55 protein-coding genes and 1 tRNA gene (2 of these 56 cut by a window edge) are annotated in these 55943 nt (G+C 62.8%); 31 read left to right on the forward strand and 25 right to left on the reverse strand.

Annotated features, from left to right (window positions below):
* The 6 genes in view from KPG71_RS06820 to KPG71_RS06845 are tightly spaced (at most 34 nt apart) and all read left to right on the forward strand, a layout consistent with a single transcriptional unit that may run on beyond the window.
* Positions 1–125: the final stretch of a hypothetical protein gene (locus KPG71_RS06820; RefSeq protein ID WP_216337361.1), read on the forward strand. Its footprint begins 478 nt before the window's first position; only the last 125 of its 603 coding nucleotides appear in the window; its start codon lies beyond the left edge, outside the window; its stop codon occupies positions 123–125.
* A gap of 34 nt (positions 126–159) precedes the next feature.
* Positions 160–915 (forward strand): Fe-S cluster assembly ATPase SufC, encoded by a 756-nt coding sequence (sufC, locus tag KPG71_RS06825; RefSeq protein WP_216337362.1) that lies wholly within the window; start codon positions 160–162, stop codon positions 913–915.
* Positions 915–2204: a Fe-S cluster assembly protein SufD gene (sufD, locus tag KPG71_RS06830; protein WP_216337363.1), complete on the forward strand. Its 1290-nt coding sequence runs from the start codon at positions 915–917 to the stop codon at positions 2202–2204. The genes sufC and sufD overlap by 1 nt, the downstream gene beginning before the upstream one ends.
* Positions 2204–2689 carry a YIP1 family protein gene (locus KPG71_RS06835; RefSeq protein WP_073031597.1) on the forward strand — a complete coding sequence of 162 codons (486 nt, stop codon included), beginning with the start codon at positions 2204–2206 and terminating at the stop codon, positions 2687–2689. Before sufD ends, KPG71_RS06835 begins: the two co-directional genes overlap by 1 nt.
* Positions 2686–3288 (forward strand): YIP1 family protein, encoded by a 603-nt coding sequence (locus tag KPG71_RS06840; RefSeq protein WP_216337364.1) that lies wholly within the window; start codon positions 2686–2688, stop codon positions 3286–3288. The genes KPG71_RS06835 and KPG71_RS06840 overlap by 4 nt, the downstream gene beginning before the upstream one ends.
* Positions 3288–4508 carry a cysteine desulfurase gene (locus tag KPG71_RS06845; RefSeq protein ID WP_216337365.1) on the forward strand — a complete coding sequence of 407 codons (1221 nt, stop codon included), beginning with the start codon at positions 3288–3290 and terminating at the stop codon, positions 4506–4508. Before KPG71_RS06840 ends, KPG71_RS06845 begins: the two co-directional genes overlap by 1 nt.
* Before the next feature lie 18 nt (positions 4509–4526).
* Here the strand turns inward: KPG71_RS06845 and KPG71_RS06850 are convergent, their stop codons facing one another.
* Positions 4527–6020 (reverse strand): fused MFS/spermidine synthase, encoded by a 1494-nt coding sequence (locus tag KPG71_RS06850; protein WP_216337366.1) that lies wholly within the window; start codon positions 6018–6020, stop codon positions 4527–4529.
* 127 nt (positions 6021–6147) lie between these two features.
* Here KPG71_RS06850 and KPG71_RS06855 point away from each other — a divergent pair.
* Positions 6148–6224: transfer RNA gene (locus KPG71_RS06855), tRNA-Arg, on the forward strand.
* 36 nt (positions 6225–6260) lie between these two features.
* Here the strand turns inward: KPG71_RS06855 and KPG71_RS06860 are convergent.
* Positions 6261–6446, reverse strand: a complete 186-nt coding sequence (locus KPG71_RS06860) for a hypothetical protein (protein ID WP_216337367.1) — start codon at positions 6444–6446, stop codon at positions 6261–6263.
* Positions 6447–6580: 134 nt separating this feature from the next.
* Between KPG71_RS06860 and KPG71_RS06865 the strand changes: the two genes are divergently transcribed.
* Entirely contained in the window at positions 6581–7030 is a 450-nt protein-coding gene (locus KPG71_RS06865) for a type II toxin-antitoxin system RatA family toxin (protein ID WP_216337368.1), read from the forward strand.
* A gap of 198 nt (positions 7031–7228) precedes the next feature.
* On the forward strand, positions 7229–8554 hold the full coding sequence (locus tag KPG71_RS06870; protein ID WP_216337369.1) for an MmgE/PrpD family protein: 1326 nt from the start codon (positions 7229–7231) through the stop codon (positions 8552–8554).
* A 43-nt stretch (positions 8555–8597) separates the two neighbouring features.
* On the opposite strand, the gene KPG71_RS06875 is transcribed toward KPG71_RS06870, so the two are convergent.
* The 3 genes from KPG71_RS06875 to KPG71_RS06885 are packed head-to-tail and all read right to left on the reverse strand — an operon-like array spanning position 8598 to position 10704.
* On the reverse strand, positions 8598–9065 hold the full coding sequence (locus KPG71_RS06875) for a CinA family protein (protein WP_216337370.1): 468 nt from the start codon (positions 9063–9065) through the stop codon (positions 8598–8600).
* Positions 9062–9559 carry a phosphatidylglycerophosphatase A gene (locus tag KPG71_RS06880; RefSeq protein ID WP_216337371.1) on the reverse strand — a complete coding sequence of 166 codons (498 nt, stop codon included), beginning with the start codon at positions 9557–9559 and terminating at the stop codon, positions 9062–9064. The genes KPG71_RS06875 and KPG71_RS06880 overlap by 4 nt, the downstream gene beginning before the upstream one ends.
* Complete coding sequence (locus KPG71_RS06885) at positions 9556–10704, reverse strand: bifunctional 2-C-methyl-D-erythritol 4-phosphate cytidylyltransferase/2-C-methyl-D-erythritol 2,4-cyclodiphosphate synthase (RefSeq protein ID WP_216337372.1); 1149 nt, start codon at positions 10702–10704, stop codon at positions 9556–9558. The genes KPG71_RS06880 and KPG71_RS06885 overlap by 4 nt, the downstream gene beginning before the upstream one ends.
* Here KPG71_RS06885 and KPG71_RS06890 point away from each other — a divergent pair.
* From KPG71_RS06890 to KPG71_RS06915, 6 genes are all read left to right on the forward strand, one after another.
* A complete protein-coding gene (locus tag KPG71_RS06890) occupies positions 10703–10858 on the forward strand; it encodes a hypothetical protein (RefSeq protein ID WP_216337373.1) in 156 nt (51 codons plus the stop codon). The genes KPG71_RS06885 and KPG71_RS06890 overlap by 2 nt on opposite strands.
* A 4-nt stretch (positions 10859–10862) precedes the next feature.
* Positions 10863–11858 (forward strand): tRNA dihydrouridine synthase DusB, encoded by a 996-nt coding sequence (dusB, locus tag KPG71_RS06895; RefSeq protein WP_216337374.1) that lies wholly within the window; start codon positions 10863–10865, stop codon positions 11856–11858.
* Entirely contained in the window at positions 11855–12946 is a 1092-nt protein-coding gene (locus KPG71_RS06900; protein WP_216337375.1) for a nitrogen regulation protein NR(II), read from the forward strand. Before dusB ends, KPG71_RS06900 begins: the two co-directional genes overlap by 4 nt.
* The gene (locus tag KPG71_RS06905; RefSeq protein ID WP_216337376.1) at positions 12946–14307 is read left to right on the forward strand and encodes a response regulator; all 1362 of its coding nucleotides are present in this window, start codon (positions 12946–12948) and stop codon (positions 14305–14307) included. Before KPG71_RS06900 ends, KPG71_RS06905 begins: the two co-directional genes overlap by 1 nt.
* 152 nt (positions 14308–14459) lie before the next feature.
* Positions 14460–16667 carry a PAS domain-containing sensor histidine kinase gene (locus KPG71_RS06910; RefSeq protein WP_216337603.1) on the forward strand — a complete coding sequence of 736 codons (2208 nt, stop codon included), beginning with the start codon at positions 14460–14462 and terminating at the stop codon, positions 16665–16667.
* A 7-nt stretch (positions 16668–16674) separates the two neighbouring features.
* Entirely contained in the window at positions 16675–18084 is a 1410-nt protein-coding gene (locus KPG71_RS06915; protein ID WP_216337377.1) for a sigma-54 dependent transcriptional regulator, read from the forward strand.
* 19 nt (positions 18085–18103) lie between these two features.
* Here KPG71_RS06915 and KPG71_RS06920 read toward each other — a convergent pair whose 3' ends face one another.
* Positions 18104–18583 carry a hypothetical protein gene (locus KPG71_RS06920; protein WP_216337378.1) on the reverse strand — a complete coding sequence of 160 codons (480 nt, stop codon included), beginning with the start codon at positions 18581–18583 and terminating at the stop codon, positions 18104–18106.
* Between the two features lie 98 nt (positions 18584–18681).
* On the opposite strand from KPG71_RS06920, the gene trkA reads away from it, so the two are divergent.
* The 4 genes from trkA (at position 18682) to hflX (ending at position 23234) form a co-directional block, all read left to right on the forward strand.
* Positions 18682–20058, forward strand: coding sequence for a Trk system potassium transporter TrkA (gene trkA / locus KPG71_RS06925; protein WP_216337379.1), 1377 nt, complete (start codon positions 18682–18684; stop codon positions 20056–20058).
* A gap of 3 nt (positions 20059–20061) precedes the next feature.
* Entirely contained in the window at positions 20062–21582 is a 1521-nt protein-coding gene (locus tag KPG71_RS06930; RefSeq protein ID WP_216337380.1) for a TrkH family potassium uptake protein, read from the forward strand.
* A 135-nt stretch (positions 21583–21717) separates the two neighbouring features.
* Positions 21718–21957, forward strand: coding sequence for an RNA chaperone Hfq (hfq, locus tag KPG71_RS06935; RefSeq protein WP_073031556.1), 240 nt, complete (start codon positions 21718–21720; stop codon positions 21955–21957).
* A 35-nt stretch (positions 21958–21992) separates the two neighbouring features.
* Positions 21993–23234, forward strand: coding sequence for a GTPase HflX (gene hflX, locus KPG71_RS06940; protein ID WP_367397317.1), 1242 nt, complete (start codon positions 21993–21995; stop codon positions 23232–23234).
* A 7-nt stretch (positions 23235–23241) separates the two neighbouring features.
* On the opposite strand, the gene KPG71_RS06945 is transcribed toward hflX, so the two are convergent.
* From KPG71_RS06945 to KPG71_RS06970, 6 genes are all read right to left on the reverse strand, one after another.
* Complete coding sequence (locus KPG71_RS06945) at positions 23242–23577, reverse strand: multidrug efflux SMR transporter (protein WP_216337382.1); 336 nt, start codon at positions 23575–23577, stop codon at positions 23242–23244.
* Positions 23578–24008: 431 nt separating this feature from the next.
* Positions 24009–26216, reverse strand: coding sequence for an NADP-dependent isocitrate dehydrogenase (locus KPG71_RS06950; protein ID WP_216337383.1), 2208 nt, complete (start codon positions 26214–26216; stop codon positions 24009–24011).
* A 208-nt stretch (positions 26217–26424) separates the two neighbouring features.
* Positions 26425–27639 (reverse strand): MFS transporter, encoded by a 1215-nt coding sequence (locus tag KPG71_RS06955; protein ID WP_216337384.1) that lies wholly within the window; start codon positions 27637–27639, stop codon positions 26425–26427.
* Positions 27636–28001 carry a potassium channel family protein gene (locus tag KPG71_RS06960; RefSeq protein ID WP_216337385.1) on the reverse strand — a complete coding sequence of 122 codons (366 nt, stop codon included), beginning with the start codon at positions 27999–28001 and terminating at the stop codon, positions 27636–27638. Before KPG71_RS06960 ends, KPG71_RS06955 begins: the two co-directional genes overlap by 4 nt.
* Positions 28002–28003: 2 nt before the next feature.
* Positions 28004–28657, reverse strand: coding sequence for a DsbA family oxidoreductase (locus KPG71_RS06965; RefSeq protein WP_216337386.1), 654 nt, complete (start codon positions 28655–28657; stop codon positions 28004–28006).
* The gene (locus KPG71_RS06970) at positions 28644–30170 is read right to left on the reverse strand and encodes a class I adenylate-forming enzyme family protein (RefSeq protein ID WP_216337387.1); all 1527 of its coding nucleotides are present in this window, start codon (positions 30168–30170) and stop codon (positions 28644–28646) included. Before KPG71_RS06970 ends, KPG71_RS06965 begins: the two co-directional genes overlap by 14 nt.
* 66 nt (positions 30171–30236) lie before the next feature.
* Between KPG71_RS06970 and KPG71_RS06975 the strand changes: the two genes are divergently transcribed.
* Positions 30237–30860: a helix-turn-helix domain-containing protein gene (locus KPG71_RS06975; protein ID WP_216337388.1), complete on the forward strand. Its 624-nt coding sequence runs from the start codon at positions 30237–30239 to the stop codon at positions 30858–30860.
* A 10-nt stretch (positions 30861–30870) separates the two neighbouring features.
* Here KPG71_RS06975 and gluQRS read toward each other — a convergent pair whose 3' ends face one another.
* From gluQRS to KPG71_RS06990, 3 genes are all read right to left on the reverse strand, one after another.
* Positions 30871–31725 carry a tRNA glutamyl-Q(34) synthetase GluQRS gene (gluQRS, locus tag KPG71_RS06980; protein WP_216337389.1) on the reverse strand — a complete coding sequence of 285 codons (855 nt, stop codon included), beginning with the start codon at positions 31723–31725 and terminating at the stop codon, positions 30871–30873.
* Between the two features lie 51 nt (positions 31726–31776).
* Positions 31777–33138, reverse strand: coding sequence for a methylenetetrahydrofolate--tRNA-(uracil(54)-C(5))-methyltransferase (FADH(2)-oxidizing) TrmFO (gene trmFO / locus KPG71_RS06985; protein WP_216337390.1), 1362 nt, complete (start codon positions 33136–33138; stop codon positions 31777–31779).
* 539 nt (positions 33139–33677) lie between these two features.
* Positions 33678–34466, reverse strand: a complete 789-nt coding sequence (locus KPG71_RS06990; RefSeq protein WP_216337391.1) for an enoyl-CoA hydratase — start codon at positions 34464–34466, stop codon at positions 33678–33680.
* A 61-nt stretch (positions 34467–34527) separates the two neighbouring features.
* Between KPG71_RS06990 and KPG71_RS06995 the strand changes: the two genes are divergently transcribed.
* The 4 genes from KPG71_RS06995 to KPG71_RS07010 all read left to right on the forward strand — a co-directional run bounded on the left by KPG71_RS06995 (position 34528) and on the right by KPG71_RS07010 (position 38190).
* Positions 34528–34947 carry a PaaI family thioesterase gene (locus tag KPG71_RS06995; protein WP_216337392.1) on the forward strand — a complete coding sequence of 140 codons (420 nt, stop codon included), beginning with the start codon at positions 34528–34530 and terminating at the stop codon, positions 34945–34947.
* A 220-nt stretch (positions 34948–35167) separates the two neighbouring features.
* A complete protein-coding gene (gene rplM / locus KPG71_RS07000; protein WP_073031533.1) occupies positions 35168–35632 on the forward strand; it encodes a 50S ribosomal protein L13 in 465 nt (154 codons plus the stop codon).
* Positions 35632–36120, forward strand: a complete 489-nt coding sequence (gene rpsI, locus KPG71_RS07005; RefSeq protein WP_216337393.1) for a 30S ribosomal protein S9 — start codon at positions 35632–35634, stop codon at positions 36118–36120. Before rplM ends, rpsI begins: the two co-directional genes overlap by 1 nt.
* A 75-nt stretch (positions 36121–36195) precedes the next feature.
* Positions 36196–38190 (forward strand): acyltransferase family protein, encoded by a 1995-nt coding sequence (locus tag KPG71_RS07010; RefSeq protein ID WP_216337394.1) that lies wholly within the window; start codon positions 36196–36198, stop codon positions 38188–38190.
* 3 nt (positions 38191–38193) lie between these two features.
* Here KPG71_RS07010 and KPG71_RS07015 read toward each other — a convergent pair whose 3' ends face one another.
* The 7 genes from KPG71_RS07015 to guaA all read right to left on the reverse strand — a co-directional run bounded on the left by KPG71_RS07015 (position 38194) and on the right by guaA (position 45451).
* A complete protein-coding gene (locus KPG71_RS07015; protein ID WP_216337395.1) occupies positions 38194–38811 on the reverse strand; it encodes a TetR/AcrR family transcriptional regulator in 618 nt (205 codons plus the stop codon).
* A complete protein-coding gene (ppk2, locus tag KPG71_RS07020; RefSeq protein WP_216337396.1) occupies positions 38804–39673 on the reverse strand; it encodes a polyphosphate kinase 2 in 870 nt (289 codons plus the stop codon). The genes KPG71_RS07015 and ppk2 overlap by 8 nt, the downstream gene beginning before the upstream one ends.
* A 120-nt stretch (positions 39674–39793) precedes the next feature.
* Entirely contained in the window at positions 39794–40717 is a 924-nt protein-coding gene (metA, locus tag KPG71_RS07025; RefSeq protein WP_216337397.1) for a homoserine O-succinyltransferase, read from the reverse strand.
* Positions 40718–40760: 43 nt separating this feature from the next.
* Positions 40761–41624 carry an ATPase gene (locus KPG71_RS07030; RefSeq protein ID WP_216337398.1) on the reverse strand — a complete coding sequence of 288 codons (864 nt, stop codon included), beginning with the start codon at positions 41622–41624 and terminating at the stop codon, positions 40761–40763.
* Between the two features lie 125 nt (positions 41625–41749).
* Complete coding sequence (locus KPG71_RS07035) at positions 41750–42850, reverse strand: OmpP1/FadL family transporter (protein ID WP_216337399.1); 1101 nt, start codon at positions 42848–42850, stop codon at positions 41750–41752.
* 118 nt (positions 42851–42968) lie between these two features.
* Entirely contained in the window at positions 42969–43892 is a 924-nt protein-coding gene (locus tag KPG71_RS07040; protein WP_367397318.1) for a DMT family transporter, read from the reverse strand.
* Positions 43889–45451 (reverse strand): glutamine-hydrolyzing GMP synthase, encoded by a 1563-nt coding sequence (gene guaA / locus KPG71_RS07045; protein WP_216337400.1) that lies wholly within the window; start codon positions 45449–45451, stop codon positions 43889–43891. Before guaA ends, KPG71_RS07040 begins: the two co-directional genes overlap by 4 nt.
* Before the next feature lie 187 nt (positions 45452–45638).
* Here guaA and KPG71_RS07050 point away from each other — a divergent pair, with 187 nt between their 5' ends.
* Positions 45639–47183, forward strand: a complete 1545-nt coding sequence (locus KPG71_RS07050; RefSeq protein WP_216337401.1) for a trimethylamine methyltransferase family protein — start codon at positions 45639–45641, stop codon at positions 47181–47183.
* On the opposite strand, the gene KPG71_RS07055 is transcribed toward KPG71_RS07050, so the two are convergent.
* On the reverse strand, positions 47180–47482 hold the full coding sequence (locus KPG71_RS07055; protein WP_216337402.1) for a DUF6477 family protein: 303 nt from the start codon (positions 47480–47482) through the stop codon (positions 47180–47182). The genes KPG71_RS07050 and KPG71_RS07055 overlap by 4 nt on opposite strands.
* A 242-nt stretch (positions 47483–47724) precedes the next feature.
* On the opposite strand from KPG71_RS07055, the gene KPG71_RS07060 reads away from it, so the two are divergent.
* Positions 47725–48846 (forward strand): DUF6456 domain-containing protein, encoded by a 1122-nt coding sequence (locus tag KPG71_RS07060; RefSeq protein WP_216337403.1) that lies wholly within the window; start codon positions 47725–47727, stop codon positions 48844–48846.
* Positions 48847–48853: 7 nt separating this feature from the next.
* On the opposite strand, the gene KPG71_RS07065 is transcribed toward KPG71_RS07060, so the two are convergent.
* Positions 48854–49588 carry a VIT1/CCC1 transporter family protein gene (locus tag KPG71_RS07065; RefSeq protein ID WP_216337404.1) on the reverse strand — a complete coding sequence of 245 codons (735 nt, stop codon included), beginning with the start codon at positions 49586–49588 and terminating at the stop codon, positions 48854–48856.
* A 263-nt stretch (positions 49589–49851) separates the two neighbouring features.
* Here KPG71_RS07065 and lipA point away from each other — a divergent pair, with 263 nt between their 5' ends.
* Positions 49852–50796 carry a lipoyl synthase gene (gene lipA, locus KPG71_RS07070; protein WP_073033645.1) on the forward strand — a complete coding sequence of 315 codons (945 nt, stop codon included), beginning with the start codon at positions 49852–49854 and terminating at the stop codon, positions 50794–50796.
* A 76-nt stretch (positions 50797–50872) separates the two neighbouring features.
* On the opposite strand, the gene KPG71_RS07075 is transcribed toward lipA, so the two are convergent.
* Positions 50873–51442 (reverse strand): DUF882 domain-containing protein, encoded by a 570-nt coding sequence (locus tag KPG71_RS07075; protein ID WP_216337405.1) that lies wholly within the window; start codon positions 51440–51442, stop codon positions 50873–50875.
* Positions 51443–51759: 317 nt separating this feature from the next.
* Here KPG71_RS07075 and KPG71_RS07080 point away from each other — a divergent pair, with 317 nt between their 5' ends.
* The 4 genes in view from KPG71_RS07080 to KPG71_RS07095 are tightly spaced (at most 34 nt apart) and all read left to right on the forward strand, a layout consistent with a single transcriptional unit that may run on beyond the window.
* The gene (locus KPG71_RS07080; RefSeq protein WP_216337406.1) at positions 51760–53373 is read left to right on the forward strand and encodes a murein L,D-transpeptidase; all 1614 of its coding nucleotides are present in this window, start codon (positions 51760–51762) and stop codon (positions 53371–53373) included.
* Between the two features lie 26 nt (positions 53374–53399).
* Positions 53400–54491 (forward strand): UDP-3-O-(3-hydroxymyristoyl)glucosamine N-acyltransferase, encoded by a 1092-nt coding sequence (gene lpxD, locus KPG71_RS07085; RefSeq protein WP_216337407.1) that lies wholly within the window; start codon positions 53400–53402, stop codon positions 54489–54491.
* A gap of 34 nt (positions 54492–54525) precedes the next feature.
* Entirely contained in the window at positions 54526–54786 is a 261-nt protein-coding gene (locus KPG71_RS07090; RefSeq protein WP_216337408.1) for an acyl carrier protein, read from the forward strand.
* On the forward strand, positions 54783–55943 hold the 5' portion of the coding sequence (locus KPG71_RS07095; RefSeq protein ID WP_216337409.1) for a beta-ketoacyl-[acyl-carrier-protein] synthase family protein. The gene runs 51 nt beyond the window's last position; the window shows 1161 of its 1212 coding nt (coding positions 1–1161); it begins with the start codon at positions 54783–54785; the stop codon falls past the right edge of the window. The genes KPG71_RS07090 and KPG71_RS07095 overlap by 4 nt, the downstream gene beginning before the upstream one ends.

Consider the following 55943-nt stretch of genomic DNA (forward strand, 5'->3'; position numbering starts at 1 on the left):
ACCGGATAGAGGAGTTTCTGGGCCGGCCCGTGATGGCCGGACGGATGGCCGAATTCGAGGTTGCGCCGATGGCGGTGCCTGCGGACCGGCTGTTGACGATAATCGAGATGATGACGCGGCCCTGAGCCGCCACGGAACATAAGCGAGGAGCTGAAAAAGATGCTGGAAATCAAGAACCTGCATGTCGATCTTGAAGACGAGGAAAAGACCATTCTCAAAGGTGTGGACCTGACTGTCGAGGCAGGCAAGGTGCATGCGATCATGGGGCCCAACGGATCGGGCAAGTCGACGCTCAGCTACGTCCTGTCGGGGCGCGACGGTTACGAGGTGACCGAGGGAAGCGCCACGCTGGATGGGGAAGACATCCTTGATATGGAACCGGAAGAGCGCGCGGCGGCGGGCCTTTTCCTGGCGTTCCAGTATCCGGTGGAAATCCCCGGCGTCGGCAACATGACCTTCATGCGCACCGCATTGAATGCGCAACGCAAGGCCAAGGGGCAAGAGGAGATGAGCGCGGCTGATTTCCTCAAGCTGGTGCGTGAAAAGGCCAAGGCGCTGCAGATCGACAGCGACATGCTCAAGCGTCCGGTGAACGTGGGATTCTCTGGCGGTGAAAAGAAGCGCAACGAAATCCTTCAGATGGCGCTTCTGGAACCCAAGATGTGCATTCTGGACGAAACCGACTCGGGGCTCGACGTGGACGCGATGAAGCTGGTTGCCGACGGTGTGAACGCGTTGCGCGAAGAGGGTCGCGGGTTTCTGGTAATCACCCACTATCAGCGCCTTCTGGATCATATCAAACCCGACGTGGTGCACATCATGGCCAATGGCCGGATCGTCAAGACGGGCGGCCCCGAACTGGCGCTGGAAGTCGAGAAGAACGGGTATGCCGATCTGGTCGAGGAGGTGGCGTAATGGCTTTGCCACAGGCGAAACTGGACGCAACCGAAGCGCGGCTGTCGGCGACTGGCCGGCCAGCGGCGGGGGCGTCATGGGCCGAAGCGGCCCGTGACGCGGCCTTGGCACGCGTGCGCGAAATGGGCTTGCCCCACCGGCGCGACGAGTACTGGAAATTCACCAATCCCGAAACGCTGGTGCAGGCGGAAACGCCTTCGGCGGCGGTGTTCGAGTCGGACGAAACCCAGATTTTCAAAGAGGTCGACCGTCTGAAAATCGTCTTTGTCGACGGGATTTTCGACGCCGAGGCCAGCGATGACCTGACCCTCGAAGGCGTAAGCATCGAACGTCTGGCCGAGGTTGCCGCAACGGATATTCACTGGGCCAAGGACCTGTATGGCGTTCTGGAAGAACGCGGACAGGACCCGGTGGCACGCCCTCTGGCCGCGCTGAATACGGCATTGGCCAGCGATGGCGTGGTGATCCATGTCACCGGCAGGGCCAGCAAGCCGATCAACCTGATTTATCACCATGAATCAGAGTCTTCCGATGCGATCCTGCACCACCTTGTGAAGCTCGACAAAGGTGCGGACCTGACCATTCTCGAAAACGGTCCGGCGGCGGCGCGGTTCAACAAGGTGATGGAGGTCGAAGTGGCCGACGGCGCGGCGTTCCATCATGTGCGCACGCAAGGCCGGGACCACGAGCGCCGGGCGGCCACGCATATCTTTGCCCGTCTGGGTGAGGAAAGCGCGTTCAAGACCTTTACGCTGACGGCCAATGGCGTGCTGACGCGCAACGAATGCGTGGTGGAACTGACCGGCGACAATGCCGTGGCGCATGTGGCCGGGGCCTGTGTGGGCGACGGGGATTTCCATCATGACGATACGGTGTTCGTCACGCATGATGCGGTGAATTGCGAAAGCCGCCAGGTTTTCAAGAAGGTGCTGCGCAACGGGGCGCGGGGCGTGTTTCAAGGCAAGATCCTCGTGAAGCAGGGCGCGCAGAAAACCGATGGCTATCAGATCAGCCAGTCCTTGCTGCTGGATGGCGACAGCGAATTCGACGCCAAGCCGGAACTGGAGATCTATGCCGATGACGTGGCCTGTTCACATGGCTCGACCTCGGGGGCGATCGACGAGGACGGTCTGTTTTACCTGCGGGCGCGGGGCGTTCCCAAGGATATTGCCACCGACCTGATGACGCTGGCCTTTCTGGCCGAGGCGGTCGAGGAGATCGAGGACGAGACGCTGCGCGAGACCATCGTGGGCCGGCTGGAAGGCTGGCTGGAACGCCGGCGCGGCTGATGCCGGTCACAACGGATATCGCGGCCACCTACAGGCGGCCGCGGGCCGTTATGCGGCGGCTGTTGGCGATGCCACCGCACGAAGGCCGTGCGCTTGCCATCGTCATGGCCGGGTGTGTCGTGGTGTTCATCGGCCAGTGGCCACGCCTTGCCCGCGAAGCGCATCTGAGCGGGCAGGAGTTGAACATGCTCTTGGGTGGCGCGTTGCTGGCGTGGGTCTTCATGATGCCGCTGGTGCTCTATGCGCTCGCGTTTTTCAGCCATCTGGTACAGCGTGTCTTTGGCGGGGCAGGCGGGGGCTATTCCAGCCGTCTGGCGTTGTTCTGGGCCTTCCTGGCCTCCAGCCCTTTGATCTTGCTGCACGGGCTTGTGGCCGGATTCATCGGGCCGGGGCCTGGGTTGCAACTGGTCGGGCTTGTCTGGATCGCGGTGTTCCTGTGGTTCTGGCTGTCGAACCTGCGTGAAGCGGGGTGGGGAACATCATGACGCTCTCAATGCTGAAATCGCTGTTCCTGTTGACGCTCAAAGCGCCAAAAGCTGCCGGGGCGCAGATCATATCCCTGGATTTGCCTGTACAGGGGCTGTGGCTGGCGCTGTCGCTGGTGTCGGTGGTCACGTCGCTGATCTTTGCGGCGCTGATGCAGGTCGCTGCCGTGGGCGAGGATCAGTTCAGTGAACTCATGCGCCAATCGCCCGCGCACAGCGCGCCGTTGATCCTGGCTTTGCTGCAATGGGGCCGCGCCGTGCTGTCGGTGTTCGTCTTGTGTTGGGTCGGGCGCATGATGGGGGGCACCGGTCAACTGCGTGATGTGCTGGCGGTGATGACATGGCTGCAGGCGGTGACCTTTGTCTTGATGTCCGGCATCGTGGTTCTGGGAATGGCGTTGCCGATGCTCAGTTCCCTGATGGTTCTGGCCATGGTCGTCTGGTGGGTCTGGGCTGTGGTTTCGCTTCTGGATGTTGCGCATGAGTTTGAAAACATGTTCAAGGCGGCTGGCGTTCTGATCGTATCGCTGTTGGGTGTGACGGTCGGGCTGTCGATTTTCTTTGGGCTCGTATCGGCCCTGTTCATGGGAGTGTCCTGATGCTCGATGTCGAAAAGATCCGGGCCGATTTCCCGATCCTGAGCCGCGAGGTCAATGGCAAGCCTCTGGTCTATCTGGACAACGGGGCCTCGGCGCAAAAGCCGCAGGTGGTGATCGACGCGATCACTCAGGCCTATTCCCATGAATACGCCAATGTGCATCGCGGACTGCATTACCTGAGCAATCTGGCGACCGAAAAATACGAGGCCGTGCGCGGCACCATCGCGCGCTTTCTCGGGGTTGCCGACGAGGATCAGATCGTTTTGAATTCCGGCACGACCGAAGGCATCAACATGGTCGCCTATGGCTGGGCCATGCCCCGGATGGAGGCGGGCGATGAAATCGTCCTCTCGGTGATGGAGCATCACGCCAACATCGTGCCCTGGCATTTCCTGCGCGAACGGCAGGGGGTGCGCCTGAAATGGGTCGATGTGGATGCCTCCGGCGCGCTCGACCCGCAAAAGGTGATCGACGCCATCGGTCCCAGAACCCGGCTGGTGGCGATCACGCATCTGTCGAATGTTCTGGGCACCAGGGTGGATGTCAAAGCGATCTGCGATGCCGCCCGCGAAAAGGGTGTTCCGGTGCTTGTGGATGGATCTCAGGCCGCCGTGCATATGCCGGTGAATGTCGACGAGATCGGCTGTGATTTCTATGCGATCACAGGTCACAAACTCTATGGCCCCTCCGGCTCAGGGGCGATTTTCGCCCGCAAGGAGCGACTGGCCGAGATGCGTCCGTTCATGGGCGGTGGCGACATGATCCGCGAAGTCAGCAAGGATGAGGTCATCTACAACGATCCGCCCATGAAATTCGAGGCCGGGACACCGGGCATCGTGCAGACCATCGGGCTTGGTGTGGCGCTGGACTACATGATGGGCATCGGCATGGAGGCGATTGCCGCCCACGAAGACGCGCTCAGCCGCTATGCCCAAAAGCGCCTGACCGGATTGAACTGGATCAACGTGCAGGGCACGACACCCGACAAGGCGGCGATTTTCTCGTTCACCATGGACGGGGCGGCCCATGCCCATGACATCAGCACGATCCTCGACAAGAAGGGCGTTGCGGTGCGCGCGGGGCATCATTGCGCGGGGCCGCTGATGGATCATCTGGGGGTAACGGCCACATGCCGTGCGTCGTTCGGGATGTATAACACCCAGGCCGAGGTCGACACCCTGATCGACGCGCTGGAGCTGGCGCACGACCTGTTCGGTTGAGACGCTGCGCGTCAGCCGTCAGCCGGGTCCAAGCAACCGGTCGATAGGGGCATAATCGTCGGTCAGGACAGACGCGCCTTTCGGTGACAGCACGGTTTGCACGAAACGATCGGACAGCACACCAAAGCGTTTCGTATCCGGGGCGGATAACAGCAGGCTGTCCTCCGGGCTGGCGCTGTCCGAGGCGACCAGCACGAAGACAAGCCGTTCGCCGGGAGTCGGAGGGCGTTGTTCGGTCCAGATTTCGACATTGGGGAAAACCCGAGACAAGGTAGAGTGAATGGCGGCCAGGGCCTCGAGCCGGTGCTGAAAGTCGATCACGTTCATCACGAAGACGCCGCCCGATGTCAGGCGATCCCGGACCAGTTGGAAGAACTCTTGGGTCACCAGATGCGAAGGCACGGCGATATCGGTAAAGGCATCGCCGACGATCACGTCATAGTGCCTGTCCGGGCGGATCAGCAGGGCGCGGCGGGCGTCTTCGTGCAGGACGGTGGCGCTGTCCGGATCGAACCAGAAATCGCGCGCGGCGGTTCGGGTCACGGCAGGATCGATTTCTGCCACGGTCAGGGGACCGATGCCTCGGTCGGTCCATGCGCGCGGAACGGAATAGGTGCCACCGCCGACGAAGAACGCTGAAAACGGACGGTCCCCCATCCGCATTCGGGCGATCCCGTCCAGCATGGCGGCATGATCGGTGAACATGATGCGCGGCACGTCGCGCGCACTGATTCCGTGGGCCAGGTGGTCGATCACCATCAGGTTCACGGGGCTGCCGGGATTGGCCGATATATCCTCTGTCCTGATGCAGAAATACCGGCTTTCATGATCGCACGGGCTGGATAGCAAGGCGGCGCTGCCCGACAGGGCAAGGGCGACACCCGAGGCGGCCAGAATGCCGCGCCCGCGCAATTGCCGGGTGAGCCCGAAACAGATCAGCGCCGCCAACACATAGCATATGGCGACCACACTGATGGTCAGCGCACTGCCCAGCCAAGAGATAAAGACGAACCCCGCCAGCAACGTGCCCGCAATCGCGCCAATCGCGCCGGATGCGAACATGGCGCCAAGCGCACGGCCCGATCTGTCTGTCCCGTTTACCGCGATCTGCGCAAGCACCGGCGCCGGAACACCGGCAAAGAAGGACGGGGCGAAAAAGGCCACGGCGCATAAAACGGTAATGCCCCAAACAGGATGTTCGAGCGCATTCAGAACCGGCCCCGCGCTTAGCCGCAGCAGCCCACCGGCGATGGCCGTGGTCAGGGCCGCCGCCAGCAACGCCCAGCCGGTCAACAGCATGGCGCGCGAGGCCGGGCGTTCGGCGACGCGACCGCCCCACCAGTGCCCGGCGGAAAACCCGGCCAGCACGACGGCTATGATGGCCGTCCATGTATAGAGAGACATGCCCACATATGGCGCCATCATCCGGCCCGCCACGATCTCGACCACAAGACTGGCTGCCGAAACGCCTGCTTGCAGGGTGATCAACAACCAAAGTGGAGCGTTGTGCATGGGCAGTCTCCGGAATTCCAACAGCGGAGCCATAACGCCGTATTTGCATCACAGGCGCAAGTCCGATCCTTACCCAAGGATTTCCGATTGCAGGGCCGCGCGCTTTGGCCTATAGCCGGGGCCGCACGCACCTGTAGCTCAGCTGGATAGAGCGCTGCCCTCCGAAGGCAGAGGCCAAAGGTTCGAATCCTTTCAGGTGCGCCATTTATTCGTTTGTTTGGCACATGCCGCAACGCGGCCCTAATTGGTCTGCCACATGCGACCGCGCGTGCTGTTGGGCGTCAGGATGTCGGGCCAGCCGATGAAATGTTCGATCGCGAGCAGGGTCAGGCAAATCGCCAGTACCGCGAAGAAAAACCTGATCCGCTTCGCGCTCGGCGGGGATTGCGCCCACCGTGTCATCCGGAACAGCCAGCGAAGGTTCATGACCGACCGACCGGGCTTAAATGCCCCGGTTTCCTATTATGGCCGTTTACCCGCATGGCTTCCCCTTGAATTTCCCGGACCAGTCTAAGAAAAAGCCCCAACCTGTCCATGATCAATCCGGGGCGCGCAACCGAATGCCGTCACATGCCGAAACCCGCCACCTGCCTTACAGCGCCCAGCAGATGTACGATCTGGTGGCCGATGTCGGCAGCTATCCCGAATTCCTGCCCTGGACATCGGCGGCACGTGTGCGCCGGGTCACACCGCAGGCTGACGGCTCAGAGGTCATGGAGGCAGACCTCGTGATTAGTTTCAAGGTGTTTCGCGAACGGTTCGGGAGCCGCGTCGTCTTGTGGCCCGAAGACAGGAAAATCGAAACGGAATATCTGGACGGTCCATTCAAGTACCTGATTTCAAACTGGAAGTTCGCGGATACGCAAGACGGGTGCGAGGTGCAGTTCGATGTCGATTTCGAATTCCGCAACCTTCTGTTGCAGAAGGCCGCAGGGTTGTTTTTCTTCGAGGCGATGCAACGCATCGTCAAGGCGTTCGAATCCCGCGCGCAGGATTTATACGGCGCATGAGGGCCGATATCCGACCAGCGCGGAAAACGGCGCTTTGGGCGGGGTGTTGCGGGCAATAGGCGCGGCACGGCAGTGATCCGGTACACCCCTGGTCGGTAAATGCATCGCAGCCATATCCTCAAGCTATTGGAACCATCTCGTCGGCCGCTGTATGACCGACGGCGACGACATGCCGCAGCGCGAAGGATTGGAACTGTCATGACCAACGTAATTGATCGCTTAGCCGTCTTTGTGGATGCACATCGCGAGTCGGGCAAATGCCCGAAAGAGGCTCTGGATGTCATGCGGCTATGCCTGTTGGACTGGGCTGTTGTCGGGCTTGCAGCCGAGCAGGAAGCGATCACCGGTTCCATCATGGGCTATGCCAACGACACCGGTGGGGAAGGTGCCTCGTCGCTTTTCTTCGGCGAAGGCCAGGGGCGGCCCCGGACCGCGCCGCGCCTGGCCGCGCTGGCCAATGGTACGATCAGCCATACACTGGATTTCGACGACACGCATTTTGCCCATATAGGCCATGTCAGCACAGTGGTTTTCCCTGCAGCCCTTGCCATGACCGAGGCAGAAAACGGGGATTTGCAGCAGATGGTGCAGGCGGCGCTGATCGGGGCCGAGGTGGCCACCCGTGTTGGTGTCTGGCTGGGTCGCAGCCATTACCAGACGGGATTTCACCAGACAGCCACCGCTGGCGCCTTTGGCGCGGCCGTGGCGGCGGCAGTGTCCACATCGGATGTCAAGGCGGCAGCACCGTTACGGATTGTGGCGGGCATGGCGGCTGGTTTGAAACAACAGTTCGGAACCGCGATGAAGCCCATGAATGCAGGAATGGCGGCGGCGCATGGGGTCGAGGCCGTTCTGCTGGCGCGTCATGGGCTCGATGGGTCACATGAGGCCGCGGACGGGGCGCAGGGGTTCGGCAACACGCATCATGGGGAAAATGATCTGAGTGCGTTCGACACTCTTGGGCAGGTCTGGCTGTTCCCGGATGTCACGCACAAGTTCCATCCGTGCTGTCATGGAACGCACGCCATGATCGAGGCGATGAAATCCGTTCTGGGCGATCAGTCGGATTTGACAGGGCGTGTTCGCAAAATCGAGCTGCGCACCAATCCCCGCTGGATGAGCGTTTGCAACAAACCCGCGCCGGTCGATTACCTTGAGGCCAAGTTCAGCTATACGTTCCTTGCGGCACTCTTGCTGCGTAACGGCGCGAAATCGTTCGGAAATTCCGATATGGCGGCGTGTTTTCCCCTGGACGAGACGCATCGCGATTGCATGTCGCGGGTCAGTGTGATTGCGGATGAAAACGTGTCGGAAACAGCGGCAGAACTTGTGGTGCATCTGTCGGACGGATCGACGCTCGAAGCGTATAACGACCTGACCGATCCATTGCCCTTCGATGTTCGTCTGGACAAGCTGATGGAAAAGGGGCGTGAGTGTCTTAGCAGCAAGGCCGACGACTTGTGGGCAGCGATTCAGGGGGACGATCTGAAGGCGTTCACGGCGTTGATGCGCCGTGGCGCATGAGGATCGGATCGCAAATCATTGAAACAGCTTATGATCCAGTCCGTCACGACAGGGAGCGGTGGAGCAGTTCAAGCGCATGATCGCGTGACATCTGCCGCACTTCGGACCGTCCCGGAGCGCCGAACTCCTTTGTTTCCGTGAATGTTTTCAATCCCTTGCGTGCCAAACCGAAACAAACCCGGCCCTCCGGTTTGTGTTCCGATCCGCCGGGGCCGGCGATGCCGGTGATCGCCACGCTCAGATCCGCGCCCGAACGTGACAGGGCGCCTTCGGCCATTTCGCGGGCGACCTGTTCGGATACGGCGCCGTGGGCGATCAGGGTATCGGTGGACACGCCCAGCATCTCGACCTTGGCGGCGTTCGAGTAGGTGACGAAGCCACGATCCATGACGTCGGATGACCCCGGAATGTCTGTCAGCGCGACGGCAACCATACCCCCGGTGCAGGATTCGGCGGTGGCTATACGCAGATTCAGGCTGCGCGCCAGATCGAGAATATCATTTGTAATCAACTCATTAAAACTCCATGTGAAAGTGCCGCCAGGGCCATAACGCCAAGCGCGGCAAATAGCCCGGCAATCATATCATCCAACATCACGCCAAGCGAATCTCCGCGACGGTCGGCCCAGCCGATGGGGCCGGGTTTCCAGATGTCGAACAGGCGGAACAGGACGAAGGCGGCGATCCAGCCGGGATAAAGGGCGGTGAGGGATGCGCCGACATGGGCGGCGCCGATGGATACGGGCAGGAAGGCCAGCCATTGTCCGGCGACCTCGTCGATCACGATTTCAGACGGGTCGTGGTCGTCTTTTCCCTTTGTTTCCAATTCCGTAACCCACCATCCTAACGCAAATGACAGGACGATCCCGGCCAGCAACAGCCAGGGGCCGCCGATGACATGCAGGGCCCAGGCCACGGGAATGGCGGCTGCCGAGCCCCATGTGCCGGGGACCGGGCGCAGGTGGCCGACGCAAAAAAACGTTGCAATCAAATGGGTTACACTCATGTTTTCACCAGTGTTGCTGTGGCCTGTGCGGCGATGCCTTCTTCGCGGCCGGTGAAGCCGAGGCGTTCGGAGGTGGTGGCCTTGACGGAAATCCGGTCGATGGGCAGGCCCGTGATGTCGGAGAGGGCCTGTCGCATGGGCTGTGCATGGGGGCCGATCTTGGGGTGTTCGCAGATCAGGGTGAGGTCTATATTGTTGATTTCAAACCCATTTTCATGCGCCAAACCGACCGCGTGACGCAGGAAAATATCGCTTGCGGCACCTTTCCATTGGGGGTCGGAGGGGGGGAAGTGCTGACCGATGTCGCCCATGGCGAGCGCACCGTATATTGCGTCCGTGATCGTGTGCATCCCAACATCTGCGTCGGAATGCCCCTGAAGGCCGCGTGTGTGGGGAATGCGGATTCCGCAGAGGGTGACGTGGTCGCCATCGCCGAAACGATGCACGTCATAGCCGTTGCCGACACGTATATCCATTTGATTTACCAGTATTTTTCGGGCGCTTTCGAAATCGTCCGGGTGGGTGATCTTGAGGTTGGTTTCATCCCCGTCGATGATCCGCACGGGAATACCGGCGGCGCGGGCGACCTCGACATCGTCGGCGGCATCGCCCAGATGGGCGCGATGGGCCGCAAGAATATCATCGAAAACAAAGGCTTGCGGGGTCTGCGCGCGAAACAGGCCGGTGCGGACCTGTGTGCCGGTCACGATCCCGTCCGCCCCCTGCCAGAGCGCATCGGTCACCGGCAAGGCGGGCGCGGCGGCGCGGGTGCCTTCGGATTGAATTTCGTACAAAACGTTCGAAATGTACGCGGGTTTCGTACAACATCGGGCCACATCGTGAATGAGTGCATGCGCAATGGACGCATCGCTTGCCGTCGCGGCCAGATATTCGAGACCGTTGCGCACGGATTGGGCACGGGTCGCGCCGCCTGTCGTGACCTCGACCCCATCGGGGGGCGTGAAGAGACCGAGATCGTCGGGATGCAGGACCACGACGATCCGATCAATGCCGGGGGTGGCCTGAAAGGCGGCAACGGTCCAGTCGATCACCCGTCGCCCGGCAAGCGGCTGCCATTGCTTGGGCCGGTCGCCCCCGGCGCGGCTGCCGCGGCCTGCGGCGACGATGATGGCGGCATTGGTCATGGGAATTGATTACGCGCAGCCCCGGCCAAGCGCAATGCCGGGAACGATTGCACAAAAATTAGGCATCACGCTTTTGTGCGCACTGGAAAAAGCCCTGCAAATATTGTTTAAAACCCTCTTACTGGATAGAACGGCATCACTGCACAAGGATTAATCAAGTGACATCGATCCTGACCGACAGGTCTCTGACACCTCCTGTTTTCCTGGCCCCGCTGGCGGGAATCACCGACTTGCCGTTTCGCAATCTAGTGGCGCGTTTCGGCGCCGGGCTGGTGGTGAGCGAAATGGTCGCAAGTCAGGAAATGGTTCAGGCCAAGCCGGGGGTTCGTGAGCGGGCCGAACTGGGCTTTGGGCTGGAGAACACGGCGGTGCAACTGGCCGGGCGCGAGGCGCATTGGATGGCCGAGGCGGCGCGGCAGGTGGAAGCCAACGGTGCGCGGATCATCGACATCAACATGGGATGCCCCGCCAAGAAGGTGACCAGCGCGAGCGGCGCGGGGGCGAGTGGTTCGGCGCTGATGAAGGATCTGGACCACGCGCTGAGCCTGATCGAAGCGGTGGTGAATGCGGTGAGTGTTCCGGTGACGCTGAAAACCCGGCTGGGCTGGGACGAGCGGATGCTGAACGCGCCCGATCTGGCGCGACGGGCCGAAAGTGCCGGGATTCGCATGATCACGATTCACGGGCGCACGCGGTGCCAGTTCTACAAGGGCCGTGCCGATTGGGCGGCGATTGCGCGCATCAAGGATGCGGTGGACGTTCCGGTGATCGCCAATGGCGACATCACCGATGCGACCAGCGCGCGCGAGGCGCTGCGCCTGTCGGGGGCCGACGGGGTGATGATCGGGCGCGGCGCGCAGGGGCGGCCGTGGCTATTGGCGCAGGTGGCGGCGGAGCTGTGGGGCGCGGACGCGCCGCAGGTGCCGCAGGGCGAGGAGTTGGCGGATATGGTCTGTGGCCATTACGAAGAGATGCTGCGCTTTTACGGGGCGGAGCTGGGCAATCGCGTCGCGCGCAAGCATCTGGGCTGGTATCTGGACGATGCGGGGACCGGCGCGGCGCTGCGTAAGCAGGTGCTGACCAGCCGGGATGCGGGTGAGGTGCTGCACCTGATTCCGCGTGCGCTGCGCGATGGCGAGAGGGTGGCGGCATGATCGGGCCGGATGACGCTCTGTGGACATCGCTGCCGGTGCCGGCGCTGTTGCTGGACGAGCGGGACCGGATTGTCGAGGTGAACCCGGCGGGCGAGGGATTTCTGATGACCTCGGCCAAGGCGGTGGCGGGCACGCCTGTCTGGGACAAGCTGATGGTCGATGCCCCGCTGGAAGAGGCGTTCGAACGGGCGCGGCACAACGATGCGCCGCTGTTCGTCAACGATGTGGACGTGGGCACGGGCGACCGGGCGCCGCTGCATTGCAATTTGCAGATCGCGCCGATGGCCGGACAGCCGGGGCATATGCTGTTGCTGATTTCGCCGCGCGAACTGGCCGGGCGGGTGACGCAGGGCCAGTCGGTGAAATCGGCGGCCAAGTCGGCTATCGGCATGGCCGAAATGCTGGCGCATGAGATCAAGAACCCGCTGGCCGGGATCACCGGGGCGGCGCAGCTTTTGTCGATGAACCTGAAACAGGAAGATCTGGAACTGACCGATCTGATCGTCAGCGAAAGCCGCCGGATCGTGGGGTTGCTGGAACAGGTCGAGCAGTTCGGCAATGTGACCAAGCCCAAGCTGGGCGCGGTGAACGTGCATGACGTTCTGGACCGTGCGCGGCGGTCGGCCATTCTGGGCTTTGCCGCCGACATGACGATCATCGAGGATTACGACCCGTCGCTGCCGCTGGCGCTTGGCGATGCGGACCAGTTGCTGCAGGTGATCCAGAACCTTCTGAAAAACGCCTCGGAGGCGGCGGGCAAGGATGGTGGGGTGATCCGCCTGCACACCTATTACGAACAATCGCTGCGCGTCCGGCTGGGCGGGGGCAAGGGCAAGTCGCTGCCGCTTCAGATCGAGGTGATCGACGATGGCCCCGGCCTGCCGCCCGAGATCGCGGACGACATTTTCGACCCCTTCGTGTCGGGGCGCGAGAACGGCACGGGGCTGGGTCTGGCGCTGGCGGCGAAGATCATATCCGATCATGACGGCTGGATTTCGGTCAGTTCGGCGCCGGGGCGGACGGTGTTCCGCATCTCGTTGCCGCGCGCGCCCGAAAACATGGCTGAAACCACCAAGGAGCAAGGCTGATGGATGGCACTGTACTGGTTGCCGATGACGACCGCACGATCCGCACGGTTCTGACACAGGCGCTGACGCGGGCGGGCTGCAAGGTGCATGCGACCAGTTCGCTGACCACGCTGATGCGGTGGGTGGGCGAGGGCCGTGGCGATGCGGTGATCACCGACGTGATGATGCCCGATGGCAACGGCCTCGAGATGCTGCCGAAGATTTCGCAGGACCGGCCCGACCTGCCGGTGATCGTGATCTCGGCGCAGAACACCATCATGACCGCCATTCAGGCCGAAGAGGCCGAGGCGTTCGATTACCTGCCCAAGCCGTTCGACCTGCCCGACCTGATGAAGCGCACGGCGCGGGCGCTGGAGACCCGGTCGCGCAGGCCCTCGGCCCCGGTCGAGGACGACCGCCCGGACGAGTTGCCGCTGATCGGGCGCACCCCGGCGATGCAGGCGCTCTATCGGGTGGTGGCGCGGATCATGAACACCGACCTGCCGGTGCTGATCACCGGGGAATCGGGCACCGGCAAGTCGCTGATCGCGCGGGCGGTGCATGATTTTTCGGATCGGCGGACCTTGCCGTTCGTGACGGTTTCGCCATCCGATCTGACCGATCTGGAAGGGCCCTCGCGCGTGATGGCGCGGGCGCGGGGTGGTACGATCGTGCTGGACGAGGTGGCCGATCTGGATGACGACGCGCAGGGCCGCGTGGTGCGGATGATGGATGCGCCGGGCGATCATGCGCCGCGTTTCATGGCGACCAGCCAGGCGCGGCTGTCGGACCGTCTGGAAAAGGGCGGGCTGCGCGAGGATCTGTATTACCGCCTGTCGGGCGCGGTGATAGAGGTGCCGAGCCTGCGCGAGCGGGTCGACGACATCCCGCTGCTGGCCGAGCATTTCCTTGGCCGGGTGGAACGCGAGGGGATGCCGCATCGGGTGCTGTCGGACGAGGCGATGGAGCTGATGCGCGCCTATAGCTGGCCGGGGAACGTGCGGCAGTTGGAGAACGCGGTGCGCCGGATCGCGCTGACCGCGCGGGCCGAAGAGATCACGCGGGCCGAAATCGAGGTGGTGCTGGGCAACCAGCCCGCGGCGCAGCCGGTGCTGGGGCAGACCCAGGGCGAAAGCCTGTCGGCCTCGGTCGGGCGGCATCTGCAGCATTATTTCGACCTGCACGGCAACATGCTGCCGCCGCCGGGGTTGTATGCGCGAATCCTGCGTGAGGTGGAGCTGCCGCTGATCGAGATCGCGCTGGACGCCACCGGGGGCAATCAGGCGAAATGCGCGGACCTTTTGGGCATCAATCGCAATACCTTGCGCAAGAAGATCAAGGACCTTGAAATTAGCGTGACACGCCGCCGCAAGTTGATGTAAAACTGCAACATGCTTGTGGCATTTCGGGCGGAGCGCCCGTAGGTGCCGTATATGTTGCGGTGCGCCACGTCTGGCGCACAACTTGGTGGGGGTCGTGCGTGGCAGAGCAGACACGCAAATGGACGTGGGAACGGGTCAACCGCCTGCGGCGCATGAAGCGCCTGCAAACGCTGGCGACCTTCGGTCTTGTCGTTCTGGGGCCGGTTCTGGCGGTGGTGACCTATCTGGTGATGGGGCCGCTGGACAAGGGCGCATCCTCGGACGTGCTGCGCATCGTTCTGTTGTCGGATCTGATCTACGTGATCATGGTCGCCGCGCTGGTGATGCAGCGGGTGGCGCGGATGGTCGCGGCGCGGCGCAAACGCTCGGCGGGGTCGCGGCTGCACCTGCGCCTGACCGGCGTTTTCGCGCTGATGGCGCTGTTGCCGACGATCGCGGTGGCGATATTCGCGACGCTGTCGGTCAATATGGGGCTCGAGGCGTGGTTTTCCGAACGGGTCGGCGGCGTGGTGGACAGTTCGGTGGCCGCCGCGCAGGCCTATGAAGAGGAACACCGCCGCGATCTGGTGGCGGATGCGCGGGTGCTGGCCTCGGTCATCAATGCCACGAAACGCGCCACGGTGTTCATGGACGATGGCGAATTGCGCCAGATCCTGTCGCAGGGGCAGCGCGAGATTCAGCGTGGGCTGCGCGAGGCCTATGTGATTGACGGCACGGGGGATATCCGCGCGCGCGGCGAGCGATCCTACCTGTTCGATTACGAAGAGCCGACCGAGGCGCAGATCAGGCGCTCGGTCGAGGAGGGGATCGTCGTGATCCGCGATTGGGACAACAACGAATTCCGCGCGCTGATGCCGCTGGAATCGATTCCCGACCGGTATCTGTATGTCAGCCGCAACGTGGACGGGGCGATTCTGAACCTGCTGGACGAAACGCAGGAAACCGCCCGCTTTTACGAACAGCGCGAAAGCGAACGGGGCAGGGTGCTGTTCGAGTTCGGGCTGGTCTATGTCGGGTTCGCGGTGATCCTGATTCTGGCCGCCGTGTGGCTGGGCATGTGGTTTGCCGAACGGCTGTCGCGCCCGGTGGGCCGGTTGACCAGCGCCGCGCAGCGCGTGGGCGATGGCGATCTGGATGTGCGGGTGCGCGAGGAAGAGGGCGACGACGAGATCGCGCAGCTGAGCACCTATTTCAACCAGATGACGGTGCAACTGAAGCACCAGCGCGACACGCTGCTGGCCAATACGAGGCAGATCGAACGCCGCCGCAGGCTGTTCGATTCGGTGCTCGGATCGGTTTCGTCGGGGGTTGTGGGGCTGGACGCCAAGGGGCGGGTGGCTTTCGTCAACAAGGCTGCCGAGCGGTTGCTGGACTGGCACGAGGATCAGGCCAGCCTCGATCTGAGCGTGGCGGTTCCCGAGTTCGGGGCGTTGTTCGACAAGCTGCGCGCCAGCGCGGGCGGCTTCGTGCAGGAGGAAATCAAGGTCAGCCGGGGCGGGCGCGTGGAAAACCTGCTGGTGCGTATGTCGACCCGGCGCAGCGAGGCGGGCAAGCGCGAGGGCTATGTGGTGGCTTTCGACGATGTGACCGATCTGGTCGCGGCGCAGCGCATGGCGGCCTGGGGCGACGTGGCGCGGCGCATCGCACATGAGATCAAGAACCCGCTGACGCCGATCAAGCTGTCGGCGGAACGGATCAAGCGCAAGTTCGGCCGGGTGCTGGAGCCCGATCAGGCGGAGTCGCTGGAGCAACTGACCGATGTGGTGATCCGCCAGACCGACGATTTGCGCCGGATCGTGGACGAGTTCTCGAAATTCGCGCGCATGCCCGAACCCGAGGCCAAACCCGAGACCCTGACGCAATTGCTGCGCGAGGCGGCGTTGTTGCAGGAGGCAGGTCAGCCCGATGTGCGCTTTGCGCTGGATCTGTGCGACGATCCGCTGCGCGCGAGCGTGGATGCGACGATGATCAGCCAGGCGCTGACCAACCTGATCAAGAATGCGGGCGAGGCCATCGAGAGCCTGAACGAGGCGGGTGCGCCCGAGGGCCATGTGCCGCAGATTCGCATTTCCAGCACCATCGAGGACGGGCAGGCGGTGCTGCGGATCGCCGATAACGGCATCGGCCTGCCGGAAGACCGGTCGCGGCTGTTCGAGCCTTACGTGACGACGCGGGAAAAGGGCACGGGGCTGGGCCTGCCCATCGTGAAGAAGATCATCGAGGAACATGGCGGAACGCTGGCGCTGGAAGATGCGCCTGCTTTCGCCGAAGGCGCGCGCCGCGGGGCGATGGCCGTGGTGCGCCTGCCGCTTCTGGCCGAGGGTCAGGATGTGGCGACTGTGGAACAACAGGCGGTATGAGGACAGTATGAGCGATATTCTGATTGTCGACGACGAGCGCGATATTCGCGAACTGATCGGGGATATCCTGGAAGACGAAGGGTTCGGCACGCGGCTGGCGGGCAATTCCGAGGACTGCATGACGGCAATCGCCGAAGAGGTCCCCGCGCTTCTGATTCTGGATATCTGGCTGAAGGACAGCCAGATGGACGGAATCGACATCCTGAAGGCGGTCAAGCGTGATCATCCCGAGATTCCGGTGGTGATCATTTCCGGGCACGGCAATATCGAGATCGCCGTCGCGGCGATCAAGCAGGGGGCCTATGATTTCATCGAGAAGCCGTTCAATATCGACCAGCTTCTGGTTGTGATCCGGCGCGGCATGGAAACAAGCCGGTTGCGGCGCGAGAACCAGGATCTCAGGCGGCGCGAGACCGAGAGCGCCGACATGCTGGGCGCGAGTGCGGCCTTCCGCACGCTGATGGGGCAGCTTGAGAAAGTCACCAAGTCGAACGGGCGCGTGATGCTGACCGGCCCGGCGGGATCGGGCAAGGAACTGGCGGCGCGCTATATCCACGGCAATTCGGGGCGGGCGGATGCGCCCTTTGTCTGCGTCAGTTGCGCCTCGATCGAGCCGGACCGCATGGAAGAGGTGCTGTTCGGGCGCGAAAGCGAGGAGCGCGGGCTTGAAACCGGGCTGTTGGAAGAGGCCAATGGCGGGGTGATCTATTTCGACGAGGTCGCCGACATGCCGCTTGGCACGCAGTCGAAAATCCTGCGGGTTCTGGTGGACCAGACGTTCCTGCGCGTGGGCGGGAGCGACAAGGTCGAGGTGGATCTGCGGGTGATTTCCTCGACCAGCCGCGATCTGGAGGCCGAGATCGCTGCGGACCGGTTCCGTCGGGAATTGTATCATCGTCTGAACGTGGTGCCGATCGCGGTGCCGAGCCTCGAGGAGCGGCGCGAGGATATTCCCGACCTTGCCGCGCATTTCATCGCGTTGCTGAACAGCACGCAGGGTTTGCCGCTGCGCGAGCTGGGCGAGGAGGCGGCGGCGCTGCTGCAAACCATGAGCTGGCCGGGCAATGTGCGCCAGTTGCGCAACGTGATCGAGCGGGTGCTGATCCTGGGCGATCCGTCGGGAGAAATCCGTGCGACGGAAATCCCCGGCGAGACCGAGGTTCCGGCGGAAGACGGGCGCGTGGTGCTGTCGGGCGCGGTGGCGACGATGCCGCTGCGCGAGGCGCGCGAGGCGTTCGAGCGGGAATACCTGATGACGCAGATCAACCGGTTCGGCGGCAATATCAGCCGCACGGCGGAATTCGTGGGCATGGAGCGCAGCGCGCTGCATCGCAAGCTGAAGTCGCTGGGTGTGGTCACCGGCGCCAAGACGGGCCGTGCGGGCAAATCCGATGACGAAGAGGCCGCCGCCGGCTGAGCGGCGTTGCCGCCCGCCGTCAGTCGCCCGAGGGCGTGACGATCCGCCACTCGCCCGATTTCAGCCGCACGGCGCAGCTTTGATCGGTCAGGGGCGGGAGCGGCGCGGCGGTGTTGACGGTGATCTTCTGGCCGCCCTCGCTTTGGCAGGCGGGCAGGCGGACCTGCGTATAGCCCTTGTCGGCCATGCAGGCCTGAACGACATCTTCACGCAAGGGGGCGTTGACGTCATAGCGTTCGTATTGCGCCGGGCGGACCAGCACGCGCCGCCAATAACAATGCCCGGACGGGGTACAGACCGGTTGCGAGATATACTCGGCCGGGATGTAACGGCTCCTGATCTCGGTGGGGACGGTTTCGAGCGCGGCCACGCGGCAGGCGGTCAGATCCTTCGAGAGCCGGGTGGGGCTGATGCCGGAGCGATACCAGAGCGGAGGCGGCGCGCAGGCCGAGAGCACCGACAGCGCGAGCGTGAACAGAAGGAAGCAGGAGCGAGTCATGCCCCGATGATAGCGCGGTTTGGAGAGGCGGACAAAGCAATTGACCCTGCATATCCCTTCTGTCATGCACAGGGTCCAGACAGGGTGAGGCATGGAACATGAAGGTCATCATCTGCGGTGCGGGCCAGGTCGGGTGGCAGATCGCCCGCCATTTGTCCGGTGAGCGCAACGATGTCACTGTTGTAGACAACAATCCGGATTTGGTGCGCAGGGCCACCGATACGCTGGATGTCCAGGGGATCGCGGGCTTTGCCAGCTATCCCGACGTTCTGGACCGGGCCGGGGCGCGCGATGCGGACATGATCATCGCGGCCACCTATTCCGACGAGGTCAACATGGTGACCTGTCAGGTGGCGCATTCGGTGTTCTCGGTGGAGCGCAAGATCGCGCGGCTGCGCAGCCAGTCCTACCTGACGGCGATCTATTCCGATCTTTACCGGCGCGATCACATGCCGATCGACGTGGTGATCAGCCCCGAACGCGAGGTCGCCGAGGCCGCGATGCGCCGGCTCGGCTCGCCCGCGGCGTTCGACACCGAGATGTTCCTTGCCGGCAAGGCGCAACTGATGGGGTTGCGGCTGGAAGAGGATTGCCCGGTTCTCAACACGCCGCTGCGGCAGTTGAGCGATCTTTTCTCGACCCTGCGGGTGGTGGTGCTGGCGATCCGCCGCGAGGGGCGGCTGTTTGCACCCGAGGCAGGGGATCAGCTGTTCGAGGGCGATGAGGCGTATATCTTTGCGCCGCTCGAAGACATCCCGCGCACGCTGGACGTTTTCGGCAAGACCCAGAACAATCAGGAACGTCTGGTCATCGTGGGGGGCGGCAATATCGGCCTTGCGGTGGCGCAGGCCTGCGAAGAGCGCGGCACCCGCACGCGCACCAAGGTGATCGAGCGTGACCGTCACAATGCCGAACGCGCCGCCGATGCATTGGAGCGGACCATCGTTCTGCACGGTGACGGGCTGGATTCGGCATTGTTGAGCGAGGCCGGAATAGCGCGGGCGGACGCCACGCTGACCGTCACCGACGACGACAAGACCAATATGCTGGCCGCGGTGCGCGCCAAGGCCGAGGGCTGCCCGTTTGCCATTGCGCTGATCAACGATCCGACGCTGATTCCGTTGATGGAGCCGTTGGGCATCGACGCCTATATCAACCCGCGCGCCACCACGGTCAGTTCGATCCTGCGCCATATCCGGCATGGCAAGGTGCGCTCGGTCTATTCCCTCGGGGATGCCGAGGCCGAGGTGATCGAAGCCGAAGTCATGTCGACCTCGGGGATTGCCGGATCGACCATCCGCGAGATCGACTTTCCCGAAGGGGTGCTGGTGGGGGGTATTCAGAAGGGATCGAAGATTCACAAACCGACGGGCGGCCTGCGCATCGACGCGGGTGATGTGATCGTCCTGTTCGCCATGTCCGACGATGTGGCGAAGGTCGAACAGTTGCTTCAGGTTTCGATTGATTTTTTCTGACCCATGATTGCGCGGCTGCTGTCCTTTCCGCTGATCCTGATCCTGTCGGGGATTGCGGCTGTCGCGATGCTGCTGCCGGGGCTGCACGCGCTGGCGCAGGGCGATTTCAGCGTCGCGCGGGCCTTTACCTATTCCAGCATCCTGGGGCTGGTGCTGGTGGCGCTGATCGGGCTGGCCATGTCGAACCATCCGAGGCGCGTGAACAGCGACCTGAACGATCTGTTGTCGCTGTTCCTGGCCTTTACGGTGCTGCCGCTGTTCCTGGCCGTGCCGTTTTACGAGGGGCTGGCCACCACCAGTTTCCTCAATTCTTATTTCGAAATGGTGTCGTCGCTGACCACGACGGGGGCGACGATGTTCGCCGATGCGGGACGGCTGACCGACAGTCTGCATCTGTGGCGCGGCATGGTGGGCTGGTTCGGCGGATTGCTGATGTGGATTGCGGCCTCGGCGGTGCTGGCGCCGCTGAACCTTGGCGGGTTCGAGGTGACGGCCAGCGGCGAGCCGGGACAGTTCGGCACCGAAACGATGCGCTTCGAGCGCGCCAGTTCCGCCAAACGGCTGAGCCAGGTCACCCGGCAACTGGCCCCGATCTATATCGGGCTGACCGCCGCGCTGTGGCTGTTGCTGGTCATCGGGGGCGACCGGCCCCTGGTGGCGGTGGTGCATGCCATGTCGACGCTGGCCACCAGCGGGATTTCGGCGGTCGGCGGGGTCGAACATGCCGGATCGGGTTTTACCGGGGAGGCGGTGATCTTCCTGTTCTTTCTGTTCGCGCTGTCGCGGCTGACCTTTTCGTCGGACACCGTGACCACGGCGCGGCCGGGCCTGCATCACGATCCCGAGTTCCGGCTGGGCATGATTCTGGTGTTCGGGGTGCCGTTGCTGTTGTTCGCGCGGCACTGGATCGCTGCGTTCGACGTGGACGAGGTGGAAAATCTGTCGCTGGCGGCCAGTGCGCTGTGGGGCGGGGTGTTCACGACGCTGTCGTTCCTGTCGACTGCCGGATTCGAAAGCGCGTCATGGGATGTCGCACGGGACTGGTCGGGACTGGGAACGCCGGGGATGATCCTGCTGGGCCTGTCACTGATCGGCGGCGGTGTGGCGACCACGGCGGGCGGGGTCAAGCTGTTGCGGGTCTATGTGCTCTATCTGAATTCGCATCGCGAGATGGAGCGCATGGTGTTTCCCTCGTCGGTGGGGCGCTCGGGGCCGGGAACGCGGCGTATCCGCCGGCAGGGCGCGTTCATCGCCTGGATTTTCTTCATGCTGTTCGCGATGTCGCTGTCGATGATCATCATGGTGCTGGCAGGGCTGGGGCAGAGTTTCGAATCCTCGGTGGTTCTGACCGTGGCGGCGCTGTCGACCACCGGGCCGCTGATCACAGTCGCGGCGGAAACGCCAATCGAACTGCTGACGCTGAGCGGCCCGGCGAAGATGGTGATGTGCGCGGCGATGGTGCTGGGACGGCTCGAGATGCTGGCGATCATTGCGCTGTTCAATCCGGGGCTGTGGCGGGATTGAGCGCATCCCTGTCGGATCGGCGTGCAGTGATTTGATTTTTGGGCTGGAAAGTCGTGAGGACGCACTCCATACTCGGGCAGACGGATACATCGCGCCAGTCCGTGGCGTGCGCAAGAACAAAGGCTTTGATGGACCATGGCATCTGATCGACAAAATCTTCAGGACGCATTTCTGAATCAGGTACGCAAGACCAAGATCCCGGTCACGATTTTTCTGATCAACGGTGTGAAACTGCAGGGCGTTATCACATGGTTCGATAACTTCTGTATCCTGCTGCGCCGCGACGGGCAGTCGCAACTGGTCTACAAGCATGCGGTTTCGACCATCATGCCGTCGCAGCCCGTCAGCCTCTACGAGGGTGACGACGCGTCTTGACGCAAGACACAGACCACACAGACACACGCGCATGGGTGTTGCACCCTGACATCCCGTCGGCGGGATCGGGGCGCGATCCGGCATTGGCCCTGGAAGAGGCCGTTTCACTGGCCGAGGCCCTGCCGGGGCTCGAGGTGTGCGGTGCCGATGTGGTGCGCCTGCCGAGGCCGCATCCCGGAATGCTGTTCGGCAAGGGCAAGCTGGAAGAGCTGAAAACCCGGATCGAGGCGGACGAGATCGAGCTGGTTCTGGTCGATGGGCCGGTCAGCCCCGTGCAGCAGCGCAATCTGGAACGGGCCTGGGGTGTCAAGCTGTTGGACCGGACCGGGCTGATCCTTGAGATTTTCAGCGACCGCGCGGCAACCCGTGAGGGCGTGTTGCAGGTGGAGATGGCGGCGCTGAGCTATCAGCGCACCCGGCTGGTGCGGGCCTGGACCCACCTTGAGCGGCAGCGCGGCGGGCTGGGGTTTGTCGGCGGTCCGGGCGAGACCCAGATCGAGGCCGACCGGCGCGCCATCGACGAGCAACTGGTGCGGCTGCGGCGGCAGTTGGAGAAGGTGGTGAAAACGCGCGAGCTGCACCGCGCCTCGCGCGCCAAGGTGCCGTTCCCCATCGTGGCGCTGGTGGGCTATACGAACGCGGGCAAGTCGACGCTGTTCAACCGCCTGACCGGGGCCGAGGTGATGGCCAAGGACATGCTGTTCGCGACGCTGGACCCGACGATGCGGCGCATCGAGTTGCCCGGTGGCGGGCCGGAGGTGATCCTGTCGGACACGGTGGGCTTCATCAGCGATCTGCCGACCGAACTGGTCGCCGCCTTCCGCGCCACACTGGAAGAGGTGCTGGCGGCCGATCTGATCGTGCATGTGCGCGACATCTCGCATCCCGAGACAGCGGAACAGGCCGCCGATGTGCGCGCCATTCTGGACAGTCTGGGCGTGCGCGAGACCACGCCGCAGATCGAGGTGTGGAACAAGATCGACCGGCTGGATGCCGAGGCCCGGCAGGCGGTGGTGACCCGCGCCGCGCGCAGCGACAACGTGCAGGCGCTGTCGGCGGTGACCGGCGAGGGGATGGACGCGCTGATCGAGGCGATCACCACGGGCGTGACCGAGGCCACCCATGTCAGCGTGCTGCAGCTTGGGTTCGACGCGGGGCGCAAGCGCGCATGGCTTTACGAGCGCGGGCTGGTCGAAGAGGAACGCCAGACCGAAGACGGGTTCGAGTTGAGCGTGCGCTGGAGCGCCAGGCAGGAAGCGCAGTTCGGCCAGGTGTGAGGCTGCGTCAGTGGTGGGCGGTGTTGGAGAACAGCTGAATCAAAACGATTCCGCCAAGGATCATGCCGGTGCCGACGATGGCGGGCAGGTCGAGTTTCTGGCCGAACACGACAAAGCCGATCATCGCGACGAACACGATCCCCAGCCCCGCCCAGAACGCATAAGCGATGCCCACCGGGATATATTTCAGCGTCAGGGCCAGCAGGTAGATCGCGATGCCATAGCCGATCATCGCCAGCAGCGAGGGCCAGAACCGGGTGAATTGCTGGCTGGCCTGAAGCGCGGTGGTGCCGATGGTTTCGGCGGCAATGGCGACGATCAGCAGAAGATAGACCTTGGTCATACGCGGCTCCGGCGTTTGGGGTATGAGGCCGTGCTACGTGGTTTTCGGGGGCTGTGCAATCGCGTGTCGCGCGTGCGAAAAAATGTCTGGGTGATACCTGTGTCGTTGCCATCCACCTGTATTACGACAATCCACGCGAACATGGCTGGTGGCGTCAGGATGCGTCGAAACGGGTGGAGCCGGCGGGTGCATCGTGACCGGCCTGCGGTATGAGCCGCGCACATATGACCCGCAGAAGACATTGCTATATCTGGTGCAAAACAGTGGTTGGGCCCCGCGTAAATAAAGCGGATTTGGCGTTTTCCTGCCTGAAACCGTGGTGGTCGCGAGGCAGCGGTTCCGGGCGGGCGAATTCTTGAAAAGAATTCGGGCCGGAAACTTTTGAAGTTTCCGGGTCCCGGCCCCGAGGGGCCGGGCCTGTTTGAACGCAATCAGTCGATGATGGCGTTGAGCGTGGCGCTCGGGCGCATGACCGCGGCCAGTTTGTCGGCGTCGGGGTGGTAATAACCGCCGATATCCGCCGGTTTGCCCTGTGCGGCAGCTAGTTCGCCGGTGATTTTGGCCTCGTTTTCGGCGAGGGCCTTGGCGACGGGGGCGAATTCCTGTGCCAGGTCGGCATCGTCGCCCTGGGCGGCCAGTGCTTCGGCCCAGTAGCGGGCGAACCAGTAGTGGCTATCGCGGTTGTCGGGCTCACCCACCTTGCGCGAGGGCGAGCGGCCATTGTCCAGAATACCCTGCGTGGCGGTTTCGACGGTTTCGCCCAGCACTTTGGCGCGGGCATTGCCATTGGCCTCGGCCAGGAACTTGAAACTTTCGCCAAGCGCGCAGAATTCGCCGAGGCTGTCCCACCGCAGGTGGTTTTCGGCCTGAAGCTGTTGGACGTGCTTGGGGGCCGAGCCGCCAGCGCCGGTTTCGAACAGCCCGCCGCCGTTCATCAGTTTCACGATCGACAACATCTTGGCCGAGGTGGCCAGTTCGAGGATCGGGAACAGGTCGGTCAGGTAGTCGCGCAGCACGTTGCCGGTGATGGCGATGGTGTTTTCGCCCCTGGTGATGGTCTCAAAGCTGGCGCGGGTGGCGTCGCGGGGCGACATGATTTCGAACTTGTCAGCCGCGCCTTTGGCTTCGAGGATGGGTTTCACGTATTTGATCAGCTCGGCGTCGTGGGCGCGGGCCTGATCCAGCCAGAAAATCGCACGATAGCCGGTGGCCTTCTGCCGTTCGATGGCGAGATTCACCCAATCCTCGATCGGGGCCTTGCGGGCCGAGGCCGAGCGCCAGATGTCGCCCGCTTCGACGCTGTGTTCGTGCAGAACGGTGCCGTCATCGAGAACCATTTTCACGGTGCCGTCGGCGGGGATTTCAAAGGTCGTCGGGTGGCTGCCGTATTCCTCGGCCTTCTGTGCCATCAGGCCGATATTCTGCACGGTGCCTGCGGTGGCCGGGTTCAGCTTGCCGTTGGCCTTGAAGAATTTGATGGCCTCGTCATAGACCGGGGCGTAGCTGTCATCGGGGATGACGCAAACGGTGTCGTGTTCCTTGCCGTCCGGGCCCCAGCCCTTGCCGCCGGCGCGGATCAGGGCGGGCATCGAGGCGTCGATGATCACGTCCGAGGGCACATGCAGGTTGGTGATGCCGTTGTCGCTCTCGACCATGTACATCGGCGGGCGGGTGGCGCGCACCTCTTCGATGGCCTTGAGGATTTCGGGCTGATCCTTGACGCGCTCCAGCAGGTCGCCGAGGCCGGAATTGGGGTTCACGCCCAGGTCCTTCATCTGGTCGCCGTATGTCTCGAAGACGGGCTTGAGCCATTCCCGGACGGCGTGGCCGAAGATGATCGGGTCGGAGACCTTCATCATCGTCGCCTTCATGTGCAGCGAGAACAGCACGCCCTCGTCCTTGGTTTTTGCGATCTCGTCGGCAAGGAAGGCGTCAAGCGCCTGTGCGCTCATGTAGGTGGCGTCGACGACGGTGCCTGCGGGATAGCTGACGCCGTCCTTGAGCACGGTTTCCGAGCCATCGGCGGCGGTCAGCACGATCTTTGCGGTCGCTGCCTTGTCGAGCGTTGCCGAGGTTTCGTTGGAGAAGAAATCGCCGCCCGACATCGAGGCCACGCGGGTTTTGCTGTCAGCGCTCCAGTCGCCCATGCGGTGGGGGTTGTTCTGGGCGAATTTCTTGACGGCGGCGGCGGCGCGGCGGTCGGAGTTGCCTTCGCGCAGGACGGGGTTCACCGCCGAGCCCTTGATCGCGTCATAGCGAGCGCGGGCGTCCTTTTCGGCGTCACTCGAGGGCTCATAAGGGTAATCGGGGATGGCAAAGCCCTGATCCTGCAATTCCTTCACGGCAGCGACAAGCTGAGGCACCGAGGCGGAAATGTTGGGCAGCTTGATCACGTTGGCGTCGGGGGTTTTGACCAGTTCGCCCAGCTCGGCCAGATCGTCGGAGATGCGCTGATCTTCGGTGAGCGATTCCGGGAAGGCGGCCAGGATGCGGCCCGCGAGCGAGATGTTTTTGGTGCCCACCGAGACGCCCGCCGCAGCGGCAAAGCGCTGAATGATCGGCAGGAGCGAGGCGCTGGCGAGTTCGGGCGCTTCGTCGACCTTGGTGTAGATGATGTCGGGATTGGAAGTATTGGCCATCTGTGATCCCTTTCGATCAGGTTTTGGACTGGTCTGCGCCCCCCGAAGTCATGCGGGCGGGCAGGCGGTAGGGTCTTGGTTGGGCCTTCGCCGCTCCCCTGCCGGTGTCGGCGCGGTGGGGCGAAGACTCGGGACTTGCCCGCGTCATAGCGCAATCCGTTGGGACGGGAAAGATGGTATGCGACAGTATACTGAAAAAGTTTTCAGATCAGACGGCGTATTCCTCGGAGCGGGCCAGCCGGGTCATCAAACCTCGGGCGACCGCGACCGCGATCAGCACCGCCAAGAGGAGCGGCATCGGCGTGCCGTTGAACATGAGCCCCACGGGCACGGTCAGCAGGACCGACCCCACGGTGGCGATGGCCGCGATCACGCTGGCGCCCATGCCCGCGATATGACCGAGCGGTTCCATCGCCAGCGCGTTGATATTGCCAAGGGTCAGTGCGGCATGGGCAAAGACGCTGGTTTGCCACGCGATATAGAGGGGAAACTGCCACGCGGGCGGCAGCAGGCCGAGCCAGAACGCCAGAACCATGGCCCCCGACAGCGCGATCTGCACCGATAGAGCGGCGGCCACCATGCGCCGCATGCCAAGGCGCATCACGACCCGCGCATTGAACAGGCTGAACAGCCCGGCGATCATGGCCATCATGAAGAACCAGACGGGAAAGCTGTCGGCGCGGTCGAAGAAGGCCTCGAAAACCTGCTGGATCATCGAGATCGAACAGAACAGCGTCGTCATGCACAGCATCTGCACCGCGATCGACAGGCGCACGGTGCGATGCGACAGCACCTCATGCAGGGCGAGCGCCATGGCGGCGCGGCGGAAGGGGCGGCGCGCCTGTGGCGGCAGGGGCTCGTCGAGCCGCAACGCCAGCCACAGGCTGCTGGCCAGCGCGAAAACGATGAAGGACACGAAGATCATGCGCCACCCGGCAAGGTCGATCACCACGCTGCCCGCCAGCGGCGAAATCGCCGGCACAAGGGTGAACACCATCATCACGAAGCTCATCAGCCGGGCCATGTCGCGGCCCGAATACAGGTCGCGCACGATAGCCAGAGCGACGATGCGCGCCGCTGCCGCCCCGAGCCCCTGAACGATCCGCGCGGCGATCATCAGCTCCAGCGTCGGGGCGGCCCATGCCAGTGCGGCGCCGAAGATATAGATGCCCGCGCCGGTCAGGACGACGGGCTTGCGCCCGAAACTGTCCGACAGCGGCCCGGTGAACAGGGTTCCCATACCGAGGCCGAGGATGAAGGACGTGACCACCAGTTGCGCGCGGTTGAGTGCCTGCGGCGTCAGTTCCGCGCCGATCTGGGGCAGGGCGGGCAGCATGGAATCGATGGAAAAGGCGACCGTTGCCACCAGCATCGCCATCATCGCCACGAATTCCACCCGACCCAGCCGGGATTGCCCGGTCATTGCCCCGGACTTTCAGAATCGGCCTTGCCGTGCTGGCCGTCTTCGCCGGGCCATTTGCGGCGTTTTGCGCGCTCTTCGCGCAGGCTTTTGCGAATCTCGTGCCTGCGCACGGCGAAATTGCCGAATTGCTGGATCGCGATGGCGAAAATGCCGAGCCCGAGGATGATGAACACCGTCGTGGCGATCTTGCCCAAGGCAGTGGCCGGAACCAGCTCGCCATAGCCGACGGTGGACAAGGTGACGACGGTGAAAAAATAGCTGTCCAGCCAGCTCCAGCCTTCGACATGACGAAAGAACACCGTGCCGCTGCCGATCAGCGTCAGCAGCAGCCCGACCAGCGTTATGGCCTTGGTGCCGTTCATGATCAGCTTTCGCCCGGCGCTTGGTCGAGCTGCGCGGTGATCTCGTCGATCACCTTGAGCCACAGGTCGGGCGGCTGCGCGCCGGGCACGGCGTGCTGGCCGTTGACGATGAAGGTCGGCACCGAGGAGATGCCCATTTCGCGAAACTGCGCATCGCTGGTGCGAATGGCGTCCGTATCCGCGTCCGAGGCCAGCAGGCGGCGCACCAAGGCGGCGTCCATTTCCAGCCCGTCGGCCAGATCGGCCAGAACATCGTGATCGCCGATGTCGCGCCCGTCCTGAAAATAGGCCCGAAACAGCGCCATGGCCATTGCCGTCTGGCGATCCTCGATGCCCGCCCAGTGGATCAGGCGATGGGCGTCCAGCGTGTTTGGGGTGCGTTCGATGGCCTCGAAATCAATCTTCAGACCGGCCTCGGCGGCCTTTTCCGCAACCGGCAGGTAGGCCTGCACCGCGGCGTCCTTGCCGCCGAACTTGGCTTCGAGATAGGCGCGGCGGTCCATGCCTTCGCGCGGCATGTCGGGATTGAGCTGAAACGGATGCCAGTGGATCGTGAACGGATGGTTTGGCCGATCCCCGAGGGCGGCGTCCAGCAAGGTCTTGCCGATATAGCACCACGGGCAGATCGGATCGGAGACGATATCAAGCTTGACCATTCAGGACCTCGTAAATCGGACGCAATTCCCGCCGCAGCAGTTTGCCGTTCGCGCCGGTGGGCAGGCTTTCCACATGGAAATAGCCACGCGGGCGTTTGTAGGCGGCGAGGTTCTCCTGCACATAGGCGTTCAGGGCGTCGGCGTCCACCGGGTTGGGCGCGGTGTAGAAGGCCATGATCAGGCGCGTGTCCTGTTTGACCTCGATATCGGTGACGGCGGCCTGGGTGATGTCCGGGTAGCGATTGAGAACGGTTTCGACTTCGAGTGGCGAAACGCGAAAGCCCCCCGCGTTCATCATGTCGTCAGCGCGGCCCAGATAGGCGATGTCGCCTCTGTCGTCCATCATGCCCTGATCGCCGGTCAGGAACCAGTCGCCCTGAAACCGGGCGGCGGTATCTTCGGGTGCGTTCAGATAGCCCAGCATCAGCCCCGGATCGCTGCGGTGAATGGCGATGGTGCCTTCCTGCCCGATCTCCACGGGACCGTCGGGGCCGACGATGGCGACTTGGCGGCCCGGTTGCGGGCGGCCCAGAGTGCCGGGGCTGGCCGGGTGGTCGGGGCTGGCCGATATGAAGGTGGAGCATTCGGACATGCCATAGGCTTCGTGTATGGCGGTGCCGGTCGCGTCCTCCCAATGATGGCGGATATTGTCCGACAGTTTTTCGCCCGCAGCCAGCCCGTGGCGCAGTTTGGGCAGCGACAGGGGCGTGTCAGGGCCAAGCATCTTGCGAAAGACGCCCGGCGCGGCGGCAAAGATCGTCGCGTCATGGCGTTTCAGCAGCAGCGGCAGTTGCGCGGGCGTGATGCCCGGTTCGGGGATCAGCGCGGTGGCGCCCACGGTCCAGGGGTCCATCAGCCCGGTGCCGAGCGTATAGGTCCAGTTGAACGCGCCGGCATGCAACAGCCGATCGTCGGCGTGCAGACCGCTCCAGCCGCCGATCATCATCTGGCGTGCCCAGATGGCGCGATGGGCGTGGCACACGGCGCGCGGCACGCCCGATGTGCCGGAAGTGTAGATGATATAGGCCATGCGGTCGGGATCGCCCATGTCCCATTCAGCCGGGGGCAGGTCGCGCATGTCCTCCAGCGCGGGCTGGTCGATGATGGGCACATCGGTTTCCGGGCAGGCGATGCCGGGCCCAAGCAGGATGACCGCCGGATTCAGCGTGGCGATCATCTTCTCCACCTCCGGCGCGGTCAGTTGCGACGAGGTCGGCACGGGCACCAGCCCCACGGCGATGGCCCCCAGGTAGGCGATGGGAAATTCGACCGTATTGCCAAGCCGCATCAGCACCCGGTCGCCCGGTTTCAGCCCGGTTTGCAACAATCCGGTGCCGGTGCCCAGCACCGCCTGTTTGAGGCACGCATAGCTCCAGCGTTCGGCGCCCGAGAGCCGCAGGATGGCCAGCGCCACCTTGTCGGGGGTATCGTCGGCATGGGCCAGCACATGGGCCGCCAGATTGAACGGCGCGGGGCAGGGCGGGTGCGGGGCGGTGTGGGTTTCGGCAAGCATGCGCAGGGATTAGGCCGCGCGCCCCTCAGTTGCAAGTGGGGCTGAGTGCTCTTATAGGAACGGCTTATGCAGCGAACGACACCTCAGAACCTGATCCGCGTGGCCCGCGAGAATGGCCGCGACGAAACGGCGGAGCCGTTGAACCTTGGCGAACGGGTGCGTGAGCTGCGCAAGGCGCGGGGCTGGACGCTGGAACAGGCGGCCAGTCAGGCGGGGCTGGCGCGCTCGACCCTGTCGAAGATCGAGAACGGGCAGATGTCGCCCACCTACGACGCGCTGAAAAAGCTGGCGGTGGGGCTGGAGATTTCCGTGCCGCAACTGTTCACCCCGCCGCAGCGCGAGCAGATCAGCGGGCGGATGTCGATGACACGGGCGGGCGAGGGGCAGCAGCAGGCCACCGCCACCTATGAGCATGAATTGCTGGCCGAGACCCTGACCAAGAAGCGCATGATGCCCTATCGCGCCCGTATCCGGGCGCGCAGCGTCGAGGAATTCGATGGCTGGGTGCGCCATGACGGCGAGGAATTCCTGTATGTGCTGACCGGGGTGATCCGGCTGTATACGGAATTCTACGAGCCGATCGAGATGCGCCGGGGCGACAGCGCCTATTACGACGCGACGATGGGGCATAACGTGGTGTCGGTGAGCGACGAGGATGCGACGATCCTGTGGGTTACGTCGCTGACGTGAAGTTCGCCGCCTAAAAGCCTACCATATCGCGAATATCCCTTGGGCTGCGTCCCTCAGAACGATAGGTGGCGATGGCGCGGGCGTCGTCGCGCTTGGCCAGTCGCTTGCCGGTATCGTCGCGGATCAGGCGGTGGTGGTGATAGATCGGCGTCGGCAGGCCCAGAAGGCGTTGCAGGACGACATGAATCTGCGTGGCGCTGAACAGATCCTGCCCACGGATCACGTGACTGACCTGCTGATCGGCATCGTCCAGCACGACGGACAGGTGATAGGACGCCCCCATGCCGGGCCGCGCCAGCGCCACGTCGCCCACGGTGGCCGCCATATCCAGCGGGGTGATCCGGCCGGTTTCGCCATCCGGGCCGCTGCCGGTTTCCGAGAACGTAACCGGCCGCTCCAGACGCGCCAGCGCGCGGGCCATATCGAGCCGCAGCGGTTTGTCGGGCATCGGGCCGGTAGGCGGGGTGGCGGGGCGGCAGGTGCCCGGATAGATCATCCCGTCAGGGCCGTGCAGCGGCGCGCCTTCTTGCGGGGCCGAGGCGGCGGCGCGGATATCGGCACGGCTGCATGAGCATGGGTAGAGAAGCTCCTGATTCCACAGGATTTCAAGCGCCTCCCGATACCCGGGCAGGCGCTCGGACTGGCGCAAGACAGGGGTTGGCCATGTCAGCCCCAGCCAGTGCAGGTCGTCATAGATCTGCGCCTCCCATTCGGGGCGCGAGCGGGACCGGTCCAGATCGTCGATCCGCAAAAGGAACACCCCGCCCGCCGCCTGTGCCATGTCATGCGCCAGAAGCGCGGAATAGGCATGCCCCAGATGCAAAGGGCCGGTCGGGGATGGGGCGAAGCGGGTCCTAAACGTCATTTGATTACCGGGACTAAGGGGACGCTGTTCATGTGTCGCATCCCGGCAGTATCAGCCCTGAGCCAGCGCCGGAGCGGTCTGGTCCAGCCAATCCGTCCAGGCGGCTTTGGCGCGGTCGGTATAGGCCTTGTAGCGGTCCTTGCGGCCCCTGCGCCCGCCCTTGAGCCCCTCGACCGGCCGGAACAGGCCGAAATTGACGTTCATCGGCTGGAACGTCCTGGCCTCGGCCCCGCCGGTGATGTGGTGGATCAGGGCCCCCATGGCGCTGTCTTGCGGCGGTGGGGGCAGCGGTTGACCGAGGATTTCCGAGGCGGCCAGACGCCCCGCCAAAAGGCCCATCGCGGCGGATTCGACATATCCCTCGACCCCGGTGATCTGCCCTGCAAAGCGGATATGGGGCCGCGATTTCAGGCGCATCCGGTCATCCAGCAGTGTCGGTGAGTTCAGGAACGTATTGCGGTGAATTCCGCCGAGGCGCGCGAAACTGGCATTTTCAAGACCCGGAATCATTTTGAAAACAGATGTTTGCGCGCCATATTTCATCTTGGTTTGGAAGCCGACGATGTTATAGAGCGTCCCCAGGGCATTGTCGCGGCGCAATTGCACCACGGCCCAGGGTTTGACATCGGGCTGGTGCGGGTTGGTCAGGCCGACGGGTTTCATCGGGCCGTGGCGCAGGGTTTCGCGACCGCGTTCGGCCATCACCTCGATCGGCAGGCATCCGTCAAAATACCCAGCGGTCTCGCCCTCGTGAAACTCGGTCTTGTCGGCGGCCATCAGGGCGTCGATGAAAGCCTCGTACTGATCGCGTGTCATCGGGCAGTTGAGATAGGCGGTGCGCTCTTCCTCGGTTTCGCCCTTGTCATAGCGCGACTGCATCCAAGCCTGCGACATGTCGATACTGTCGAAATAGACGATGGGCGCGATGGCGTCGAAAAAGGCCAGCGCATCGGTTCCGGTTTCCTGCGCGATGGCCTGACCCAACCCCTGACTCGTCAGCGGGCCGGTGGCGATGATCCAGTGCCCGTCATCGGGGAGGGCGGTGATCTCGCCCTCTTCGACGGTGATCAGGGGATGAGCGCGCAACTCTCTGGTGACCGATTGGGCGAACGGGTCGCGATCCACGGCCAGCGCCCCGCCTGCGGGCAGGCGGTGGCGGTCAGCCATCGCCATGATCAGCCCGTTCGCGGCGCGCATTTCCCAATGCAGCAGGCCGACGGCGTTCTGTTCGTCATCGTCCGAGCGGAACGAGTTGGAACAGACCATCTCGGCCAGGTCGCCGGTGCGATGGGCGAAGGTTTCGACCTTGGGGCGCATTTCGTGGATCACCACGGGAACGCCCATCTGCGCCGCCTGCCAGGCGGCCTCGGACCCGGCCATGCCGCCGCCGACGATATGAAGTGTGTTGCTCATGGCCTGCGATGTAGGGGATCGCGCGGCGTTTGGGAAGGGTTCAGGAAGGGTGGCCGTGCAGGGCCCGCACCGCAGCGCCCTTGAGGCGCGTGCCGATTTTCACGGGTTCGGTTTGCGCGCCCACAGGCCATGAAAAGTGAGATGTGACGAAAACAAGGCAAATGTGGAGAAATCTTGACGCCGGGAAATCGCGTAGGCGGTGATCATGTCACCGCGAAGCCGAACCCCTTGTTTTATTGGCAATCGTGGGGTTGGCATAAGCCGTAATACTTTGCTGATCAAAAACGCTTATCCGAGTCCTTCGAATGTTACCTACACCAACCCCAAGACAAAAATGGCAGAAATACGTCACAAGAAAACTACAGATCAGGAAACGGTGTGGTTCGCTTTTGGAAACAATGGCATTAACAGACTGTTAACGATTGGAAATCCCCGAAGCGCCATATCGCGCGCCGGGGATTTCGGCTTTGGAGCGGTGTCTAATTTGTTTCAGGCGAAGGAACAATAGGTCTGATCGGCATTCATTGATGCGGATAAAGTCAGTCCTGATCCCATTCCGGCACGCGTTTTTCAAGAAAAGCGGCAATGCCTTCGGCGGTATCGCGATACAGCATGTTTTCGACCATCACCTCGCCCGTATAGGCATAAGCCTGATCGAGCGGCATTTCGATCTGATCGTAAAAGGCGCGCTTGCCGATGCGCACGGCGGCGCCCAGCTTGGCCGCGACCTTATCGGCCAGAGCGTCGGTTTCGGCCTCCAGTTGCTCATGCGGGACAATGCGGTTGATCAGCCCCAACTCCAGCGCGCGGGTCGTGCCGATGAAGTCCCCGGTGGTCAGCATCTCGAACGCCTGTTTGCGCGGGATGTTGCGCGACAGGGCGACCATCGGGGTCGAACAGAACAGGCCGATATTGACGCCGTTCACGCCAAAGCGCGTTCCTTCGGCGGCGACGGCCATGTCGCAGGACGCCACAAGCTGACACCCGGCGGCGGTGGCGATGCCGTGAGGTTGTGCGATCACCGGCTGGGGCAGGGTGCGAATGGCCGTCATCACCCTGGCGCAGCGGGCGAACAGATCGGCGAAATAGGCACGCCCGCCATCCTCGGCCTGACGGCCCTGGGTCATTTCCTTGAGGTCGTGGCCCGCGCAGAACGCCTTGCCGGTGCCGGAGATGATGACCACGCGGATCGTGTCATCCGTGGCGAGGCTGTCGAACTCGGCCTGCAGGGCGGCCAGCATCGCATCGCTGAGCGCATTCAGCTTTTCGGGATGATTGAGCGTCAGCCGTGCGACCGCGCCACGGTCGCTGCGTTCGAGAATTGCCATCTTGAACCTCCTCCTGATGTTGTGGACAAGTTTAGGCATGAAGGGGCAGGGAGGGAAGCGCATGAGCCTGAAAATGACACGAGAACAGCTGGCGGAGTTTCTGGTGGCGGAATTTCCGCAGGTCGCGGGCGATTTCGCCATCGAGGATGTCGGCGAAAACCGCATTCGTGTGCGGCTGGTGACGGAAGAGCGGCATTTGCGGCCGGGCGGCACGGTATCTGGGCCGACGATGTTCGCGCTGGCCGATGTGTCGGTCTATCTTGCGATCCTGGCGATGATCGGACCCAAGGCGCTGGCAGTGACCACGAATTGCAGCATAGATTTCATGCGCAAACCCGCCGCGGGCGCGGACCTGATCGCCGAATGCCGGTTGCTGAAACTGGGCCGGGTGCTGGCGGTGGGCGAAGTGCTGTTGTTCTCCCAGGGGGTCGAGGCCCCGGTGGCACGCGCCAGCCTGACCTATTCGATCCCGCCCGGATGAGACGGGCGTGGGCGGGGCGCTGTCCCTGCGGTCGTTTTTTTGGCAGAAGATGGATTTGACGTGGGGTATTTTAATACCTTAATTTTAAGAGCATGAAAACAAACGATTTAATCGGCATTGTCACGCTTGACCTGTGCCGCGCAGTGTTTATAACCGCGCCATCGAACAAAGGGGCGGGTCCGTGGACCGGCCCGGCACGTCAACAAGGGATTTCCCTGCAATGAAAACATTCTCTGCAACTCCGGCAGATATCGACAAGAAATGGATCCTGATCGACGCCGAGGGCGTTGTTCTGGGCCGTCTTGCCTCGATCATCGCCATGCGCCTGCGCGGCAAGCACAAGGCATCCTTCACGCCCAACATGGACATGGGTGACAACGTCATCGTCATCAATGCCGACAAGGTCCAGCTGACCGGCAACAAGCGTGAAAAGCCCAACTACTGGCACACCGGCCATCCGGGCGGCATCAAATCGCGCACCACCGGCGAAATCCTGGAAGGCGCGCATCCCGAACGCGTCGTCATGCAGGCCGTCAAGCGCATGCTGCCTGGCAACCGCTTGGCCCGCAAGCAGATGACCAACCTGCGCGTCTATGCAGGCACCGAACATCCGCACGAGGCGCAAAGCCCCGAAGTGCTGGATGTGAAATCCATGAACAAGAAGAACACGCGGGTGGCATACTGATGGCTGAAGAAATCAAATCGCTCGAAGATCTGGAATCGGTTGCCGAGGGCACCGTTGCCGAGATCGAAGTCGAAACCCCGCGCGAGCCGGTCCGTGACGAACTGGGCCGCTCTTATGCCACCGGCAAGCGGAAAGACGCGGTGGCCCGTGTCTGGATCAAGCCCGGTTCGGGCAAGGTGGAAGTGAACGGCAAGGAACTGAATAAGTACTTCGCCCGTCCGGTTTTGCAGATGATCCTGCGCCAGCCCTTCACCGTGGCCGGTGTCGAAGACCAGTTCGACGTGATGGCGACCGTCAAGGGCGGCGGCCTGTCGGGTCAGGCCGGTGCGGTCAAGCACGGCATCTCGAAGGCGCTGCAACTTTACGATCCGTCCCTGCGGTCGCCGCTGAAGGCCGCGGGCTTCCTGACGCGCGACAGCCGTGTCGTGGAACGGAAGAAATACGGTAAGCGCAAGGCGCGCCGGAGCTTCCAGTTCTCCAAGCGTTAAGCAACGCGACAACGTATCATCGAAAAGCGCAGCCCGTGGGTTGCGCTTTTTCCGTTTCCTGACCTATTTGGCACCATGAAATACAGACGCGAGATTGACGGCCTGCGCGCCGTGGCCGTTGTGCCGGTGATCCTGTTCCACGCGGGGCTAAGCCTGTTTTCGGGCGGCTATGTGGGGGTGGACGTTTTCTTCGTGATCTCGGGATATCTGATCACCACGATCATCATCGCCGAGCGGGACGAAGGACGGTTTTCGATCCTGCGGTTTTACGAACGGCGCGCGCGGCGCATTCTGCCCGCCCTGTTCGTGGTCATGGGCTTGTGCATTCCGTTTGCATGGATGTGGATGCCGCCCGAACCCTTCGACGATTTCCTGCGCAGCACGGCCTTTGCCGCGCTGTTCATCTCGAACGTCCATTTCTGGGAAAATGTCGGGTACTTCGCGGTGGACGCCGAGTTGCGCCCGCTATTGCACACCTGGAGTCTGGCGGTCGAGGAGCAGTATTACCTGTTCTTCCCGCTCTTGCTGGCCGGGTTGGGGGCGTTTCGCCGCTCGAAGCATATCATCGCGATTGCCGTATTGGCGGCGTTGTCGCTGGGCCTGAGCGAGTGGGGCTGGCGCAATTACCCCGACCAGAATTTCTTTTTTACCTTCTCGCGCATGTGGGAACTGTTCGCGGGGTCGATCTGTGCCTTCATCGTGTACAAACGCCCGGTCGCGCCGAACGGTCCGGCGGCGGCGCTTGGGCTGGGTATGATCCTCTATGCGGTGTTCTTCTATGACGGGGCCGTGCCGTTTCCGTCCATCTATGCGTTGATGCCGGTTGTGGGCACGGCACTGGTGCTGTTGTTTGCGCAACAGGGCACGATGGTGGCGCGGCTTTTGTCGACGAAGCTGCCCGTGGCAATCGGGTTGGTCAGCTATTCGGCCTATCTGTGGCATCAGCCGGTCTTTGCCTTTGCCCGTCTGCGCAGCCTGCACGAGCCCGCTCTGTGGGTCATGCTGGGGCTGGCGCTGGTCAGTTTCGCCCTTGCGGTGCTGAGCTGGCGATTCATCGAGCAACCGTTCCGCGCCGGGCCGCGGAAATGGCTGCCGGGCCGCCCGGCCTTGTTCGGTGCGAGCCTGGCGGGGATCGCGGCCTTCGTGGTGTTCGGCCTGGGGGGCATGCAACTGGGTTGGGCCAACAGTCGGCTGGACGGGCGCATGACACCGTTCTTTCAGGAGATGCTGGACAGCACGGCCCGCAGCATTCCGACGGTCAGATGTATCGACTCCCTCGACCCGGATGGGAATTTCTGCACGATCTTCAAAGGCCGCGAGGACGGTGAGACGATCGCCGTATTCGGCGACAGCCATGCGCGCGCCATCCTGCCCGCATTCCAACAATATTCTCAGGACAGCGGCGCCCGGCTGGTGGCGGGGATCAAGGGGGGCTGCCCGCCGTTGATCGGGGTTTATATCCTGAACGGAAACTTTCCTTTGGGCACCTGTCACGATCTGGCCGAAGCGCAGGCGCGGTTTGTCGCGGACAACGACATCTCGACCGTGGTTCTGGTTTCGCGCTGGTCGCTCTACACCAAGGGCACCTATGGGCGTGAGGGGGACGTTTTCCTGCTGAACGACCAGCCCGCCCGCCAATCCGGTGGCCGCGCGGCGGGGCGTCCGATCTTTGCAAAGGCTCTGGAGCGGACCGTATCCCATTACCGGGATCTGGGCGTCCGGGTCATCATTCTGGAGCAGGTGCCGCAATTACTGATCACACCCGACGAGGAGATTTTCGCGGCGATGATGCTGCGCGGGGATTCGAGCGCGGCGCGCCAAACGCTGGCCGAAGCCGGTGTGCCGGTGGCCTGGCACGAGGATTTGCAGAGCTTTGCGCGCGAACAGTTCGACAAGCTGGAAGGGCTCGATGGGGTCGAAGTCGTCTCGGTGTCCGATGCGTTCCGCGATGGCGATATGTATCGCTGGTTCGTCGACGGGCGGTCGGCCTATTCCGATCTGGATCATGTTTCGGCCTATGGCGCGCGCCTGTTGCAACCGCGCATGAGCGAGATCCTGTCCGGCGAGTAATATCTATTCGTCGGGTGGGATCAGGCCGAGACCGCGCAGGTAAATCCCGATCCCGGATTCCAGCAGTTCTTCGGGGGCGAAAGGCGAAGCCGTGCCGGGAGAGTTGCGCGCGAACAGTTCGACCACGCCATGCGACATCGCCCAGATATGGGCGCTGAACATCGCGGCGGGCGGGCGTTTTCCCGGTGGAATATGCTGGCTGAGGGCCTCGGCGGCGCGTTCGAGAATGGCGCGGGCGCGGCTGGCCTCGTGCGCCAGTTCCGGGGTGCGGTTGACCGATATGCCGCTTTCGAACATCGCGATGTAATGGCCGGGATATTGCCGGGCAAAGGCCAGATAGGCGCGTCCCGTCGCCTCGAAACTGGCCAGCGCCGAGGGTTGACCCTTTTCAAAGGCATATTGCATCACGTCGGCAAAGATCGCGTAGCCCTGGCGCGAGGCTTCGGCGATCAGATCGTCACGCCCGGCGAAATGGCGATAGACCGCTGCCGGGGTCACCCCGGCCTGTTTGGCCGCCTCCGACAAGGTGAACCCGGTCGGCCCCCTGGCCTCGATCAGGCGCAGGGCGGATTCGACAAGGGCCTGGCGCAGGTTGCCGTGATGATAGCCGCGCTTACCCATCCCAGATGCCCGGGCCGCCACAGACCGCAGGGTCGGGTTTGCCGACGGCCCTGGTATCCTTGCGGTGGTAGTCGATATGGCTCAGAACATGGCGGATCGCCTCGGTTCGGGCGCGGCGTTTGTCGTCGGAGCGGATGATCGTCCAGGGCGCGTGATCGGTATGGGAGCGCTCCAGCGTTTCGGAAATGGCCGCCGAATAGGCATCCCATTTGCGCAGGCCTTCGACATCGATCCGGCTGAGTTTCCATTGCTTGAGGGGGCTGCCTTCGCGCTGCAGGAAGCGGCGCAATTGTTCGGCCCGTCCGACATTGAGCCAGAACTTGAACAGGTAAATACCTTCATCGACCAGCATGCGCTCGAAATCGGGAACCTGAGCGAAGAAATGTTCGCGCTGCTCGTCGGTGCAGAATCCGAACACCTTTTCCACGACACCGCGATTGTACCAGCTTCGGTCATAGAACACGATTTCGCCCCCGGCGGGCAGATGATCGATATAGCGTTGGAAATACCATTGCGTGGCCTCGATATCCGAGGGTTTGGAAAGCGCCACCACCCGCGCACCGCGCGGGTTGAGGTATTCGCGAAAGCGTTTGATCGTTCCGCCTTTGCCGGCGGCATCGCGCCCCTCGAACACGATGGCGATGCGTGCGCCGCTTTCCTTGGCCCAGGCCTGCAACTTGACCAGTTCGATTTGAAGCGCCTCGAGGTCCTTCTCGTAATGCTTGCGCGGCAGGCGTTCGGAATGGGGATAGGACGAATCGAGGATATCGCCCTTATCCGCCCGCCTGATGGCGTTGCGAATGTCCTGGGGCGCGTCCTGTTCATAGAACCTGCTGATCTCGCCGTCGAATGGCAGTTCCATCGGCCTCTCCTTGGTTTTGCGCGTACTATGGCCGCTTGGCGGGCAGGGCGCAATCCGGCGCGCCGCGTGCCGTGCGGTGCGCGATGCTATGGAGACAGCACCGCGAAACCCGACATGATCTCAGCGGCCAATGACATTCAGATCGAAGGGTGTCGTCTGGTAAATCTGGTTGATCCAGTTGCCATAGAGCAGGTGCGCATGGCTGCGCCAGCGGTTCTGCGGCGGGCAGGAAGGATCGTCGCCGGGATAGTAATTGCACGGCACGTTGATCGGCGTGCCGTTGGCCACGTCGCGATCGTATTCCTGTTTCAGCGTGTCGCTGTCGTATTCGAGGTGATTGAAGATATAGAGCGCGCGATGCTCCGGGTCTTCCACCAGGCAGGGGCCGACCTCGTCGCTGTGCAGCAGGATTTGCAGGCCCGGCACGGCCTCGATCTCGACACGACGCATTTCGGTCCAGCGGCTGACGGGAATCACGCAATCATCCGAAAACCCGCGCAGGTAAGGCGAGGCCGGGGCCATGTTGCGGTGGCGGAAACAACCGAACGCCTTGTGATCCAGAAGATGCTTTTTCACGCCGTGGAAATGGTTGATCATCGCCATGCCGCCCCAGCAGACGCCGAAGGTGGAATGCACATGGCTTTGTGTCCACTCGAATATCTGTTGCAACTCGTCCCAATAGGTCACGTCGGCGAAATCCAGATGTTCGATGGGCGCGCCGGTGATGATCAGCCCGTCAAAGCGTTCATCGGTGGCCGCAACCTCGGAAAACGGGCGGTAAAAGCTGCGCATGTGATCGGCCGCCGTGTTCTTGGTGCGGTGTTCCGTCATGCGGATGAGGCTCAGTTCGATCTGAAGCGGCGTTGCGCCGATCAGGCGGGCAAACTGGTTCTCGGTCTGGATTTTCTTGGGCATCAGATTCAGCAGCCCGATGCGCAGGGGGCGGATATCCTGACGGGCGGCCTGATCCTCGTCCATGACCATGACGCCTTCGCGCGTGAGCACGTCATAGGCGGGCAGGTCAGCGGGGATCTTGATAGGCATGTGTCGGGATATCCTTGGGTCAGTTGGTTGATGTCAGATAGGACTATGCGCTGCGGCGCTCAAGGGCGGTGGCGATCAGCCGGGTAAAGCCGTCTTCGTCCTGCACGGCGGCGATTTCGTCGGCGGTGACGGTCACGCCCCATTTCGCCATGGCCTCATAGCGCGGTTGCCGATGCGCCAGGGCGCGCGCATAGGTCCAGCGAATGAAGGAATCGGGATCGACATTCTCGGCGGTGCAATCATGCGTGGCGAGGTATTCCTCCCATGCCGCATCCAGGAATTCGGGCTGATAGGCCATCGGCTTGGGCGCGCGGTCGAACCGGCGGATCAGGGCCTGCGTATGGGCCTCGGAGCCCTGAATATAGACCATCAGGCAATGCTGGCTGAGCTCGGTCAGGATCGGGTCTTGCGGATCGTCCCCATCGACCCATTCACAGATCGAGCCCCCCGTATCGCAGATGAAATGCGGATAGCCGTAAAGACGCCGGGCGCGTTCGACAAAATGGGCCGTATCCATCAGCGCGGCAATCTCGGCCTGACGGAACTGTTCCTGACGGGTGCGGTATTCGTCGATCGGCAACCCGCCTCTGGACGGATCGCCGGGCTTACCCAGATAGGTCGAGACCGGCGTCAGATTGTTGAAGGTGATGTTCGAGCCGATATAGATCGAATCCGACAACAGGAGGTCACGCAGGAACGGCACCTGCATGGCATGCGCCTTGGCGTTGTCGGCGATCAGCTCGCCCATGTAACGCGTGCCGATACGGTAATCTATGGAATAGTGAAACCAGTCGCCCGACGCGCGCAGCAGGTCCGAGACATGGGTCTTGCCAAGCCCCGACATGCCGTAAAACAGAACATGCCTCTCGGGGGCATCACGCCAGTCCTGTGCCGAAGTATAGATCATCACCGCTCCTTCATTGCCCGATGGTGGTAGCCAGAGGGGCAGGGCAGGTCAATCGAAAGCAGCAGATACGAAAAGCCCCGCCCGATGGGTCGGACGGGGCCTGATTTAGCGGATACGGTTGGCGATCAGTAGTGCCAGCCGACCTTGACGCCGAAACCGACGGCGTTGTTGTCCTTGAAGCTGGTGCGCAGCGGCCCGATGGTCGTGGTGGCGTCACCGACCCAGGTGTAGTTCACGCCGGTCGAAACCGAGATGTTGTCGTTCTTGTAGCGTGCGCCGACGGTCACGCCGAACTTGCCGCTGGTCGGGCCGAGGTTCGACACCGGCGTGGTCGAATCGCCGTCTTCGTAGCTCAGCGACAGCGAGGCCGACCAGGTTTCGCTCAGACGGCGCCCGACACCCAGGGAATAGGTGGTCGTGTCATCGCTGTAGGACAGGAAGGGCGAGCCCGTTGCCTGCCGGTAGATCACCGGGTCGATGCTGAAGTCCGACCAGTCGACCCAACGCACGCCACCGAACAGAAGCGTATCCTTGGCGATACCGGTCTGGAAGCTGAGGTTCACCGATTGCGGCGTCTCGATTTCCGTAACGCTATAGAGCGGAGTCGGCGCCGGGGTGAAAATGTTTTCGGTGGTCTGGTGCTCGGTCTTGATGCGCGAGTTGTAGGTCAGCGCGATACGCATCGCGATATCGGGCCGCTCGTAAGAGAAACCGGCGACGTAGCCAAGGCCTGTATCGTCCCTGCCGTTGACCGAATACCCGGCAACCGACGGGATCGACGCCTTGGCGGTGACACGCTGGATGCGCAGGCCGCCATGCACACCAAACCCGTTATCCATGCGGTAGCGCAACAGCCCGGTCAGGGCCATCGACTTCAACTCGGCCTCCGACCCGCTGATGGGGTAGGCGGCCGGATCATAGGTCACGTCGGCGCCAAACGGCTGGTCGAGGATGATCGCATAGCTCAGATTGTCGTTGATCTGGTGCTTCATCGCGGCACCGTATGTCCAATAGGTATTGGTCATGTTGTTCGAGCTGAGCACGCCGGCGCCCGGAACGGCGACCGTGCCCGACACATCGGGCGCCACGCTGCCAAAGCTGATCTCGGCATAGTTGCCGTCCTGGAACAGAACGTCGATGGATTGCCCCGACCGATCGATCCCGCCGGCCTGAGCAGCGCCTGTGGCTGCGATGACGGCAGCGGCGGTGAAAGCTGTCTTTTTCATACTGACTCCTCCTCAGATTGAGAGGCATGCTATATGGGTTATGGTTTCGGTCAATCTTTGACGCTACGTCAGTGACGTAACGGAAAAATTAAGGTGCGTCCGGGTCACAGTCCTTGTTTCACCTTGTCCGGGCGACGGGATCACCCCCGCGGCGCGTTTCTGACCACATATTCAGGTAGTTCGCCCCAAAAATGACCACTGCGCCAAGGATCACGAAGATATCGACCGGCTCGTCGTAGAACAGAAGCCCGATGATCGCGATCAATGGCAGCCGGATGAAGTCCACCGGGCTGACCAGCGTGGCCGGTGCCATGGACAGGGCCGTCGTCAGGCAGAAATGCGCCATCAGCCCGCCGCAGGCGATCACCACCAGCCAGGGCAGCGACGAGAGCGAGGGCAGGGCGATATCTCCGTCGAACCCAGCGCAGATCAGGCCGAACAGGCTTTGGCTCAGCGTCATCCAGAACAGGATGCAGGTCAGGGTTTCGGTGCGCGTCAGGCGTTTGGTGAACATGATCGACCCGGCGAACCCGATCGCGGCACAGGCCGCCGCCAAAGTGCCGATATTCACCGTTTCGGGGCTGGGCCGGGCGACGATGAGAATACCGATGAAACCCAGACTTGCCGCCAGAACACGCACCCGCGTCATCCGTTCTCCCAGAACCAGTGGCGAGAGCATCAGCACCCACAGGGGCGAGGTGAATTCAAGCGCAAAGACCTGCGCGAGCGGAATGATCGTGATTGCATAGAACCACAGGTTCTGGCCGGTAAAGTGAAACACGTTGCGCAACAGGTGCAGACCCGGCTTGCGCCGTGACACGGTGCGCAATCTGCCGGTGGTCCCGGCCACGGCCAGCACCAGAGCAAACCCGATCATGCTTCGGAACATCATGATCTCGAACGTATCGAGTTCGAAACTGACCGAGCGCCCGCCCACGGCCATGGCCGAGAACGACACGACCGCGCCCAGCATCCATAACGCTGCGCGCAGTACGGTCGCGGGATCGGTGGAGGCGACGGGATTTGCCGGTCGGGAGGTCACTCCCACTCGATGGTGCCGGGGGGTTTCGAGGTCACGTCATAGGTGACGCGATTGATCCCCTTCACCTCGTTGATGATGCGCGTGGCGGTTTCGCCAAGGAAGTCGTGGCTGAACGGGTAGTAATCGGCGGTCATACCGTCCACCGACGTGACCGCACGCAAGGCACAGGCATAATCATAGGTCCGCCCGTCGCCCATCACGCCCACGGTGCGCACCGGCAGGATGGCCACGAAGGCCTGCCAGATATCGTCATACAGACCGTGCTTGCGAATCTGGTCGATATAGACGGCATCGGCCTTGCGCAGGATTTCCAGCTTGTCGCGGGTGATCTCGCCGGGGCAGCGGATCGCAAGGCCCGGCCCCGGAAACGGGTGACGCCCGATGAACGAGGCGGGCAGGCCCAGTTCGTGACCCAGGGCGCGCACCTCGTCCTTGAACAGTTCGCGCAGCGGCTCGACAAGTTTCAGGCCCATCTTTTCCGGCAAGCCGCCCACATTGTGGTGGCTCTTGATTGTCACCGACGGCCCGCCCGAAAAACTGACCGATTCGATCACGTCGGGGTAGAGCGTGCCCTGAGCGAGAAACTCGGCGCCCTCGATCTCGCCCGCGTATTTCTGGAACACGTCGATAAAGAGTCGGCCAATGGTTTTTCTCTTTTCTTCCGGGTCGCTTACGCCTTCAAGTTCACCCAGGAAAAGATCGGCCTCATCGGCGTGAATCAGCGGGATGTTGTAATGGTCGCGGAACATCGTGACCACTTCGTCGGCCTCGTTCAGGCGCAGCAGGCCGTGATCGACGAAAACGCAGGTCAGCTGATCGCCGATCGCCTCGTGAATCAGCACGGCGGCAACGGAACTGTCCACGCCGCCGGACAGCCCGCAGATCACTTGCTTGTCGCCCACCTGTTCGCGAATCTGGCGGATGGCCTCTTCGCGGTAGGCGGCCATCGTCCAGTCGCCCTTGAACCCGGCCAGCCGGACAAAGTTTTCATACAGGGTCTTGCCGTTGGGCGTGTGGTGCACCTCGGGGTGGAACTGCACGGCATAGAATTGCCGGTCGAGATCGGCGGTGATCGCGAACGGCGCATTGGGCGAGGTGCCGTAGACCTCGAAGCCCGGTGCGATCTGGCTCACGTGATCGCCGTGGCTCATCCAGACCTGTTCGCGCTCTTCCAGAAACCAGCCGGTCAACAGGTCGATTCGATCCGCTGACGGGCTGACATAGGCGCGGCCGAACTCGGCGGTGCCGTGGCCGCGTTCGACCCGGCCGCCCAGCATGTGCATCATCACCTGTTGCCCGTAACAGATGCCAAGGATCGGCACCCCGAGCTCGAACACCTTCGCGGGCGGGCGTGGCGATCCCTCGTCAATGACGCTGGCCGGACCGCCGGACAGGATCACGGCCCTGGGCGCGAAATCGTCCAGAAAGGCGTCGGTCACGCTTTGGAACGGGTGGATTTCACAATAGACATTCAACTCGCGCAGGCGGCGCGCGATCAGCTGCGTTACCTGGCTGCCGAAGTCGATAATGAGAAGGCGGTCATGCGATGTCTGGCTCATGCCATGCCAATAGGACGCAGGTGCGATTTTCGCAAGACCCGGCGTGCAGGCGTCGCGATTCAGCGGCTCACATGTCGCTTTAGACCCCAAGAGGCCGCAAATCTCCGATGACAGGCTGTCGCGCTGCGGTATGGATGGGATCAGCCGCGCCTTTTGGGCGCTCAAGGAGTTCAGGGGTAGGACAAGAATGGCCGAAGCAGCAAGCCGCAGACGTGGACGTGGAGGCGGCGGCGCCGCCCGCCGGGCCGAGCGCACCGCCGTCAGCATCGAAACCGCCAAGTATATCGAGCGCAACATCCCGCTTTACGACATACTGGACGACGAGGCACTGGAGATCATCGAAACCAATGCCGAGATCATCCTCGAAGAGGTCGGTGTCAATTTCGTCGAGAACCCCAAGGCGCTGGAACGCTGGCGCGAGGCAGGGGCCGATGTTCAGGGCGAACGCGTGCATATCCCCCGCGGACTGGCCCGCAAGCTGTGTTCGACCGCGCCGTCGCGCTTTACCCAACATGCCCGCAACCCCGAGCGCAATGTCGAGATCGGGGGCAATACGCTGGTCTGTGCGCCGATCTATGGCCCGCCCTTCGTGCGCGACATGGAAGGCGGACGCCGCTATGCGACGATGGCCGATTTCGAACGGTTCGTGAAGCTGGGCTACATGTCGAAATGGCTGCACCACTCCGGCGGCACCGTCTGCGAGCCCACCGATATCCCGGTGAACAAACGCCACCTCGACATGCTGCATGCCCATATGACGCTGAGCGACAAGCCCTTCATGGGCTCGGTCACCGATCCCAGCCGCGCCCAGGACAGCGTCGAGATGTGCGAAATCCTGTTCGGCAAGGATTTCGTGCGCGACAATACGGTGATGACCTCGCTCATCAACGTGAACTCGCCCATGACCTTCGACGAGGTGATGATGGGCGCGCTCGAGGTCTATGCCGAGAACAATCAGGCCTGCATCGTGTCGCCGTTCATCGTCGGTGGGGCCATGGCGCCGGTTTCGGTGATCGGGACGCTGACGCAGGTGCTGGCCGAAGTGATGGCCGGCATCGCCTACAGCCAGCTGGTGCGCCCCGGCGCGCCGGTGATCTTCGGCGCCTTCGTCAGTTCGATCGACATGAACAGCGGCGCGCCCACCTTCGGCACGCCCGAGGCCAGCCAGATCATCTATGGCGCGGGGCAACTGGCGCGCCGGATGGGCCTGCCGTTCCGCTCGGGCGGGAGCCTGTGCGGCTCGAAACTGCCCGATGCGCAGGCCGCTTATGAAACCGCTAACACGCTCAATGCCGTGCTTCTGGGCGGCGTGAACTTCATGCTGCACAGCTGTGGCTGGCTGGAAGGCGGGCTGGTCGCCAGTTTCGAAAAATTCGTGATGGACGCGGATCAGTTGGGCGTGTTGCACAAACTGGCTGCCGGTATTGCCGCCGACGAAAACGGACAGGCGATGGACGCCATCCGCGAAGTCGGACCGGGCGGGCACTATCTGGGCTGCGCGCACACGCAGGCCAACTTCAAGCAGGCCTTCTGGCGTTCGGACGTGCTGGATTACAAGCCGTTCGAGACCTGGCAGGACGAGGGCGAGCGCGACACCATGCAACTGGCAAACACCAAGATGCACCAGATGCTGGCGAATTATCAGCAACCCGCGCTGGACCCGTCCATCAGCGAGGCCCTGGCCACCTACATCGCCGAGAAAAAGGCGTCGATGCCCGACGCCTTCAGTTAAGCATCGCTTCGCTCGGGGTGGGTGGCGCGCAGAATGCGGGCCTCACCCATCATGGCGATCAGAACGTCAACATGGCGCGCCGCGGAGTATTCCGCGGCGCGTCTTTTCCTTTGCGCGTTCATTTCAGCCTCGATTTCCATCAGCTGCATCAGGGCGGCGCCGTTGCAGGGCAGGGGACCGATCCCCAGATGCCGCTGAAGGTGGACCGTTCTGCGGTAATCGCCTTGCCCGATACGAGCGGCACGAATCAAAAGTCGGGGGCGGCGCAGGGCGTGCAGGGCGGAAAGAACATCCAGCATTGAATCACTCCGATTAACTGAGACCGGAGACACATCGCACAACTCATGCGGGTGTTGCGTATTTTGGAAAAGCAGCGAACGCTGGTCTGAGTATTTGTTTACGATTTGGAAGTCATTGTTGACAAACGATTTATAGTTAACGAACTGGTAAGAAATACCCGCTTAGGTTGCAGCGTCTTATCGTTAACCGATGGCAAGGCTTTCAATCAACGCCCTGTCAAAACCTGGGGAAGGGATTTGGCATGACACATGGATCTGTTGCGACCGGCCATTTGGCAGATGTTCCGTCCTGGGTGCCCGAACCCGCACGGCACTATCTGGCGCATACGGAAAGCGGCACGTCGATCCGGGCGCTGGCCCGCAGGGCGGGATGCCATGCGTCGACGGTCCTGCGCCAAATCCGGAGCTGCGAGTCACGGCGGGACGATCTTCTGGTTGACGAGGGGCTGCGCCGTCTTGGGCGGCAGGTTCTGGATCAGGCCTTTACCGGTTCGCAGATCAAGGAGGTGATAAGAGTGACCCCGACGACATGCGATGATGCCGGCTGTGCCGCCCTGACCGAAACCCGACTGACCGCCGAGGCCAGCCGAATCCTGCGCCGAATGTGCGAAACAGGTGCGATTCTGGCGGTGTCCGCCGAAATGGACAAGGCCGTGGTGGTGCGCGAAGCCCGCGATGGGCACGCGTCTCGTACCGCTGTCGTCGACCGTGCGGTGGCCGAGGCGATGGCGTTGAAATCCTGGATCGCCTGCGATGCGCCCGGCCGCATCCTGCGCTATCGGATCACGGCGGCAGGCCGGGCGGCCCTGAACCGGATGCTGGCCGAAGGTGAAAATCATGCGGTCGGTTTCGCCGAGGCGCAGACCTCGTTCGACTATGCCTGCACCAAGGTCCCCGGCAAGAAACCGGGCGCGTCCCGGCGTATACGCTATGGCGTGGCCGAAACGCCGCTTGTGGCGCTGGCCCGGCGCAAGGACCGCGATGGCCGGCCTTTTCTGTCGGATGATCTGGTGCGCGCGGGGGAACGCCTGCGCGAAGATTTCGAACTGGGGCAACTGCCCGCGCCCGCACGTGGCGGAAGCTGGGATGTTTTCCTGACCGATATCGCGGATGATTGCACAGCCCTGTCAAAGGATATCCGCATGGCCGATGCACGCGCGCGCGTCGTCGGGGCATTGCGCGATCTGGGGCCGGGCCTGGGCGACATGGCCCTGCGCTGCTGCTGTTTTCTCGAAGGGCTGGAAACCGCGGAAAAGCGCATGGGCTGGTCGGCGCGCTCGGGCAAGATCGTGCTTCGGATCGCGCTTCAACGGCTCAGGCGGCACTATCAGACCCTGGGAGACGCGGGCGGGATGATCGGCTGAGCCCCTTTCAGCCTCCCACGATCCATCCCACGACAAATGCAACGACGGCGCAAACGGTGCCGACCAGCACCGTTTCCCCGACGGACCGCGTCAACCGCTCTCGCGTGGCGCTGAACCGCAGCAATCCAAGCGCCGTCAGCGCCAGCAGCGTCGCGATAACGGACATCACCAGGGTGCTGCGGGTCGCGTCGAACAGGAAATAGGGCAATAGCGGGATCGACCCGAAACAGACAAAGGACGCAAAGGTGAACAGGCCGTTCACCGCCGGATTGTCGTCGTCCGGGTCCTGCATGCCATGCGTATAGGTCATGGTCAGGTCGGCCATCAGCTGTGGATGACGCGACAGAATGCTGGCCGCGGCATCCGAATCCGTCGCCGACAACCCCCGGTCCTGCAACAGGCGCGCCATGCGGTCCTGCTCGGTCTCGGGGTGCTCGGTGATCTTGCGCAACTCGGTCTGGTGCCTGCTGCGATACAGGTCGTTTTGCGACCGCGCCGACAGGAACTCCCCCAGTCCCATGCTGACCGCATCGGCAAACAGATTGGCCAGCCCGAACACCAGAACCGCCAGACCGCCGATCTGGGCCACACCGTCCGCGGCGGCGCCGGCGAATCCGGCGACGATGGCAAAGGTGGTCACGATCCCGTCATTGCCGCCATAGACGATCTGCTTGAGGAATTCCTGCGTCTTGTCCAGCTTGCCCGCGTCTGCGGGGCTATTGTGGCTTGTGTCTGAGGTCATGGCTGGGGCTGTGCCTTGCTGTGAACCGGATATGCCGTGACGATACCCGACTCGCGGCTGCCCGCAAGCATCGCATCGGCATAAGGAACCGGCCCGCACCGAACAGGCACGGACCGGCAATCACCAGGACACCTTTCAATGCGATGGGCACTCGTTAATCCCGCTGCGAAGTGGCCGCGATGCGGTTGTTGTAGAACTGGCACTCCCCACCGCTATGACCTATAGTTACAAATAATTATCGAATGATGTGCGGGGAATATTTCGTGCGAGACCTCAAGATCCCGGATCAGCGCCACCCGGAAAAAGCGCACCGCCCGGACAACGCCCAGCCGAAGAAGCCCGACTGGATTCGTGTCAAGGCGCCCACGGGCAAGGGATATCGCGAAACCCACAAGATCATGCGCGATCACAACCTTGTCACCGTCTGCGAAGAGGCGGGATGCCCCAATGCCGGCGAATGCTGGAGCCAGGGCCACGCCACCATGATGATCATGGGCGAAATCTGCACACGCGGCTGCACCTTCTGCAACGTGGCCACCGGCAGGCCCGAGGCGCTCGACGTGTTCGAGCCGGGCCGCGTGGCCGATGCGGTGCAAAAGCTGGGCCTGAACCATGTGGTGATCACCAGCGTGGACCGCGACGATATCGACGATGGCGGGGCCGAACATTTCGCCCAGACCATCCGCGCGATTCGTCATCGCAGCCCCGGCACCACGATCGAGATCCTGACGCCCGATTTCCTGCATTGCGAGTCGTCGGTTCTGGAAACCGTGGTCGCGGCCAAACCGGACGTGTTCAACCACAACCTCGAAACCGTGCCGTCGCTTTACCCGTCCGTGCGCCCCGGCGCGCGGTATTTCCATTCGCTGCGGCTGTTGCAACGGGTGAAAGAGATCGACCCGACCATGTTCACCAAATCGGGAATCATGGTGGGGCTGGGCGAGAATCGCCAGTCGGTGCATCAGGTGATGGACGACATGCGCGCCGCCGATATCGACTTCCTGACCATCGGCCAGTATCTGCAACCGTCGCCCAAGCATCACGCGGTGGATCGTTTCGTGCATCCCGATGAGTTCGCGGCCTATGAAAAGGCCGCCTATGGCAAGGGATTCCTGATGGTGTCGGCCACGCCGCTGACGCGGTCGAGCTATCACGCCGGTGACGATTTCGCCCGCCTGCGCGAGGCGCGGCTGGCCAAACTGGGCTGATCGGACGGTATTGAAGCCAAAAAACCGGCTGTCGATGCAGCCGGTTTTTTGATGTTGCTCGTAATCGTCTAAAGGCTCAGCGCCCCCAGGTGCGGACTGGGCCGCAATCCATGTGAACGAAGTTCGATCCCGAATACCGGCCGACACCGCCGCCACGGCAGGACGACGCGGCCTGGAACATTTGCCCGACCGAGCGGGAACTGAGGCGAAGGTCGGCGGCCTGACCGCGCAGGTGGCGCGAATTCTTGGCCACACCGCTGGAGCGGCTGCGCAGCATCGCGTTGGTTTTCGGGCTGCGATACCCCGACAACAGCATGTAGGGCTCGTTCACATCCATCAGGTTGTGCGCCGCCGCCATGATGTCGATGGTGCGGGTGTCGATGTTCATCACGTCATTGGTGCGCCAATCCCGCATGAACAGGGTGATTTCCTTGACCGCATCGCGGATATATTCGCCTTCGATCCAATAGATCGTGTCGATACGTTCCCCGGTGCGCGGCGATGTCATGCGCAGCCGCCGGACATCACCGGCCCCGCGAAGAAAACCTGCCGCATTGCTGTAGGTGGGCGTTGCGATCACTGCAGTGGCTGCAAAAGCGCCTAGCACCGCGCGCCGCGTCATGCTCTGAGAGCTGTAGTCCGTCATTTGATTAGCGCCTGTCCCGTCGCTTGCTCGATGCCCGCCTTCGCGGACGTTGTCACTTTCCCCAAGTGCAGTGATCTTATGGCATAGATGGAATCACTGACCAAGTGCGTTTTGGTTCAAATTGTCTGTGGCAAGTATTTTCGGCAGAATTTTGCGCAAAGCGGTCAGACTGTGCTCTATTTGCGCGGTTTGCGATGCGAATTGGCCGCAATGATGACGGGATTTCGTTCTGACCCAAATTTGATTGGACAATCCGGGGCCAGCCCGAAAAACAGGATAGGGGAATTTGAAGCGCGAACAGATTTCGGGAGTTTCGTATGACGTCGGTCAACAGCGCAGCGCTGCGTATGGTTTTTCTTGGCGCCCTGGTGGCGCTGGCTCAGGTCCTGTTCGGGGCCGGTGGGGCGCAGGCCCAGGTAACGGCATTCAAACAGGCCGTGGCCGAAGCCGCGGCGCAGGATCGCGATATCGCCGCGTTTTACCGTGACAACAATTATGAACCGCTCTGGACGGGCCGGTCGGGTCAGGATCGCCGCCGCCGCGCCGCTTTGTTCGACGCGATCGCATCGGCAGACGATCATGGCCTGCCCGCCGAACGGTACGATGCCGACGCATTGATGCAACAGCTCAAGGCCGCTGATTCATCGCGTGCCCTCGGTCTTGCCGAAGTCGCGATGAGCCGGACGTTTCTGAAATTCGCGCGTGAAATGCAGACCGGCGTGCTGGTGCCGAGCCGGGTCGACAGCGGCATCAAACGCCAGGTGCCTTATCGCGAGCGCGTGTCCTACCTGAGCGGTTTCCAGAAAAGCAATCCTGGCGGATTCTTTCGCGCGCTGCCCCCACAGAACACCGAATACACCCGCCTGATGAAGGAAAAGCTGCGCCTGGAACGTCTGCTGGCGCGGGGCGGCTGGGGTGCCAGGGTGCCCTCCGATACGCTCAAGCCCGGCGAGTCCGGCGCGGCGGTCGTCGCACTGCGCAACCGGCTGATCGCCATGGGTTTCCTGCGCCGCAGCGCCACGCAAACCTATGACGAACAGATGCTGCAGGCGGTGCAGCAGTTTCAATTGGCGCATGGGCTGACCCCCGATGGTGTCGCCGGGGCCGGAACCATGGCCGAGGTCAACACCTCGGTGCAGGACCGTCTGAAATCCGTGATCGTCGCCATGGAGCGCGAGCGCTGGATGAACCAGCCCAGGGGCAAACGTCATATCCTGGTCAATCTGACGGATTTCAACGCCCGCATTCTGGATAACGATCACGTCACCTTTGAAACCCGCGCCGTCGTGGGCAAAAATCAGGGCGACCGCCGCAGCCCGGAATTTTCCGACCAGATGGAATTCATGGTGATCAATCCCACTTGGCATGTGCCGCGCTCGATCGCCGTGAAGGAATACCTGCCGATGATGAAGCGCAACCGCAACGCCGCCGGGCATTTGCGGCTGTATGATCGCCGCGGGCGTCAGGTCAGCCGCTCGTCGATCAATTTCAACGCCTATAACGCATCGAATTTTCCCTACGCAATCAAACAACCGCCCTCGCAGCGCAATGCGTTGGGGCTCGTCAAGTTCATGTTCCCCAACCAATATAACATCTACCTGCACGACACCCCGTCCAAAAGCCTGTTCGACCACGAAAAGCGCGACTACAGCCATGGCTGCATCCGCCTGCAAAAACCGTTCGAATTCGCCTATGCGCTGCTCGCCAGACAGGAAAGCGACCCCGAGGGGTTTTTCCACTCGGTGCTGAACACCGGCAACGAAACCCGCGTTCCGCTGAAACAGCCGGTGCCGGTGCACATCATTTACCGCACCGCTTTCACCAAGGCGAAAGGGCCCACGCAGTACCGCCGCGATGTTTACGGGCGCGATGCGCGGATTTGGAGCGCGCTTGAAAAAGCGGGGGTTTCACTGCGCGCGGTTCAGGGCTAAACCGCTCTCCGACAAAGGAGGGTGCCATGGCCTACACCATTGAGCAGATCGCACAGGCGCTTGGGGCGACGGCCTTCGGCGCGACCGATATCGCCATCGAAAGCGTGGCCGAACCGGCCGTAGCCGCGGCCGACCAGCTGGCGCTGGCGATGAAGCCCGAATATGCCGAACAACTCTCACAAGGGCAGGCCCGCGCGGCCATGCTGTGGGAGGGGGCGGACTGGCAGGCGCTCGGGCTCGAGGCGGCCATTATCTCGCCACGCCCGCGTTTCGCATTGTCGGGCCTGTCGGCAATGATGGATCCGGGGCAAGGCTGGGCGAGCGGGATTCACCCGTCGGCGGTCGTCGCCGAGGATGCCGAACTGGGCGAGAATGTCAGTGTCGGCCCGCTGGCCGTCATCGGGGCAGGGGCCGTCATCGGGGCTGGTACGGTGATCGGCCCGCAATGTTTTGTCGGAACCGGCACAACCATCGGGCAGGACGGTTTCCTGCGCGAAGGCGTGCGGATCGGCGCGCGCGTGCGGATCGGCGACCGGTTCGTCGCCCAGCCCGGCGCGGTGATCGGCGGCGATGGTTTCTCTTTCGTGACGCCCGAGGTATCGGGCGTCGAACGCGCCCGCCAGACCCTTGGCGATCAGGGCGATGTGCAAAAGCAATCCTACGCCCGCATCCATTCGCTCGGCAGCGTCTGGATCGGGGACGATGCCGAGGTCGGATGCAACGCCTGCGTCGACCGCGGCACCGTGCGCGACACGCGGATCGGCAACGGCACCAAGCTGGATAACCTCGTGCAGGTGGGCCATAACGTGGTGGTCGGCAACGACACCCTGCTGTGCGGGCAGGTGGGCATCGGCGGATCGACCGTGATCGGCAATAACGTGGTTCTGGCCGGTCAGACCGGGGTCGGCGATAACCTGTTCATCGGCGACAATGCGATCACCGGCGGCGGCACCAAGGTGCTGGCCAATATTCCCGCGGGCCGGGTGATGCTGGGCTATCCAGCGATGAAGATGGACAGCCAGATGGAGGTCTACAAGGGCCTGCGCCGGCTCAAACGTCTTTTCGCGGATGTGGCCGAACTTAAGAAAACTGTTTCAAACACCGTGCAGAGTGACTAAATCCTTCGCGACAGGATCGGAAAAGAGCACAGTCATGAGCAGCATCAAGGATCGTGTAATCTCAATCATCGCCGAACAGGCTGTACTGGAGCCCTCGGACGTGACCATGGACAGTACGCTCGAGGATCTGGGAATCGACAGCCTGGGGCTGGTCGAAAGCATTTTCGCCATCGAGGAAGAATTCGACATTTCGGTGCCGTTCAATGCCAACGAACCGCAGGCCAGCGATTTCGACATATCCTCGGTCGCGGCCATCATCGACGGAATCGAGACGCTGGTGAAAGAACAGTCGTGAAGCGCGTCGTCATTACCGGGGCAGGCACGATCAATGCCCTCGGCCATACCGTTCCCGAAACGCTGGCCGCCATGCGCGAAGGGCGCTGCGGCATCGGCCCGCTGGAATTTCGCGATGTGGATCGCCTGTCGATAAAGATCGGCGGGCAGGTGCGCAACTACGAGCCCGAAGGGCGCTTCAACCGTCAGCAACTGGCGCTGTATGACCGCTTCACCCAGTTCACCCTGATCGCCGCGCGCGAGGCGATTTCGCAATCCGGGCTGGTGTTTTCGGGCGAACTGGCGGCTCGCGCCGGGATCGTTCTTGGCAATTCCGGCGGTGGCATGACCACGCTGGATGACAATTACCGCACGGTTTACGAGGACGGCAAGAACCGGGTGCATCCCTTTGTCGTGCCCAAGCTGATGAACAACGCCGCCGCCAGCCATGTGTCGATGGAGTTCAATCTCAAGGGCCCCAGCTTCACCGTTTCCACGGCCTGCGCCTCGTCCAATCACGCCATGGCGCAGGCGTTCCAGATGGTGCATGGCGGCATGACCCCGGTGATGGTCACCGGCGGGTCGGAATCCATGCTGTGCTTTGGCGGGGTCAAGGCATGGGAAGGGCTGCGCGTGATGTCGCGCGATGCCTGCCGCCCGTTCTCGGGTAACCGCAACGGCATGGTGCAGGGCGAAGGGGCCGGGATTTTCGTCTTCGAGGAATACGAGCACGCCCGCGCCCGCGGGGCCGAAATCATGGCCGAGGTCGCAGGCTATGCCATGTCCTCGGACGCCGCCGATATCGTCATGCCCTCGAAACAGGGCGCGGCGCGGGCGATCAAGGGCGCGCTGGCCGATGCCCGGATGAACACCACGGATGTGGGTTATATCAACGCCCACGGCACCGGCACGGCGGCCAACGACAAGACCGAAAGCGCGGCGGTGGCCGATGTATTCGGCGCCCATGCCGACCGGCTCATGATTTCCTCGACCAAATCCATGCACGGCCACCTGATCGGCGGCACCGGCGCGGTGGAATTGCTGGCCTGTATCATGGCGGTGCGCGACGGGGTGATCGCCCCCACCATCGGCTATGAAGAACCCGATCCCGAATGCGCGCTGGATGTCGTCCCCAACACCGCGCGCGAGGCAAAGGTGGATGTGGCCCTGTCCAATGCC

This window comes from Roseovarius sp. PS-C2 (assembly GCF_018862045.1).
Taxonomy (GTDB): domain Bacteria; phylum Pseudomonadota; class Alphaproteobacteria; order Rhodobacterales; family Rhodobacteraceae; genus Roseovarius.

Excerpts from the sequence above, each read along its gene's own strand:
- trkA (WP_216337379.1), top strand. The coding sequence starts at position 18,682 with ATGAAGGTCATCATCTGCGGTGCGGGCCAGGTCGGGTGGCAGATCGCC.
- KPG71_RS07010 (WP_216337394.1), top strand. The coding sequence starts at position 36,196 with ATGAAATACAGACGCGAGATTGACGGCCTGCGCGCCGTGGCCGTTGTG.
- KPG71_RS06870 (WP_216337369.1), top strand. The coding sequence starts at position 7,229 with ATGACCAACGTAATTGATCGCTTAGCCGTCTTTGTGGATGCACATCGC.
- KPG71_RS07075 (WP_216337405.1), bottom strand. The coding sequence starts at position 51,442 with ATGACGGACTACAGCTCTCAGAGCATGACGCGGCGCGCGGTGCTAGGC.
- KPG71_RS06840 (WP_216337364.1), top strand. The coding sequence starts at position 2,686 with ATGACGCTCTCAATGCTGAAATCGCTGTTCCTGTTGACGCTCAAAGCG.
- sufC (WP_216337362.1), top strand. The coding sequence starts at position 160 with ATGCTGGAAATCAAGAACCTGCATGTCGATCTTGAAGACGAGGAAAAG.
- KPG71_RS06960 (WP_216337385.1), bottom strand. The coding sequence starts at position 28,001 with ATGAACGGCACCAAGGCCATAACGCTGGTCGGGCTGCTGCTGACGCTG.
- KPG71_RS06945 (WP_216337382.1), bottom strand. The coding sequence starts at position 23,577 with ATGACCAAGGTCTATCTTCTGCTGATCGTCGCCATTGCCGCCGAAACC.
- rpsI (WP_216337393.1), top strand. The coding sequence starts at position 35,632 with ATGGCTGAAGAAATCAAATCGCTCGAAGATCTGGAATCGGTTGCCGAG.
- KPG71_RS07035 (WP_216337399.1), bottom strand. The coding sequence starts at position 42,850 with ATGAAAAAGACAGCTTTCACCGCCGCTGCCGTCATCGCAGCCACAGGC.
- KPG71_RS06915 (WP_216337377.1), top strand. The coding sequence starts at position 16,675 with ATGAGCGATATTCTGATTGTCGACGACGAGCGCGATATTCGCGAACTG.
- KPG71_RS06930 (WP_216337380.1), top strand. The coding sequence starts at position 20,062 with ATGATTGCGCGGCTGCTGTCCTTTCCGCTGATCCTGATCCTGTCGGGG.
- metA (WP_216337397.1), bottom strand. The coding sequence starts at position 40,717 with ATGCCTATCAAGATCCCCGCTGACCTGCCCGCCTATGACGTGCTCACG.
- KPG71_RS06990 (WP_216337391.1), bottom strand. The coding sequence starts at position 34,466 with ATGGCAATTCTCGAACGCAGCGACCGTGGCGCGGTCGCACGGCTGACG.
- KPG71_RS06910 (WP_216337603.1), top strand. The coding sequence starts at position 14,460 with ATGAAGCGCCTGCAAACGCTGGCGACCTTCGGTCTTGTCGTTCTGGGG.
- lpxD (WP_216337407.1), top strand. The coding sequence starts at position 53,400 with ATGGCCTACACCATTGAGCAGATCGCACAGGCGCTTGGGGCGACGGCC.
- KPG71_RS06905 (WP_216337376.1), top strand. The coding sequence starts at position 12,946 with ATGGATGGCACTGTACTGGTTGCCGATGACGACCGCACGATCCGCACG.
- KPG71_RS07080 (WP_216337406.1), top strand. The coding sequence starts at position 51,760 with ATGACGTCGGTCAACAGCGCAGCGCTGCGTATGGTTTTTCTTGGCGCC.
- KPG71_RS07030 (WP_216337398.1), bottom strand. The coding sequence starts at position 41,624 with ATGATCTATACTTCGGCACAGGACTGGCGTGATGCCCCCGAGAGGCAT.
- KPG71_RS06955 (WP_216337384.1), bottom strand. The coding sequence starts at position 27,639 with ATGACCGGGCAATCCCGGCTGGGTCGGGTGGAATTCGTGGCGATGATG.
- KPG71_RS07055 (WP_216337402.1), bottom strand. The coding sequence starts at position 47,482 with ATGCTGGATGTTCTTTCCGCCCTGCACGCCCTGCGCCGCCCCCGACTT.
- KPG71_RS06995 (WP_216337392.1), top strand. The coding sequence starts at position 34,528 with ATGAGCCTGAAAATGACACGAGAACAGCTGGCGGAGTTTCTGGTGGCG.
- KPG71_RS06880 (WP_216337371.1), bottom strand. The coding sequence starts at position 9,559 with ATGAGTGTAACCCATTTGATTGCAACGTTTTTTTGCGTCGGCCACCTG.
- KPG71_RS06850 (WP_216337366.1), bottom strand. The coding sequence starts at position 6,020 with ATGCACAACGCTCCACTTTGGTTGTTGATCACCCTGCAAGCAGGCGTT.
- KPG71_RS06865 (WP_216337368.1), top strand. The coding sequence starts at position 6,581 with ATGCCGTCACATGCCGAAACCCGCCACCTGCCTTACAGCGCCCAGCAG.
- hfq (WP_073031556.1), top strand. The coding sequence starts at position 21,718 with ATGGCATCTGATCGACAAAATCTTCAGGACGCATTTCTGAATCAGGTA.
- ppk2 (WP_216337396.1), bottom strand. The coding sequence starts at position 39,673 with ATGGAACTGCCATTCGACGGCGAGATCAGCAGGTTCTATGAACAGGAC.
- rplM (WP_073031533.1), top strand. The coding sequence starts at position 35,168 with ATGAAAACATTCTCTGCAACTCCGGCAGATATCGACAAGAAATGGATC.
- KPG71_RS06845 (WP_216337365.1), top strand. The coding sequence starts at position 3,288 with ATGCTCGATGTCGAAAAGATCCGGGCCGATTTCCCGATCCTGAGCCGC.
- KPG71_RS07060 (WP_216337403.1), top strand. The coding sequence starts at position 47,725 with ATGACACATGGATCTGTTGCGACCGGCCATTTGGCAGATGTTCCGTCC.
- KPG71_RS06975 (WP_216337388.1), top strand. The coding sequence starts at position 30,237 with ATGCAGCGAACGACACCTCAGAACCTGATCCGCGTGGCCCGCGAGAAT.
- sufD (WP_216337363.1), top strand. The coding sequence starts at position 915 with ATGGCTTTGCCACAGGCGAAACTGGACGCAACCGAAGCGCGGCTGTCG.
- KPG71_RS06835 (WP_073031597.1), top strand. The coding sequence starts at position 2,204 with ATGCCGGTCACAACGGATATCGCGGCCACCTACAGGCGGCCGCGGGCC.
- KPG71_RS06950 (WP_216337383.1), bottom strand. The coding sequence starts at position 26,216 with ATGGCCAATACTTCCAATCCCGACATCATCTACACCAAGGTCGACGAA.
- KPG71_RS07015 (WP_216337395.1), bottom strand. The coding sequence starts at position 38,811 with ATGGGTAAGCGCGGCTATCATCACGGCAACCTGCGCCAGGCCCTTGTC.
- KPG71_RS07090 (WP_216337408.1), top strand. The coding sequence starts at position 54,526 with ATGAGCAGCATCAAGGATCGTGTAATCTCAATCATCGCCGAACAGGCT.
- KPG71_RS07065 (WP_216337404.1), bottom strand. The coding sequence starts at position 49,588 with ATGACCTCAGACACAAGCCACAATAGCCCCGCAGACGCGGGCAAGCTG.
- KPG71_RS06860 (WP_216337367.1), bottom strand. The coding sequence starts at position 6,446 with ATGAACCTTCGCTGGCTGTTCCGGATGACACGGTGGGCGCAATCCCCG.
- gluQRS (WP_216337389.1), bottom strand. The coding sequence starts at position 31,725 with ATGACGTTTAGGACCCGCTTCGCCCCATCCCCGACCGGCCCTTTGCAT.
- KPG71_RS06970 (WP_216337387.1), bottom strand. The coding sequence starts at position 30,170 with ATGCTTGCCGAAACCCACACCGCCCCGCACCCGCCCTGCCCCGCGCCG.
- KPG71_RS06965 (WP_216337386.1), bottom strand. The coding sequence starts at position 28,657 with ATGGTCAAGCTTGATATCGTCTCCGATCCGATCTGCCCGTGGTGCTAT.
- KPG71_RS06900 (WP_216337375.1), top strand. The coding sequence starts at position 11,855 with ATGATCGGGCCGGATGACGCTCTGTGGACATCGCTGCCGGTGCCGGCG.
- guaA (WP_216337400.1), bottom strand. The coding sequence starts at position 45,451 with ATGAGCCAGACATCGCATGACCGCCTTCTCATTATCGACTTCGGCAGC.
- KPG71_RS07050 (WP_216337401.1), top strand. The coding sequence starts at position 45,639 with ATGGCCGAAGCAGCAAGCCGCAGACGTGGACGTGGAGGCGGCGGCGCC.
- KPG71_RS06890 (WP_216337373.1), top strand. The coding sequence starts at position 10,703 with ATGGGAATTGATTACGCGCAGCCCCGGCCAAGCGCAATGCCGGGAACG.
- KPG71_RS06885 (WP_216337372.1), bottom strand. The coding sequence starts at position 10,704 with ATGACCAATGCCGCCATCATCGTCGCCGCAGGCCGCGGCAGCCGCGCC.
- trmFO (WP_216337390.1), bottom strand. The coding sequence starts at position 33,138 with ATGAGCAACACACTTCATATCGTCGGCGGCGGCATGGCCGGGTCCGAG.
- KPG71_RS06920 (WP_216337378.1), bottom strand. The coding sequence starts at position 18,583 with ATGACTCGCTCCTGCTTCCTTCTGTTCACGCTCGCGCTGTCGGTGCTC.